Source organism: Parabacteroides sp. AF21-43, assembly GCF_003635435.1.
GTDB classification, from domain to species: domain Bacteria; phylum Bacteroidota; class Bacteroidia; order Bacteroidales; family Tannerellaceae; genus Parabacteroides; species Parabacteroides distasonis.
Genome location: NZ_QTMG01000001.1, coordinates 57672 through 115342, shown reverse-complemented (window position 1 = coordinate 115342; position 57671 = coordinate 57672). Strand labels below are relative to the sequence as shown.

Annotated in this window: 61 protein-coding genes and 1 pseudogene (2 of these 62 cut by a window edge); 9 read left to right on the top strand and 53 right to left on the bottom strand. The window is 44.7% G+C overall.

Annotation, left to right across the window (positions count from 1 at the left end; translation table 11 throughout):
• Window positions 1-70 carry the 5' portion of a glycoside hydrolase family 3 N-terminal domain-containing protein gene (locus tag DWX84_RS00570; protein WP_121961005.1) on the bottom strand. 2930 nt of this gene lie to the left of the window's left edge, so 70 of the gene's 3000 nt are visible here — the first part of the coding sequence; its start codon is at window positions 68-70; its stop codon lies beyond the left edge, outside the window.
• Window positions 71-184: 114 nt separating this feature from the next.
• Here DWX84_RS00570 and DWX84_RS00565 point away from each other — a divergent pair, with 114 nt between their 5' ends.
• The 3 genes from DWX84_RS00565 (at window position 185) to rplS (ending at window position 4328) form a co-directional block, all read left to right on the top strand.
• Complete coding sequence (locus tag DWX84_RS00565) at window positions 185-2821, top strand: TonB-dependent receptor domain-containing protein (RefSeq protein ID WP_005854042.1); 2637 nt, start codon at window positions 185-187, stop codon at window positions 2819-2821.
• Window positions 2822-2826: 5 nt separating this feature from the next.
• Complete coding sequence (locus DWX84_RS00560) at window positions 2827-3843, top strand: DUF4249 domain-containing protein (protein ID WP_005854041.1); 1017 nt, start codon at window positions 2827-2829, stop codon at window positions 3841-3843.
• Between the two features lie 137 nt (window positions 3844-3980).
• Window positions 3981-4328, top strand: a complete 348-nt coding sequence (rplS, locus tag DWX84_RS00555; protein WP_005854040.1) for a 50S ribosomal protein L19 — start codon at window positions 3981-3983, stop codon at window positions 4326-4328.
• Window positions 4329-4513: 185 nt separating this feature from the next.
• Here the strand turns inward: rplS and DWX84_RS00550 are convergent, their stop codons facing one another.
• The 6 genes from DWX84_RS00550 to DWX84_RS00525 all read right to left on the bottom strand — a co-directional run bounded on the left by DWX84_RS00550 (window position 4514) and on the right by DWX84_RS00525 (window position 16142).
• Window positions 4514-6118 (bottom strand): InlB B-repeat-containing protein, encoded by a 1605-nt coding sequence (locus DWX84_RS00550; protein ID WP_229103457.1) that lies wholly within the window; start codon window positions 6116-6118, stop codon window positions 4514-4516.
• Between the two features lie 5 nt (window positions 6119-6123).
• Window positions 6124-10356, bottom strand: a complete 4233-nt coding sequence (locus DWX84_RS00545; protein ID WP_048927499.1) for a leucine-rich repeat domain-containing protein — start codon at window positions 10354-10356, stop codon at window positions 6124-6126.
• A 753-nt stretch (window positions 10357-11109) separates the two neighbouring features.
• A complete protein-coding gene (locus DWX84_RS00540; RefSeq protein WP_008773742.1) occupies window positions 11110-11841 on the bottom strand; it encodes a DUF3990 domain-containing protein in 732 nt (243 codons plus the stop codon).
• Window positions 11835-12113 (bottom strand): DUF3791 domain-containing protein, encoded by a 279-nt coding sequence (locus tag DWX84_RS00535; RefSeq protein WP_005867148.1) that lies wholly within the window; start codon window positions 12111-12113, stop codon window positions 11835-11837. Before DWX84_RS00535 ends, DWX84_RS00540 begins: the two co-directional genes overlap by 7 nt.
• A gap of 145 nt (window positions 12114-12258) precedes the next feature.
• A complete protein-coding gene (locus DWX84_RS00530) occupies window positions 12259-14328 on the bottom strand; it encodes an outer membrane beta-barrel protein (protein WP_048927498.1) in 2070 nt (689 codons plus the stop codon).
• A 125-nt stretch (window positions 14329-14453) separates the two neighbouring features.
• Window positions 14454-16142, bottom strand: a complete 1689-nt coding sequence (locus DWX84_RS00525) for a LuxR family transcriptional regulator (RefSeq protein ID WP_229103500.1) — start codon at window positions 16140-16142, stop codon at window positions 14454-14456.
• 117 nt (window positions 16143-16259) lie between these two features.
• On the opposite strand from DWX84_RS00525, the gene DWX84_RS00520 reads away from it, so the two are divergent.
• The 3 genes from DWX84_RS00520 to DWX84_RS00510 all read left to right on the top strand — a co-directional run bounded on the left by DWX84_RS00520 (window position 16260) and on the right by DWX84_RS00510 (window position 18760).
• The gene (locus DWX84_RS00520) at window positions 16260-17441 is read left to right on the top strand and encodes a sensor histidine kinase (protein ID WP_005867144.1); all 1182 of its coding nucleotides are present in this window, start codon (window positions 16260-16262) and stop codon (window positions 17439-17441) included.
• Window positions 17438-18199 carry a LytTR family DNA-binding domain-containing protein gene (locus DWX84_RS00515; protein WP_036618389.1) on the top strand — a complete coding sequence of 254 codons (762 nt, stop codon included), beginning with the start codon at window positions 17438-17440 and terminating at the stop codon, window positions 18197-18199. Before DWX84_RS00520 ends, DWX84_RS00515 begins: the two co-directional genes overlap by 4 nt.
• A gap of 123 nt (window positions 18200-18322) precedes the next feature.
• Entirely contained in the window at window positions 18323-18760 is a 438-nt protein-coding gene (locus DWX84_RS00510; protein ID WP_009017975.1) for a LytTR family DNA-binding domain-containing protein, read from the top strand.
• An 89-nt stretch (window positions 18761-18849) separates the two neighbouring features.
• On the opposite strand, the pseudogene DWX84_RS22120 reads toward DWX84_RS00510, so the two are convergent.
• Both DWX84_RS22120 and DWX84_RS00500 read right to left on the bottom strand, forming a co-directional pair.
• Window positions 18850-20054, bottom strand: a pseudogene (locus tag DWX84_RS22120) (hypothetical protein).
• Entirely contained in the window at window positions 20041-21357 is a 1317-nt protein-coding gene (locus tag DWX84_RS00500; RefSeq protein ID WP_005867135.1) for a DUF4270 family protein, read from the bottom strand. The pseudogene DWX84_RS22120 and the gene DWX84_RS00500 overlap by 14 nt, the downstream one beginning before the upstream one ends.
• 271 nt (window positions 21358-21628) lie before the next feature.
• Here DWX84_RS00500 and DWX84_RS00495 point away from each other — a divergent pair, with 271 nt between their 5' ends.
• Window positions 21629-22630 carry a kelch repeat-containing protein gene (locus DWX84_RS00495; RefSeq protein ID WP_005854023.1) on the top strand — a complete coding sequence of 334 codons (1002 nt, stop codon included), beginning with the start codon at window positions 21629-21631 and terminating at the stop codon, window positions 22628-22630.
• Window positions 22617-22970 (top strand): DUF4907 domain-containing protein, encoded by a 354-nt coding sequence (locus DWX84_RS00490; RefSeq protein WP_008779938.1) that lies wholly within the window; start codon window positions 22617-22619, stop codon window positions 22968-22970. Before DWX84_RS00495 ends, DWX84_RS00490 begins: the two co-directional genes overlap by 14 nt.
• Before the next feature lie 62 nt (window positions 22971-23032).
• Here DWX84_RS00490 and eno read toward each other — a convergent pair whose 3' ends face one another.
• From eno to DWX84_RS00315, 35 genes are all read right to left on the bottom strand, one after another.
• Complete coding sequence (gene eno / locus DWX84_RS00485) at window positions 23033-24316, bottom strand: phosphopyruvate hydratase (protein WP_005854019.1); 1284 nt, start codon at window positions 24314-24316, stop codon at window positions 23033-23035.
• A gap of 180 nt (window positions 24317-24496) precedes the next feature.
• Window positions 24497-24982 carry a 50S ribosomal protein L17 gene (rplQ, locus tag DWX84_RS00480; protein WP_005867127.1) on the bottom strand — a complete coding sequence of 162 codons (486 nt, stop codon included), beginning with the start codon at window positions 24980-24982 and terminating at the stop codon, window positions 24497-24499.
• 7 nt (window positions 24983-24989) lie between these two features.
• Window positions 24990-25982 carry a DNA-directed RNA polymerase subunit alpha gene (locus tag DWX84_RS00475; RefSeq protein ID WP_005867125.1) on the bottom strand — a complete coding sequence of 331 codons (993 nt, stop codon included), beginning with the start codon at window positions 25980-25982 and terminating at the stop codon, window positions 24990-24992.
• A gap of 12 nt (window positions 25983-25994) precedes the next feature.
• Complete coding sequence (gene rpsD / locus DWX84_RS00470; protein WP_005867123.1) at window positions 25995-26600, bottom strand: 30S ribosomal protein S4; 606 nt, start codon at window positions 26598-26600, stop codon at window positions 25995-25997.
• A gap of 123 nt (window positions 26601-26723) precedes the next feature.
• Window positions 26724-27113, bottom strand: coding sequence for a 30S ribosomal protein S11 (gene rpsK, locus DWX84_RS00465; protein ID WP_005634781.1), 390 nt, complete (start codon window positions 27111-27113; stop codon window positions 26724-26726).
• A gap of 11 nt (window positions 27114-27124) precedes the next feature.
• Window positions 27125-27505, bottom strand: a complete 381-nt coding sequence (gene rpsM / locus DWX84_RS00460; RefSeq protein WP_005854010.1) for a 30S ribosomal protein S13 — start codon at window positions 27503-27505, stop codon at window positions 27125-27127.
• Window positions 27506-27540: 35 nt separating this feature from the next.
• Window positions 27541-27657 carry a type B 50S ribosomal protein L36 gene (gene ykgO / locus DWX84_RS00455; protein ID WP_005645768.1) on the bottom strand — a complete coding sequence of 39 codons (117 nt, stop codon included), beginning with the start codon at window positions 27655-27657 and terminating at the stop codon, window positions 27541-27543.
• 13 nt (window positions 27658-27670) lie between these two features.
• On the bottom strand, window positions 27671-27889 hold the full coding sequence (infA, locus tag DWX84_RS00450; protein WP_005854007.1) for a translation initiation factor IF-1: 219 nt from the start codon (window positions 27887-27889) through the stop codon (window positions 27671-27673).
• 10 nt (window positions 27890-27899) lie between these two features.
• Window positions 27900-28685, bottom strand: a complete 786-nt coding sequence (gene map / locus DWX84_RS00445; protein WP_005867121.1) for a type I methionyl aminopeptidase — start codon at window positions 28683-28685, stop codon at window positions 27900-27902.
• Window positions 28686-28689: 4 nt separating this feature from the next.
• The gene (gene secY, locus DWX84_RS00440) at window positions 28690-30030 is read right to left on the bottom strand and encodes a preprotein translocase subunit SecY (protein ID WP_005854004.1); all 1341 of its coding nucleotides are present in this window, start codon (window positions 30028-30030) and stop codon (window positions 28690-28692) included.
• Window positions 30031-30033: 3 nt separating this feature from the next.
• Window positions 30034-30480, bottom strand: coding sequence for a 50S ribosomal protein L15 (rplO, locus tag DWX84_RS00435; RefSeq protein ID WP_005853999.1), 447 nt, complete (start codon window positions 30478-30480; stop codon window positions 30034-30036).
• A 29-nt stretch (window positions 30481-30509) separates the two neighbouring features.
• Window positions 30510-30686: a 50S ribosomal protein L30 gene (gene rpmD / locus DWX84_RS00430; RefSeq protein WP_005853996.1), complete on the bottom strand. Its 177-nt coding sequence runs from the start codon at window positions 30684-30686 to the stop codon at window positions 30510-30512.
• Between the two features lie 17 nt (window positions 30687-30703).
• The gene (gene rpsE, locus DWX84_RS00425; protein WP_008773758.1) at window positions 30704-31222 is read right to left on the bottom strand and encodes a 30S ribosomal protein S5; all 519 of its coding nucleotides are present in this window, start codon (window positions 31220-31222) and stop codon (window positions 30704-30706) included.
• Entirely contained in the window at window positions 31222-31566 is a 345-nt protein-coding gene (gene rplR, locus DWX84_RS00420; protein ID WP_005853992.1) for a 50S ribosomal protein L18, read from the bottom strand. Before rplR ends, rpsE begins: the two co-directional genes overlap by 1 nt.
• Before the next feature lie 21 nt (window positions 31567-31587).
• A complete protein-coding gene (rplF, locus tag DWX84_RS00415) occupies window positions 31588-32139 on the bottom strand; it encodes a 50S ribosomal protein L6 (RefSeq protein ID WP_005853990.1) in 552 nt (183 codons plus the stop codon).
• 16 nt (window positions 32140-32155) lie between these two features.
• Complete coding sequence (gene rpsH, locus DWX84_RS00410; protein ID WP_122377378.1) at window positions 32156-32551, bottom strand: 30S ribosomal protein S8; 396 nt, start codon at window positions 32549-32551, stop codon at window positions 32156-32158.
• Between the two features lie 58 nt (window positions 32552-32609).
• Window positions 32610-32879, bottom strand: a complete 270-nt coding sequence (rpsN, locus tag DWX84_RS00405) for a 30S ribosomal protein S14 (RefSeq protein WP_005853988.1) — start codon at window positions 32877-32879, stop codon at window positions 32610-32612.
• Window positions 32880-32885: 6 nt separating this feature from the next.
• Window positions 32886-33443: a 50S ribosomal protein L5 gene (rplE, locus tag DWX84_RS00400; protein WP_005853986.1), complete on the bottom strand. Its 558-nt coding sequence runs from the start codon at window positions 33441-33443 to the stop codon at window positions 32886-32888.
• Window positions 33443-33763, bottom strand: a complete 321-nt coding sequence (rplX, locus tag DWX84_RS00395) for a 50S ribosomal protein L24 (RefSeq protein WP_005853984.1) — start codon at window positions 33761-33763, stop codon at window positions 33443-33445. The genes rplE and rplX overlap by 1 nt, the downstream gene beginning before the upstream one ends.
• A 19-nt stretch (window positions 33764-33782) precedes the next feature.
• The gene (gene rplN, locus DWX84_RS00390) at window positions 33783-34148 is read right to left on the bottom strand and encodes a 50S ribosomal protein L14 (protein ID WP_005853982.1); all 366 of its coding nucleotides are present in this window, start codon (window positions 34146-34148) and stop codon (window positions 33783-33785) included.
• Window position 34149: 1 nt separating this feature from the next.
• Complete coding sequence (rpsQ, locus tag DWX84_RS00385; protein WP_005853980.1) at window positions 34150-34407, bottom strand: 30S ribosomal protein S17; 258 nt, start codon at window positions 34405-34407, stop codon at window positions 34150-34152.
• Between the two features lie 9 nt (window positions 34408-34416).
• The gene (gene rpmC / locus DWX84_RS00380) at window positions 34417-34614 is read right to left on the bottom strand and encodes a 50S ribosomal protein L29 (protein WP_005853979.1); all 198 of its coding nucleotides are present in this window, start codon (window positions 34612-34614) and stop codon (window positions 34417-34419) included.
• A 5-nt stretch (window positions 34615-34619) separates the two neighbouring features.
• Entirely contained in the window at window positions 34620-35054 is a 435-nt protein-coding gene (gene rplP, locus DWX84_RS00375) for a 50S ribosomal protein L16 (protein ID WP_005853976.1), read from the bottom strand.
• Window positions 35055-35074: 20 nt separating this feature from the next.
• Complete coding sequence (gene rpsC, locus DWX84_RS00370) at window positions 35075-35809, bottom strand: 30S ribosomal protein S3 (protein WP_005853974.1); 735 nt, start codon at window positions 35807-35809, stop codon at window positions 35075-35077.
• A 7-nt stretch (window positions 35810-35816) separates the two neighbouring features.
• Window positions 35817-36227 carry a 50S ribosomal protein L22 gene (rplV, locus tag DWX84_RS00365; protein ID WP_005853972.1) on the bottom strand — a complete coding sequence of 137 codons (411 nt, stop codon included), beginning with the start codon at window positions 36225-36227 and terminating at the stop codon, window positions 35817-35819.
• A 52-nt stretch (window positions 36228-36279) separates the two neighbouring features.
• On the bottom strand, window positions 36280-36549 hold the full coding sequence (rpsS, locus tag DWX84_RS00360) for a 30S ribosomal protein S19 (protein ID WP_005634738.1): 270 nt from the start codon (window positions 36547-36549) through the stop codon (window positions 36280-36282).
• A 20-nt stretch (window positions 36550-36569) separates the two neighbouring features.
• A complete protein-coding gene (gene rplB, locus DWX84_RS00355; RefSeq protein WP_005853970.1) occupies window positions 36570-37394 on the bottom strand; it encodes a 50S ribosomal protein L2 in 825 nt (274 codons plus the stop codon).
• Between the two features lie 8 nt (window positions 37395-37402).
• Window positions 37403-37696: a 50S ribosomal protein L23 gene (gene rplW / locus DWX84_RS00350; RefSeq protein WP_005853968.1), complete on the bottom strand. Its 294-nt coding sequence runs from the start codon at window positions 37694-37696 to the stop codon at window positions 37403-37405.
• Window positions 37697-37707: 11 nt separating this feature from the next.
• A complete protein-coding gene (gene rplD, locus DWX84_RS00345) occupies window positions 37708-38337 on the bottom strand; it encodes a 50S ribosomal protein L4 (RefSeq protein ID WP_005853966.1) in 630 nt (209 codons plus the stop codon).
• Window positions 38337-38954, bottom strand: coding sequence for a 50S ribosomal protein L3 (rplC, locus tag DWX84_RS00340; RefSeq protein WP_005853963.1), 618 nt, complete (start codon window positions 38952-38954; stop codon window positions 38337-38339). The genes rplD and rplC overlap by 1 nt, the downstream gene beginning before the upstream one ends.
• A gap of 19 nt (window positions 38955-38973) precedes the next feature.
• On the bottom strand, window positions 38974-39279 hold the full coding sequence (gene rpsJ, locus DWX84_RS00335; RefSeq protein ID WP_005853961.1) for a 30S ribosomal protein S10: 306 nt from the start codon (window positions 39277-39279) through the stop codon (window positions 38974-38976).
• Between the two features lie 22 nt (window positions 39280-39301).
• Window positions 39302-41428, bottom strand: a complete 2127-nt coding sequence (gene fusA, locus DWX84_RS00330) for an elongation factor G (RefSeq protein ID WP_009017971.1) — start codon at window positions 41426-41428, stop codon at window positions 39302-39304.
• Window positions 41429-41450: 22 nt separating this feature from the next.
• On the bottom strand, window positions 41451-41927 hold the full coding sequence (rpsG, locus tag DWX84_RS00325) for a 30S ribosomal protein S7 (protein ID WP_005853957.1): 477 nt from the start codon (window positions 41925-41927) through the stop codon (window positions 41451-41453).
• Between the two features lie 153 nt (window positions 41928-42080).
• Complete coding sequence (rpsL, locus tag DWX84_RS00320) at window positions 42081-42491, bottom strand: 30S ribosomal protein S12 (RefSeq protein WP_005853956.1); 411 nt, start codon at window positions 42489-42491, stop codon at window positions 42081-42083.
• A 323-nt stretch (window positions 42492-42814) separates the two neighbouring features.
• A complete protein-coding gene (locus DWX84_RS00315) occupies window positions 42815-43411 on the bottom strand; it encodes an HU family DNA-binding protein (protein ID WP_122377377.1) in 597 nt (198 codons plus the stop codon).
• Between the two features lie 314 nt (window positions 43412-43725).
• Here DWX84_RS00315 and DWX84_RS00310 point away from each other — a divergent pair, with 314 nt between their 5' ends.
• The gene (locus tag DWX84_RS00310; RefSeq protein WP_081024239.1) at window positions 43726-44997 is read left to right on the top strand and encodes a VapE domain-containing protein; all 1272 of its coding nucleotides are present in this window, start codon (window positions 43726-43728) and stop codon (window positions 44995-44997) included.
• A gap of 51 nt (window positions 44998-45048) precedes the next feature.
• On the opposite strand, the gene mutL is transcribed toward DWX84_RS00310, so the two are convergent.
• From mutL to clpX, 9 genes are all read right to left on the bottom strand, one after another.
• Window positions 45049-46896: a DNA mismatch repair endonuclease MutL gene (mutL, locus tag DWX84_RS00305; protein ID WP_039848872.1), complete on the bottom strand. Its 1848-nt coding sequence runs from the start codon at window positions 46894-46896 to the stop codon at window positions 45049-45051.
• Complete coding sequence (locus tag DWX84_RS00300) at window positions 46896-47198, bottom strand: hypothetical protein (protein WP_005867110.1); 303 nt, start codon at window positions 47196-47198, stop codon at window positions 46896-46898. Before DWX84_RS00300 ends, mutL begins: the two co-directional genes overlap by 1 nt.
• Before the next feature lie 29 nt (window positions 47199-47227).
• The gene (locus DWX84_RS00295; RefSeq protein WP_122297444.1) at window positions 47228-48829 is read right to left on the bottom strand and encodes an OstA-like protein; all 1602 of its coding nucleotides are present in this window, start codon (window positions 48827-48829) and stop codon (window positions 47228-47230) included.
• The gene (locus tag DWX84_RS00290; RefSeq protein WP_009017967.1) at window positions 48826-50190 is read right to left on the bottom strand and encodes a peptidylprolyl isomerase; all 1365 of its coding nucleotides are present in this window, start codon (window positions 50188-50190) and stop codon (window positions 48826-48828) included. Before DWX84_RS00290 ends, DWX84_RS00295 begins: the two co-directional genes overlap by 4 nt.
• Window positions 50191-50215: 25 nt before the next feature.
• Window positions 50216-51070, bottom strand: coding sequence for a hypothetical protein (locus DWX84_RS00285; RefSeq protein ID WP_005867108.1), 855 nt, complete (start codon window positions 51068-51070; stop codon window positions 50216-50218).
• A 13-nt stretch (window positions 51071-51083) separates the two neighbouring features.
• Window positions 51084-52670 carry a peptidylprolyl isomerase gene (locus DWX84_RS00280; RefSeq protein ID WP_121961095.1) on the bottom strand — a complete coding sequence of 529 codons (1587 nt, stop codon included), beginning with the start codon at window positions 52668-52670 and terminating at the stop codon, window positions 51084-51086.
• A gap of 108 nt (window positions 52671-52778) precedes the next feature.
• Window positions 52779-54254, bottom strand: a complete 1476-nt coding sequence (gene guaB, locus DWX84_RS00275) for an IMP dehydrogenase (RefSeq protein WP_005853938.1) — start codon at window positions 54252-54254, stop codon at window positions 52779-52781.
• Window positions 54255-54468: 214 nt separating this feature from the next.
• Entirely contained in the window at window positions 54469-56649 is a 2181-nt protein-coding gene (recQ, locus tag DWX84_RS00270; RefSeq protein WP_005853936.1) for a DNA helicase RecQ, read from the bottom strand.
• Between the two features lie 32 nt (window positions 56650-56681).
• Window positions 56682-57671: the 3' portion of an ATP-dependent Clp protease ATP-binding subunit ClpX gene (clpX, locus tag DWX84_RS00265; RefSeq protein ID WP_005867105.1), read on the bottom strand. The gene runs 243 nt beyond the window's last position; the window shows 990 of its 1233 coding nt (coding positions 244-1233); the start codon falls outside the window, past its right edge; it ends in the stop codon at window positions 56682-56684.

Genomic DNA, 57671 nt, shown 5'->3' with positions numbered 1-57671 from the left:
TCGGGACTGTTTGCGCCCCACTCGATAAAAGGGAAATACAACACAAAAGCAAGATACCAATCTGTCTCATCACAACATTATCATTATTACTCTCCAAAAATAAGAAAATATCGCAATAGTAACGTGAATTGTGATAGGGGTTTTTACTATCTTTCCTGTCTCGTAATAAAAAAGGAAGTACTTCATGAAGCTAATACTACTCATAATCTTGATTATCTTCGGCTTTCAATCAAGCGCTTGGGGACAGGCGCCGACTCTCAGTATCGAGGCTAAACAAGAACCGATCCAAGAAATCATGAAAAAAATAGAGCATCAAACAGGCATGACATTCTCCTACGATCCTTCTATTCTCAAAGGTATTTCCCGGATTACATTCAAATCTGATAACCAATCCATATCGGAATGCCTTACCCGGCTATTCCAAAAGCTCCCTCTGTCTTATCAGATAAACGGTACCCACATCATCTTGAAGAAACTCCCCCGCTCAGTAACCATCAGCGGATTCGTACGGGATAAAGCGACTACAGAATATCTAATCGGGGCCTCCGTTTATGACTCTCGCACACAAAGGGGCACAGCTACCAATAACCACGGTTTCTTCAGTCTAACCTTACCGGTCGGGGTAGTCCGTCTGGAGACTTCCTACATCGGATACGGACGTTTCTCACATACATTCCAACCGCTCGAACGGGATACCGTGATGGAAATTCTGCTGGAAAGCGGTGAGGCATTGGCCGAAGTTGTCGTTACCGGTAGTAATGACACACAAAACCCGATACAAGCCCCTCAGATGGGAACGATTAAAATAACCCGGAAGATGATCAAGACCATCCCGACCTTATTCGGTGAGGCTGATGTGATCAAAGCCCTGCAAACCCAACCCGGCGTATCAGCCGGAACGGAAGGATTAGCCGGGATGTATGTCCGTGGGGGGAATGGAGACGAGAACCTGTATATGATAGACGGAATCCAACTGTATCAGGTCAATCATCTCGGAGGACTTTTCTCCGCTTTCAACGCCGAGGCTTTGAAAGATGTGGATTTTTATAAATCCGCTTTCCCCGCCCGCTATGGGGGAAGGCTTTCCAGCGTAGTGGATGTGCATACTAAAGATGGCAATATGAAAGAGTACCATGGTAGTGCTATGCTAGGATTGACCTCCGGTAACTTAAATTTCGAAGGGCCGATCATTAAAGACCGGACTTCGTTCAACGCCTCCTTCCGTCGCTCTTGGCTGGATGCCTTATCCGCACCGGGTTTGGCGATCTACAATAAAATTCAGAAAAAGAAGGGGGAGAAATTCAGCGCACGCTATGCTTTTACCGATCTGAACCTAAAAGTGAACCACCATATCAATGACCGGAGCCAAGCTTACGTTAATTTCTATTTCGGACAGGATTTCCTAAAAGGAGGAAGTTCTGAGTTCTCCGTAGGTGATAATATAACCCCTTTCGAGAACAAGGACTTTGGAAAGATGCGCTGGGGTAACATCGCATTGTCTTCCGGCTGGTCGTATGTGTTTAACAACAAGATGTTCGGTACCGTCACCTTGGCTTATTCCCATTATCAATCCAAACTAAAACAAGAGACTTCACAATACTACGGAACCGAGGGTGACAAAGATTATTCTTCACGGTTTATCGAGACCTCAACCCGAAACGGTATCAATGATTTCGGAGTCCATGCGAACTTCGACTATATTCCTACCTTGGCACATCATATCCGTTATGGTACCGACTATCTTTACCATCGTTTCAGCCCGGAATATATCGAGGAAAAGACCTCCGAGAATTTGTCTCCGACCAAACGAACTACCGGAGACGAGCGCCTTTCAGCGAATGAGTTGGCTGTTTTCGCCGAAGATGACTGGGCGATATCTCCCATTGTCCGGGCTAACGCCGGATTACGCCTGAACATGTACAATATACAAAAGAAGACATATGTCTCCTTAGACCCTCGTTTATCCGTACGCTTCCTGCTCACGAGGGATCTAAGCCTTAAGGCCTCATACGCCCGGATGAATCAATACGTACATCAGATTAGCGAAAGTTATATGAGTCTCCCTACCGATATGTGGATGCCGGTCAGCAAGAAATTAAAACCATTGGTGAGTGATCAAGTATCCGTTGGCGCTTATTACAATCTGCACAAGAACTATTCCTTCTCGGTGGAAGGTTATTACAAATGGATGAATCACTTACTGGATTATAAAGATGGTTACAACTTCTTACCCTCGTTCGTCGGTTGGGAGGAGAAACTGGCCGCCGGTAAGGGGTGGGCCTATGGAGCGGAGTTTATCGCCCGGAAAGAGACGGGGCGTATAACAGGATGGATCGGATACGGACTAATGTGGAGCGACCGGCAGTTCGACGAGATTAATAATGGCAAACGTTTCCCCGCGAAATACGATAACCGCCATAAGCTGAATATCGTCGCAAACTGGAAGATCAACGAGAAATTGGAACTAACAGGAAGCTGGACTTTCATGACCGGAAACCGGGTTACGGTGGCATTCGAGAATTACGAGGATTTGGGCCTCACTCCTGTCCCTCCGCTCTTACCGGAAGGAGGCTTGGACTATTTCACGGAGCGTAATAACGTACGTCTCCCCGCTTACCACCGCTTAGATCTGGGGATTAATATTTATCGACCTAAAAAGAACGGCCATCTCGGTATCTGGAATATCAGCGTATATAACGCTTATTGCCAGATGAACCCGATAACTATCCATAAGCGGTCTTGGATAAACTACAGCCATTATTTCGAGACGTTATCGCTCTTACCGATCATTCCGTCTATATCATATACTTATAAATTCTAAAGAACATGAAACCTATATTCTATTTATCAATCTTATTATCCAGCCTGCTCCTAACCTCCTGCTACAGGAAGTTTGACCTAGAGGAATATCGTACTACACCGAAAATGGTGATCAACTCGGCCTTCTCGCCGGATACAGTCGTAATGGCCAGCATATCCCGCACATGGTTTCACTCAGAGAGCAAGCCGGACGTGACGATTCGAAACGCCAAGGTGGAATTATACATAGACGGGATCTTCAAGGAGGAGATGCCTTGGAAAGAATATTCCTATTGGAAATCTTCTCGTTGGCTCGGAGAGGATCGAGGTGGATGGGTAACAGATACGCTTTATATATCGAATACGGTTCCACAGCCCGGACAAACCGTAAAGATTGTAGCTTCCACCCCGGAATATGGAACAGCCTCGGCGGAAGATAAGATTCCTTCCAAGACCGAAATCAAAGGCCTGCGCATAATTCCCCGTAAAGAAGCTACCGACAACGGCGGTACCCTTGTCGATGGAGATGGGAATATCTCCTACATAGAAGAAAACGATGTGCTTATCTATCAAATCACTTTCCAAGATACCCCGGGTAAATCAAATTACTATTCTCTACAGATATGGGGAGATGACGACCATCTTGGTGTCCTGTTGGACTTCTCCGTAGATCCCGTATTCACGCAGCAACAAGGTATCTTGGATGAGGTTTTCGGCTCCTCGATGGTAAATTGGCGGGGACGGGTATTTTCCGACGAGCTGTTCGACGGGAAGGAATACACGTTGCAAGTAAAAGAACAACTTAGGTCCGATACTAAATATTATACCAAACGCCATATTCGTTTATATTCCCTGTCCGAACCCTATTACCAATATCTGCTATCTTTACAAAACATCAAGAATGAAGGTATCATGGGCGGACTTACGAATGTAGGTCTGGCCGAGCCTGTCCGAATCTACAGCAATGTGGAAGGAGGAACGGGAATCGCTGGTGGATGTCAATGGTTTGAATCCTTGGTAGACATAAAAGATTTAATCAAATAGCGAGCAAAAAAGCATCTATCTATTGCGAATCAAATATTTATTTCGTTACTTTGCACCCGCTTTACGTAATCTCTGTCGGGAAATGTAGCCCGTTAAATTGCGTTTCATTATAAATTACAATTAAAAAGCTATAAACAATGGATTTAATTAAGATTGCAGAAGAAGCGTTCGCTACGAAGAAGGAACTTCCTTCATTCAAGAGTGGTGATACGATCACGGTAGCTTACCGTATCAAAGAGGGTAACAAAGAGCGTATCCAGCAGTATCGCGGTGTTGTTATCCGTATCTCCGGTCACGGCGACAAAAAACGTTTCACAGTTCGTAAGATGTCTGAGAACGTAGGTGTAGAGAGAATTTTCCCGATCGAATCTCCGTTTATCGAAAGCATCACGGTTAACAAAGTCGGTAAAGTACGTCGTGCTAAATTGTACTACTTGCGTGCCCTTACCGGTAAGAAAGCAAGAATCAAAGAAAAGAGAGTCTAATCTCTCCGATTCTATTGCCATACGAAAAGCCATCCAGCGGAATGCCGGATGGCTTTTTGTTTATCGTTTCTTACAATGCCTATCGTAAGCATCTAACAATGCCCATTCAAAGGAGCTTACGATGGGCATTATAAGAACCTTAGAATGGGCATTGAAAGAATCATATATCCAAATCACGCCACGGACTACCGTCCGGAGGACAATTTACAGACGATACGAGTACCATCCGTTGCCTCGATAACGAGAAGTAAGGGGCTACGTATGGATAAGCGATAGATATCACCTTGTTCCATTTGGCCGTTAGTACCTAATAAGTCCCCCTCGAACGAATAAACCATCAATCTACGGATCGCTTGGCGAGCAGTCACGCAGAGTTGGTTCCCGGAGAAAGCGATCGTGACTAGTTCCTCCCTAGCGATCGTCTCATTGGCCACCGTACCTTTGGTATACACCGCACGAATAGCGGGCAAGACCGCACGTAGGATATTGACATCGAAATCATAATGCAAGGCTTTCGACAATAACTGATCCAGCAAGTACCATCCCATAAAGGTATGGTCTACGATCGGCTCGGCCTTCAAGTTAATGACATCGCCTCGATAGCGAGTCACTTCCGCCCAACCGTTCTCTCCACCCTCTACTTCCAAGTCAACGGGTAATTCCCGAAATTTAGCCTCTAGCTTACCCATATCTTTACCGATCAAGATCTCATGGCTCATCTCCGCTTCCGGGATAAACACGCCATCCAAATACCAACCTTCAAAAGCATAACCCGGTTTCGGCATCGCGATGATCTCGACCGTTTGGCCGGGAATGGCTTCGCCTATCACTTCCACCTCGCCGCCTTTCTCCGTAGATGAAGGATCATCCGGATTCGGCCCGGGTACGATCTCCACCTCATCCACCGGTGCCTCTCTCTTCTTGAAACGAGCCTCGATCGTAGTGGTTCGCTTACTAATAGTCAACGTATAAGAGATGTCGGTAGACAGGCACATACCCGCCTCATCATACCAGCCGATAAAGTCATAGTCTTTCGTAGGCGAGGCGATCACGGTCACCTCATCCCCTAACTCATAGATACCGTTTCCGCTTTGCGATACATAGCCGGCCTCCGGATCGGAAGTGTTTACGTAAAGGCAATACCCGATCTCCGGCTCGATAGGACTTTGCGGCTTCCAGTCGTACACGGCCCGCAGGTACACATGCTTGCCCGGCATGGTGAAGCGATAGGTTGTCTCTTCCGATACATTCTTCCCATCGCTCTCCCAATGGTCGAACACATAATCGGGATAAGCATGGGCGATAAGTGTCACCTCTTTGCCATTCTCATAAATACCTTGGCCACTCTGTTCTACCCATCCGGCCATGGAAGGAGCGACGGTCGTAATCAGATTATAATAACCATCTCCCGGCTCCGATGGATTCTCCTTCGGGTTAAAACGTAGCTTGGCAATCAAGCGAGCGTTTTTCTCCGTAAGGGTGAAGGTATATTCCGAGAGGCCGGACAATTCTTCTCCATCAGCGGACTGCCAAGCCACAAACTCATAATCCGTATGCGGATAGGCCCGTACCGTTACTTCCGTACCCGTATCATAAATGCCGGAGGGATTCGTTTGCTCCAAATAAGCGGATCCGTGGGGATCCGTGGAGAGTAAGAGCGTTAGTTTCCCCGGCTCCGGTGGAGGAGTCGGATTGAACTCATCCTGCGCATAGACTTGCCCGATGGATCCTCCGAGGAAGATCCAAAGAGACAAAGCCATCGTAATATATCGAAACAATCGTTTTCTCATAGCGATTACCATTTAATGGAACAAGTCTGACGCTCGCCCGCTTTTGTCGTCCATGTCATGTAATAAATACCAGACTGAGGTAGGGCCATACGTACCTCACCATCCGTCACTTTACCAGCGAAATGAATACGACCCGCCGCATCGCATACACTCAAAGTTTCCACATCACGCAAGCCGGACACGATCAACAAGCCTTCTCGCACGTTCCAGCGAATCGACGCATCGATTGCCTCAACAGAAGTCACCACATCGCTTCTCAGCTCAAAGCGGTCAGAGAGGGTTCCAGCCTCGGCCTCGAAGGTATAAGCCTCTTGGTTCAGGTCGCATACGGCACCCGTCTGCTTATCCACTAACTGAATACCTTTGCCAATCCTCTCTTTCAATGAGATCGTATAGCTTCCCTTAGCAGGCAGGACACATCCAAGGCGTACCACGCCATCCGCTACCGGACGCTCGTTGATAGCCAATCGATTCCCTTGCGTATCCAAGCTATAGAAAGAGGCGGCCTCCGCATTCGGACTGCCGAACTTGGCAGCATCAAGACCGATCTCATACTCCAGCGAGGCAGCCTCGTTGAATACCACACGGGTACGGTCGCTTGCCTTCTCGCCTGCCAACAGCAGGTTGACAACTTGACGGTTATCCACACTACGTAACGCTGAAGCTGCTTGCGTTTCCCTCGGCAGGGCAGCCACACGGCCCTCCGGATTGAATACTAAGTTGGAAGTCTTCTTTTGTACGAAGAAGGCCGTAAGCGGTGCCAGATAGACATCCTTATCATCCTGCGTATAATACTCGTAGTTATTCAAATCGGGAGACCAAACCGTCACCGTAGCGTCCAATCCATCAGCGAACAATCGCTCCACGCTATAATAGGCGGGATACGGATTCCCCACGAAGTTCCAATTGGCATTCATGGCATTATCCGAAGCGTAGGTATTCAACGGAATCGTCACGCTCGCCCGATTAAAGAGAGCTTTCATATCACCGGTCTTGGTGGTAAATGCATCGGGTAACCCATCGTTACTGTTGAACTGGATGATATATCCCGTATTCGCCTTCAAGGTCTCCGAATCGGAAAGCTGTCGCCACGACTCGCCCACTCCCTTATCGGCACGAGACTTGCCATCGTATTCCCGTACGACAAAGCGAGCGTCGCTGCTTGTCAGCTTGATCTCGGACATCTTCAAGTCGTAGGGAAAGGATACGAAATGCCAATAGTTACTCCAAGTATCCCAATTGCAGGTGATCTCATCGGCCTGTATATCGGAATTGACCAGCAAGGAAGCGTCCCGATAGTAAGCGAAGCTCTTCAGCTTCCAAGCCTCGTTACCCTCAACGGTGAGGCTACCAAAACGAAGAAGAACGGCTATACCTTCGACTTTCATACCATCAGTGAATGTAACATTCTCATGAATAGACAGCTCTGAATCGATCAACCGATGCATAATCATTCGATCTTTAGATCCGGCCTTTATAGTCAACTCTATATCAGAAGAAATAAATTGATAAGGACCACTCCAAGAATCTTCCGCATCAAACCAGCCCCAGAATTTCTTAGAGGTATCCGTAGACATCACACCCTTAACCGTGACGGATTTACCATCATTGCCTACTTTTTCCACAATGCAATAACCACCATCATAACCAGGGTAAAAATCGATACGTATAAACTTACCTACAAGCACTTTATCCTCTTTACCGACCGTATAAGTATATGTAATATCATCGCAGACCTTTGTATCACCATCGTACCAACCATCAAACAAATGGACATATTTCTTATAATTTTCAGACCAAAAATCATCATGGCAAATAGCTTTCAAGGTCACTTTATCTCCTTCCTCATACGCACCTCCACCTTCTATTCTTCCATAATTCTCATCATTAGAAGTTGCCGTAATTATCTGTCCGAATCCGACAATGTTATCGCCAAAAACAGACCAACATTCATCCGCCTTATAGGTATCTATCAAATTTTTCGTCACATAGACCTTACAATTGGTTTTATCTACAGAAGAAAAAGGATCCTCAGTAGTCAAACTAACCATCTTTGGCGATCTTAATGTGATAGAAGACACCTTGGCAGAAGAGAAGGCTTTACTATCAATAGAACTCAAAGTAGCAGGAAATGATAAATCGCCGCTAATCGAACAATTAGCGAAAGCATTACTTCCAATATAACCCAAGGCTGTATTCGAAAAGTCCACAGAAATAACGCCCGTATTAGAGAATGCGGATGATCCAATGCCCTCCAAGCTGTTCGGAAGTTTCAATGCGGCAGGAACACAAGAACTACCAGAGAATGCATCATGTCCTATCTGTTGAAGCCCCAACAATGTAGAGAAATCCATTTTTTGTAAATTAGGGCAATACGCAAAAGAACTAGCCCCTATACTTTGTATAGATTCAGGCATATTCACCTTGCTTAAAACAGGTAGAGAGCAAAAAGCATTATACCCTATTTCTTCTATTGTATTCGGAAGGATCACCTCTTCTAAATTAGATAAGATATTCTTACCATAATGGTTTGGATCATGAAAGAAGGCATTATCAGGCAAGTAATTATTCTCAATCATTGCTTTGCTTAAATCAATATTTTGAAGTGATTTCATTTGCTTAATAACATCAAAATCAGACGCATTAATAGGTCCTAAAATTATCAGTTTCTGAATAGTTGACACAGATATATTTAGATTACTTAACTTTGAGGCAAGTGTACCTGCAGCATCCAAAGATATCAATATCGGATCTGCATTAGTTTCCACTATATAACTTTCGTTCCAATATGCAGCGTTCCTATATACATCAGCCGAACCTTTGGGAACATACACATAAGCATCCTTTAATCCTATCGATTGAGAAAGACCAATAGGAGTAGCAGATTGCATAGTTATCCTTGTTCCATAATAAGCAAATGGAAGATATTCCTCTCCACAAAAGGTCTCACCCTTTATCGTCAATACAGATTTTGGTATAATCAATTCTTTTAATGATCTATTAATTTGAAAAGAATGCTCTCCCAATGTTTTTACACTAGAGGGAATGGTATAAACTACATCCTTCTTTCCTTTTGGATAGAGCAATAAAGTTGCTTTATCAACTACAAAAAGAACACCATCGATAGAAGTATAAAAGCCGTTATCGATTACGACTTCTTCCAAAGCTGGGCAGTTGTCAAAAGCTCCTATATTCAGCGTATTCAAGGAGGCACAATTGCTAAAATCTACCTTTTTTAGGTTTTGACAATAACGAAACGTACCCTCCGAAATCACCGTAAGCTGTGTGCTTTTACTGAAATCGATACTAGTTATAGCATCATTGTTATAAAACGCATCCCTTCCTAGTTGTTGGATACCTGAAGCAAAAACAATATCACCAGCCAAAGCACAACCACTAAAGGCTCTTTCGCCAATCTCTTTTAAAGCTGTCAATTGTGAGAAATCGAAATCGGATAATTGAGAGATAGAATAATTACTATTAAACGCACTTTCTCCAATCGTAGTTAATGCCGTACATTCCTCCAAACTAACGCTCTTCAGATTCGAACAATCGGAAAATACATAAGAATCCAAAATTGCCAATGCAGTACAATTAGACAAGTCTACTGTCCGCAAAGAGGAACAATATCGAAACGCATAGGTTCCTATATTCGACAACTTTCCGCATCCCGATAAATTAACCGTTTGTAAATTACTACAACGATAAAAGACATTACTCCTTATTCCAACTAAACTCGTACAGGCCGATAAATCAAGATCCCGTAAGCCGGAACATTCATAAAACGCTCTATATTCTATTGATCGCAATTGAGTAGCTTTTGAGAAATCAAATTCCGTGAGGTTATTGCAACCCGAGAAAGCCCCTTCATCTATCATTTCAAGAGCTTCCGAGAATATCACTTTTTGAAGAGTTAATTTATTTTGGAATGCCTCTCTCGGAATACTTTGAAGTTCTTCACGTACACTCTCATTCCAATAGGCAGTTTTCGGCAACTCCGTCACCCCACTCATATCCAAAACTTGGAGCATATTCATTTGCTCCTTCATCGTCTTAAAGTCCTCCGCTCTCAGTAGGCCATTTACTTTCAAGCTCGTTACCTTGCCCACATCCGCTCCTAGCTCGGATGCCAGCGTATTGGTAGAGGTCAGTGTTACCTCCTTCACCAATTGTGCATATACACTACTACTTATCCCAAGTCCTACGAGAAAAGCAAAAAGAAAGAAAAGTTTTTTCATACTCATTCTATTTGAATTAATAATTGATTTACCCTGCAACCATCAACTCCTCCTTATCATCTACACAAAGAAAAAGCGCGAGGCTTATGCCATCGTCACCTATATCATGGTATCCCCATACCTTTATCCCGGTAACGAACAGCAGCCCCACGCTTCATTATAGGATGCTCCTCTCGAAGTAACTATAACAAGCATGGGCGTCTGTCGTATTATACCGGGATATGAAATTGGGGATTTCTGATATAGGTATAATATCTTTTAACGCCTTTTCCACGAAAACGAACCCGCCGAGCTTCCACTCTAACGGCTCGGTACAAAGTACGGAATTTCCCATGAATCCCGCAAACATCCATGCGAATATTTAGAATTCCTCATCCAATCCATAAGGACAAAAGCCAAAACAAACCGAAACAAATGTCTCTTGAACCGTATAGGAAATTCCTCACTACCTAATATATACTTTATTCAGCGGCAGCGAATGATCGTTCGCCGCCGCTGAACGAAGAAGGCAGACTTATCTTTCAAAGAATAAAACAGTTATAAAGCAAGAATACAAGTAACTCCTTAAAACTATCGACAACAACTCCCTAAGCAGACCGACATCATCTCCCTAAGTAGAGCGACATCTACTTACTAAGTAAAGAGGGGGTCTACTTAGTAAGCAGAGGGGGTATCTACTTACTAAGCTGATGGAGATCTGCTTACTAAGTAGTTTTCCAACTGCTATCCACATTCCTTGGAACATTCAAGACACTAGCCCTGCTTATCTTGCAGCTCTCGTATGATTTCGTCAAGAATGTAGAGATCGCTTTTTAAAAGCAAATCTCCGTTCCGTAATGTCAGGCATTTATAAGTATCACTATTATAAAAAAGGTCTAATGCTTTATCGGCAGAAATACGCAAACGAGACGCAAGCAGTTCGATAACTCCCCTATATTTACCCTGCATAACCGTATCAGCCGCACCAGGGACAACAAGTGGAGCAGGTGTTTTAGGTAAAAGAAACGCTTCCGTAAAGCAGAGGCAACGATCTATGATCTCTTGGTTAATTATGCAAATCTGGTTATTAGGCTCTTGATGGATAAGACGAGCCAAGGCCTCCTCGCGTGTATAATCCCCACGCATATAAAGGTCAATCGTACGAATCACACGGTCATCCGCTATACCTCCTTCTATCATGTCATAAGCTGACCACAAATTTCGACCTTGACGACAGGCCACTACAAAGTCTAACCAATCAGCATCATAAGTTTCGAAACATAAATAGCGATATGGCAAGACACGACAGACATCCATATCCAAAGAATAAACATTCAGCCAAGCCTCATCCTTATGACGTACCTCTGCTGTACGAAGTGCCCAACGAACTGCCTGTTCTTTCAAGTCCGTAACATAGAACCCGATTCCAAAATCCAGATTAGGCCGGCAAACCCCAGCCAAAGGCTCCTCTATGCGGCAAGTGGAACCATGATAAACCGTCAACATAGTGTTTTCCCTTTCTCTTCAATACTCCGGAAGGGTTTATATCCGTCCGGGAGCCATTGAGGATCACGATAGTAAATATATTCTAGGATGGAGTCTACGATATATGATTTCCCTTGCGTATGCAAGGTATCGTAATAAGAGCGGATATAGCCATTGATCGCTCCTAGTTCCTTCAGTTTATTATATACATCCGAACCATAACGCCCTAATCGTTCCGCGGTACTCTCTATGCAATAAATCATAAATTCCAGTTGCTTCTCCTCTATAGTCATAACCCTATCCTTTTTCTGGTTATAGATAACAAAGTTAGCAAATACTTTCAGTTATACAAAGACATCAAAAGTCATTTTCGTAATATAACACTCCCTTCCCTATAGGAGATATACTTCAATACCTCACGTATGAATGTACAGTAACTTACTTCCGACTATTCAATATACCCGATTCATTATCTGAATTATACAACTTACGATCCACGGATTTGTATTTGCGACCGAAATCTAAGTGGTAAGAGAATCCAATCTCGAAGCCCGGATAGATATCACCAAAACGCTGATCGGTCACATAGGGAGCGATCGCTGAATGGTTCTTACTCCGGTAACGGGCGGATGAGGTAAATTGAGTAGAGAAAGAAGCGCTTAACTGAACCTTCCCGATCCTATAACCGATACCCAACCTATTAAAACGATCGGCCTCACGACTGGTCTCACCCGAAAAGCTATAGCTTCTCTTATAAATCAACAGGTTAAAATTAAAGTTCTTCACATCGCTATTCAAAGAGATCACATAGAAGGGATCCGTGTATGTATGCGAATAGCTATTTCCATTCGATTGGAAATGGTTCAAGCCTCCGGAGATATTCATGCGCAGATAATCGCCGAAGGGTGAATAATTCAAATACAGTTCCGGCGTAAAACGATGGAAACTCCGTTGGTTATCGTAGGTACGGATAAAAAGTCCCCGGCTAACGTCATACAGGGTCTCTTCCATGACCATGCGGGGCTGGTATTGGTAAGAGAAAGTAAAGCCGGCCTTGACCTTTGCCGTATTCACATGAAATTCCACGGCGTTGTTATGATATAAGAAAGGGGATAGACCCGGATTACCTCTACGAACCTGTAAGGAATCAATCCATTGCTCCACATTACTCAACTCAGACAAGGATGGGTTTACATTGCGCAGGGTATACCGATAACGAGCGGATAATACCTCATTGATAGTATAAGTAAGTGTTACCTGCGGGCGGAAATACCACCGATTATAAGAGCCCGAGTTTTCTTGCGATAGATAATTACGGGAGGCGCCCAAACCTACGTTATAAACCAACTTCTTCCAAGTTCCTACGTATTGCGCATACATATACGATTCAGATTCCGTCATATGGGTCGTATAATCACCGGAACCGGAATATACGTTGTCCGTATAAGCCTGCGTATGTTTCAAACCGGCGGAAATACGACCGGTCTCTAGCTCTTTCTCGTAGATACCCTCTCCGATTACCGAATAGCGCTTTCCATCTACTTTCGTATAAATATCTGTCAAAGGAATACTTTCCAGTTCTTCCCGGTAGGTATGACGGCTATCGGTATTCGAATAAGTTCCCACGACATTGACAGCCAATGATTGTTTACGTGGTAATTTCCGGAAATAATACAAGTCGAGCGAGGGACGGGTATTCAAGGATTTATTATTATCGATAAGATCGGTCGTCATCTTGCTCTCGCTATTCCTTAAAAGGGCACTGCTATAGTTATGCGGATAGTCATAATAATAAAAATTCAGCTTAGCGTTCAAGAAATAATCATCATCCTTCGTGTAGTTATAATTCGCCGTCGTAGTCCAATACATCTCATAATCCCTCCCGGGGATTCCTTCCTGTGTTCGCTGGAAGGTACCATCTGGGGTATGAAAGATTTCCGTCCGGTCTTGCCATGCCTCTTTATACCGGTGTCCGTTCGCAAAGCTGGATAAAGAGAATTCCGAACGTCCTCGGTTATACTTACCATATATATAATCTGCCATCCAAAACGTGTTTAATTGATGGCTTAAATCCACGCCGAGATTTCCTCCGGAAGTCCGCTTGATCGTTATATAATCCAAGACGATATCGATTCCTTCCCCATATCGCAAGCCGGGGTTATCGTGATATTCCACCCGTTTGATATCCTCCGGCGAGAGGGCCGCGACTTCTAAGGAAGAAGCCAACACGCCATTTATACGCAACTGAACGTTTCCATTCGCCATAGAGATACTTTTCGTATTCGGATCTACCCATAGACGAGGTAAAGACATCCGCCTTGTCAAATCCAAGCCATCCATCGAGCGCTGCATTTGGTCTTTAGAGGGGAATATAAGTTGACGGTCTTTCTTCCTTATAATCGAAGAGGCTTGAATGGTAACCTCATCCAAATCGATCGTTTTCTCCTCTTGCGCGTTTACCAAAAAGGCAACGCAAATCAATCCCACAAATAATACTTGTCTTCTCATAAAATTCAAATTTGATTCGAGACAAATGTAAGGAGGTAAACAGCTAAAATCGATTTATACAGGCAAGAAACTAAAGTGCAAGGCATTATGCGCACATACTGATTTACAAAGTATTAGCGAACGACTTAGAGAGAAAAGTTTATATTTGCCGTTTGAGCACTTATATTGCCGATGATATCCTCTTTCTCGTCCATACCCAGCTTATGGCGGATGTCCGTCTTGCGCTGATAGATCGTACGGACGCTTTGCTGGGTAACCACACTGATTTCTTTGGTAGAGAAGCCGGCGCATAACAAGCAGCAAAGCTGGATTTCTTTTTCCAGCAAACGCCCATCAGACAATCGGACCAGATGCGTATGGAAATTATCATAGACCGCATCGATAATCGGATACAGGTCATCCCATACCAAAAGCGTATCTACCGGGACATCCTCATTCGTGATACGAGTCATTTGCTGGAGCAATTCCTTATTTTGTTGCGTGGGAGTAGTCGCCATCAAGCGGATAACACCCAATTGCTGCAACAAGACCTTACGGAAAAAGGCACTATCGGGTTTCTCCTCCTCCGCTACGGATTGCCTCGATTCGTCCAAGAGCTGACGCAAGGCCTCCAAACGCTCCTCCATATCGATCAAACGGTTCCTTCGGTTACGGATATAGATGGAAACTCCACCAGCGACCAATAGAGAAAACAAGGAGACGATCACCAAGATAGAGAACGTGCGCTGCCGGCTCATCTCCAGACGAAGGTTCGCTTGGCGCAAACGGTTTTGGTCGATCAAGCGTTCTCGCTCCGCCTTCTCCGTTTGCGATTTCACGATATACAAAGAATCACAATATTGCCCTAATCGGGAAATATCCACCGGTTTATTTTCCTTTACGTCCAATATAAATTGATAGGCATAATTCAGCGCATGCGAGGCTATATCATCGCTGTGACTACGCTCCAAGTCTAACGTATTCTTCTCGATATACTTCCGGGCAGAATCCAGCTCCCCAAGATTGATCCAAGGCATAACATAGGATCCCAAGATTTCTCGTTCCGGATAACGTTCCTTCAGCAAACGCAAATAGCTGATAGAAGCCTTGGGATTAAAGTCATACAAGAAATCCGCATAATTGCGGGCAAAATGATGGGCATACCATTTTATATCCTTAGCCAAGGACGAATCCACCGCCAAACGAAGATAATAATCCGCCGAATCCCTCATTTGCAAGCGGCTATAACTCAACCCGGCCATATAATAGGCCATCTCCTTAAATCCGGCTTTTGGCGAAGCTTCCCATTCCTTCGAGTCCGCGATCGTTTCCCGATACAACCCCTCACCGAAAGTCATAGAAGTTAATTTGTCATAAAAACGCACAAGGTAGGTCGAATCCGAACGGGAAAAAGCGGAATCTATCGCCTCCCGGTACAAGGAACGCCTTTGTTCCAATCCCTTCCGGGAATCACCCATATAAATAGCCTTTACGAAATAAGCGGAAAGTAAAGGCTCCGAGGCATGCTCCTTATAATAATCCACGGAGTAGTCGATGAGTGAGTCGTTCACCAAGCTGCGATCCTGCAAAAGATGAAGCCAAGCAAGCCTCCATCCATACTCCGCCTTATCGCTATCCGAAAGAGCGGAAAGCGTTATTTGCTCCTCCAGCAGCCAAGCGGCACTATCTAAGTTATTCTCGTTTACCAACCGGTCCGCCTCCGCAAATTTTTCCCGGACGGATTTACCGCCACAGGAAAGCAACAGGCAGACACTGGCCAGAAATATGTAGACAAACCATTTCGTCATAGCGACAGAGATCCTAATTTCCGGCAAAGGTACATTATTTTCGGAAGCCCGGGCGATTCACCGATATTTTTATCCGTTTCGTCGATTCCTTTTCCCGCTCGGATAAGGAAGCCCTATCTTTGTAAGCAGACAAAGGGTTTATCTATGTTACAATTAAAAAGAAACGACTTATTGATCGGCTTCACGATATCCGTCTTGCTTAGTATTTTCGTGAACTTCGCCCTTCTGATGCGTAAATATGAGTTCGAGACCGGAAACCCGAGCATGGGTATCCAGCCTCCGGATCGCACCATGTATTATTTGCTAATCTGGTTCTTCGTGTTCTCCTTCATCTTATTTATTGTCAACAGCTTGATGTATAAGCTCGGGGACAAGCTTTTCCGCAGGAAAGAGTATAAAAGGGTATTGCTGGTTTGCGTAACTTGTATCAGCATCGCCTACGGCATGTTTCATCTATCGCCGGTTTTGTACACGGCCATTTTCGTAGAATGGCTTGGGGAAGATGGGCCCCAGCCAGCTACCCAGGATATCATGATCCGCATCGACCGGGGCAGGATGGCTACGCAAACCATCAGGTCTGCCGAACGCCGGGGCATACCGGTACCTCCCAAGCCTTTCACGGTCCCTAACTCTTTCATGACGGAGCATCTTTTCGTCTTCCTTACGGTTATGCTAAGTTCCGTACTAATCCGCCTGTTAAGCAGCAAGCAACAAATGAAACTGGAATATGAACAATTGAAGACCGAGAAGTTACAGAATTCCTATAACGCCTTGATGGGACAAATCAACCCACATTTCTTCTTCAACTCCTTAAATGGATTGAACGCCTTGATACAGAGCGGAGAAAAACAACAGACGTTGGCTTATCTGGATGAGCTATCCAACGTCTTCCGGTATATCTTGCAAAGCAACAAGAAAGAGCTGGTTACGCTAGCGGAAGAACTTCAATTCGTAAAGGCGTATACCTATCTGCTGAGCGTGCGCTACGAGGGAAAACTATTCTTCTCCATCCAAGCGGATACCCCTTACTTACTTTGGTATCTGCCGATATTGAGCGTACTCCCCTTGATCGAGAACGCCGTAAAGCACAACGTTATCAGCAAGCAATACCCGCTACAGATCGATATCTATACCACCCATGAGGACAAACTAATCATATCCAATAAAATACATCCTAAGTCGGAAGATAGCAAAGGTAGCGGTATCGGATTGAAGAACCTATGGGGGCGCTACCGGATGCTTACCGGAAAGGACATCCAGATCTCCAACCGCAAGGAATATTTCAAGGTCACGCTTCCTTTACTTAATAAACCCATTCACTCATGAAAGCAGTTATTATAGAAGATGAGACTACCGCCGTTAATAGCTTAAAGGCGATCCTAGCGCAAAATACGGTTACCCCGATCGAGGTGATCGCCGAGCTGGAGAGTATCGAAGAGAGCGTGGAGTTTTTCCGGACATCGCCTCATCCGGATATCATCTTCATGGATATCCATTTAGCGGATGGATCGGCGTTCAAGATATTCGAGCAGGTGGAGATAGATGCCCCGGTAGTCTTCACGACCGCTTACGATGAGTATGCGTTACAGGCTTTTCAAGTAAGCAGTATCGATTATTTACTGAAACCTGTCACGCTGGCCTCGCTGGAAAGGGCCTTGAATAAATTACGGCTGTTCGATACCGAGGAAAGGCTGGCGCATATCCGGCAAACGAACCGTACAATCCAGAGTCGCCACACGATCAAGAGCTTATTGATCATGCTGGCCGATAAATTCTATCCGTTACCAGTTGAGGAGATCCTTTATTTCTATACGGCCAACGAGAAAGTTACCGCCTATACCTTCGACGGAAAACAACATCCCGTAGACCGTACCCTCGACGCGTTGGGAGAGCAACTGGACGAGAGGCTTTTCTTCCGGGCCAACCGTCAATTCATCATTTCACGCAATGCCATCAAGGATATAGATCTTTGGTTCGGGAGCCGCCTGTCCGTCAACCTCACTTTACCTGTCCCCGAACGTATTATCATTAGCAAAACCAAGACCCCGGTCTTCAAGAAATGGATTCTGAGGGAAGAGGAATAATGTCTTTTCACCCCCTCCCGTAAGGCGATTCACCGACCCGATTATACCACTAATCGGCGCTTAACCTTTCTTTACCGAACTTTCCTGTTATTTTGCGGTACAACAAATAAAGATAAAAACACTATGCTGAAATGTATCACTTTCGACGGAGACACCTCGACCCTGAACACGCTCATGGGATATTTCGAGAAACTGGACAAGGCTTTGGCCGATGTCCACCAAGTGCTGAGCAAGGAGCAAACAGAACGCCCCATCTTCGTCCGGGAGGGCAGCAAGATCATCCGCCTCCGCCGGGAAGAGATCCTTTTCCTCGAGGGGTACGGCGATTATGTAAAGGTACACCGTATCAATGGCAAGCCCCTGCTCACGCAAGTCAGCTTGAAGCGGTTCGAGGAGTTTCTGGACAGGAATCGTTTTTGCCGGGTACATCGCTCTTACATCGTATCCCTCTCCCACATTAATTATATCGAGCGCAAGCGGATACGTATCGGCGAGGAACTGATCCCTATCAGCGATTCGTACCTGCCCGCCTTGATGAATAATCTGGCTCTCCAAGAGTAACCAAGAGTTTCATGCGGAAGAAACTTTTGTTTCTCCGTGACAAAACTTTTGTTTCCTAGTGAAGAAACTTTAGTTTCATAGGCAGAAAACTAAAGCTTCACTTGGTAGAACTTCTCGCTTAATGTATAGGTCACCGTAAAGCCCATGATATCCCTTCGCAACGCATTCCCTTGCAATTGGAGACGATCGTAATAAAACGCCGTATTGATACGGCCATTCAAGACGGGTAACCCCAAGCCGACGCTTACCCGATACGCCCCGCCGGATTGCCCTTTCAACCGCAGGTAAGGCGTGGAAACGGAAACACCCGCTTTATAAGACATCCGTTTCCAATAACTGCTGGAGCTAAATCCATTCGGGAAATAGCATACACCCAAGCGTAGCTCATGCGAATCCCGGAACTTTACCCGGCTATCGCCCGAGTTCAATACCCCGTATTGCCGGAACAGATAGTCCAACGCATACGTCCATTTCTTATGCGCCAATGAGCTACCGATACCTATATATTGAGGTAGATATTGTGTCACCCTTTTCTGGTTATAGGGGGTTTCCGTGCTGCTTCCCGTCACCGTCACCGTGTTTTTCAATGAGATCCGTTGCTTATAACCGTAAATGGCGCCGACCGTTAGAAAGGTTTCCGGGCGATCGGACGATGATATTGTAAACCGAAATCGGCGTAAAAAGAGCGGCCGGACATCTCCCTTGACACTGTCATCGCACTTTGTATCTCATTCTGCGTCATATTTCCAAAGATAAAATTAAGATTCATACCGACCGATAGATGCTTGGTCAATAAAAATCCCTGGGAAAGGAAAGCCTTGGAAAGCCCGCCTGTCCCCGAAAACGTACTGGTTACAAAGGTTCCGGGAGATCCTTCCAACTCTTGCGAGGACTTAAAATAATACCCAACGAAACTATAAGGAGTTACCCCGGCGGACATATACCACCGTCGCATGATACGCCCTCCCAATGAGAAAGCGGAGAAATTTCCGGTGAATGCGCTGCTAGAGCTCCCGTCTGAGCGGTATCGCTCATTCTTCACGAAGGCAGATGCCTCAGCGAACAACTTACAACTATCCAACGCCGTCAATCCGGCAGGATTCTCTATATTCATCAGCATCCCTTCCCGCATGCCGACAGTGACACCCGCCATCGAGGTATTTTGACCATATAAACCGGAAGTCATCTCACCCAGTCCAAACATCGAGTAAGGTGAGGAAGTCATCGCATTCTGCGCGGATGTGCTTGCCGCCATCAAGAGGCAAGGGTAAAGAAGGTATCTAGTAACTTTCATAGACCTTATAAATGAGTTGTAGGGTGACCGGGTTACGTCCTCCCTGATCGTTAAACGTCAAGTTCTTGAACGTGCCGGTGTAATCATCACTATTAAAAACCAACTGAAGATTATGCTTATACATGCCAAAGGCACCTAGCTCCTCTTGCATGAATTGAGTCACGTCGAAATAATAATAGGTGTTCTCGTTAAACGTATTGTCTTCCGATAGCGTACCTCGTTGAACCTCGGAACCGAGATAATCGGTCACGGCATCCGTCACCACATTATTCTCATCGGCGATATATAGGTAGAGGCTGTCCGGCAAGGTATTGTAATCCGAATAAGTACCTTGCTCGGGATAAATCTTAAGTAAAGCGCTCTCGATCTCCACTTGCGTGCCTTGTTGCATCAGATTATTCAAATACGGGAATTCCAGACGGGTATACCAACCCAAGCCTCCGAATAATACGCCCCGGTTACTAAGCTCAGCCGAAGGTATCTCCACTCCTTTCATCGGATATCCTGCCATATCCGTTCCACTACGGTCATGGTCGATATGATTGAACTGGGTATCCGTATTTGGGAAGAACCATAATTCCTTCTCCGTGGAAAGCTCATCGGATAAATGATAATGCAGGACTAAAGCGGCGGAGGAATCGGCTACCGTGAAAGTCAGCAGAGACTCGCTTCCCGCCAAGTCCGGCACGATCGCCACCCCCTTGAAATAGTCCTCAAAGCGATCCTCGGACACCGCTTGATCCTGCGCATGAAAACGGGACAAGAGGTCTTGCCCTAGCGCATCGGGAAGACGGACTTCCAGTTTCTCCCCGCCCTTCGGCTTCGGTTTAAATGAGCAGACCGCCAAAGCCTCGGGAGCGTAAGAGACACTGCTATTATTATATAAGTACCCGTTATCGTTTAAGACAATCTTCTCCGTTAGCTGATAAATCGAGAGGGTTTGTTGGAGGGTCGTGTCTCCTACAAAGCGACCATCGAAAGCGAGAGACAGGACTAGCGAGTCCAGTACGACCGTCTCGTCCGGATCAGTCCCATAGCTCGGTCTCTCATAAGCGATAAAGCTATGCGACGAGACGACTCCCCATAATGAATGTTTGTACCGGCCTACCAAAGCGACGTTCTTACCGGATGTCTCCAACGAGTCGATCAATACCGAGGTCACTACGACCGTGCTGGTATCTATACGAACGTTACGGAAAGCGGAGTCCACCAGATCGCTGCCATACGTACCGTTCTCGTCATAACAGGAAAACAGTCCCAGACAGAGCATCAAGCACCCCAAAGCAAAGAATGTTCTAACCATACTTCTTATTTAATAAGCGAATAATCTTTTATCAATCCGATGGCAAAGAACGTATTTAGCGCAAAACCCGGCAAGATAAACCCATGAACCCACCGGTTTCCTCTGTAAACGGCCCGATACTGAAGATGAAACCGATTTCAAAACCATTCGAGGCCCTAACCTATAAATCCGGCTTATTCACCGATAAAAACCGTATGTTTACCGATTTAATTTGTGGGTCTCGTAAAACCCTCGTTCTTTTGCTTACGTAAAAACAAAACACGTAGTTAGAATGATACACAAAAGGATTCTTGTATTCTTGATCGCTTTTCTTCCTGTCATCATCAGCGCTTGCAGTGATGATGATGACGATGATTTGATCGGTAAGTGGTACCGTGTCTCTGACATGGACGGATTGGCGCGAAATTACGCCTCCTCTTTCACGATCGGTAACAAAGGATATCTGATTTGCGGAAACGACGGAAAAAATCGTTTATCGGATTGTTGGGAATATGATATGGAACGAGATACTTGGACGCAAAAGGCGGACTTTCCCGGAACCGCCCGCAATTCGGCCGTAGCTATGGCGGTAGATGAAAAGGGATATCTGGGAACCGGATACGACGGTACCAATTACTTGAACGACTTCTGGGAATTTAACCCGACCACCAATACGTGGGCACAGAAAGCGGATTTCCCCGGCTCGGGCCGATATGGAGCCGTGGCCTTCGGGGTAAACGGTAAAGCGTATATCGGATGCGGATACGACGGGAATTACCTAAAAGACTTTTATGCCTTTAATCCGGTGGCAAATAGCTGGACGCAAACGATCAGTATCGGCGGGACAAAGCGTCAGGGCGCTACCAGCTTCGTGATAAATGGAATCGCTTATGTATGTTGCGGACAAAATAACGGCGAATATGTAGACGATTTCTGGAAATTCGATCCCAGCACGGAATCATGGACCCAACTTAGGGATATATCGGATTCCTCGGACGAGGATTATGACGATGATTATACGATCACACGTACGAACGGGGTTGCTTTCGTGATTGATGGAGCCGCTTATCTGACTTGCGGTGAGAGCGGAAGCCTACGTAGCGACACTTGGAAATATTATCCGGCCACCGATCTATGGGAAAACGTAGCTAAATTCAAGGGAACTGCCCGTACGGCGACAGCATCTTTCTCCTCTGGCGAGAAAGGATTCGTAGTATCCGGCAAAAGTGGTACCACTCAATTTGATGATATTTGGGAATTTCACCCGAATGAATATGACGATGATGAATACTAAGAAAGGACGGGCTTGGTTCGTACCGGGCCTAGTGGTACTGCCGGTATTACTGTTTTATTTATCTTTTTTCCGGGGTGAAGAAATGGGGTCTTCTCCCGGGCGGCAACTGGAGTTGCAAACATTTCAATCGGGGGATGGCTGGGGGTACCAGATTAGGATGAACGGAAAGGTGTTGATTTACCAACCCACCATTCCCTCTATTGATACGGTAATTGCGTTCCCGGATAAGGAAAGCGCAGAAAACATAGGCACACTCGTATTAAATAAATTGGCCGGGAACAGGAACTTCTCGGTCTCTAGAGAAGAGATACAACATTCACTCTCTTATTTAGGGCAATAGATTTATAATCATTAAATGTTAGGGGCAGGCCGGCTATCGATTAGTAGGCTTGCCCCGTTTTTTCACTTCTTATAAGTCTTATAACCATAAACAGCTAAGGAACCCAATTCCTCCTCGATACGAAGCAACTGGTTGTATTTCGCCATACGATCGGAGCGGCTCAATGAGCCGGTCTTGATCTGTCCGCTGTTGGTAGCTACGGCGATATCTGCGATCGTAGCGTCCTCTGTCTCACCGGAACGGTGGGAAGTCACGGATGTGTAGCCATTACGGTGGGCCATCTCGATAGCGTCTAATGTCTCGCTCAATGTACCGATCTGATTTACCTTGATCAAGATGGAGTTCGCACAACCCTTCTCAATACCTTTCTTCAAGAACTCTACGTTTGTAACGAACAAGTCATCACCTACCAACTGGCATTTTCCGCCTAGCGTGGAGGTTAGCATTTGCCAACCGGCCCAGTCATTCTCGTCCATACCATCCTCGATAGAATCAATCGGGTATTTGTTCACCAACTCACTCAGATAAGCGACTTGTTGCTGGGCGTTACGCTTAGCGCCTTTCTCACCCTCGAATTTCGTATAATCATACACACCATCGTGATAAAACTCGGAAGCAGCGCAATCCATGGCTATCGTCACATCCTTGCCCGGCTCATATCCAGCGGCTTTGATAGCGGCCATAATAGAATTCAAGGCATCTTCCGTACCATCCAATGCCGGAGCGAAACCGCCCTCATCACCTACAGCCGTGCTCAAGCCACGATCGTGCAATACTTTCTTCAACGCATGGAAAACCTCTGCGCCCATACGAAGCCCCTCACGGAAACTCTTCGCACCTACCGGACGAATCATGAATTCCTGAAAAGCGATCGGAGCGTCGGAGTGAGAACCTCCATTGATAATGTTCATCATAGGAACCGGCAACACATAAGTATTTGTTCCTCCGATATAACGATATAAAGGCAGATCCAGATAATTAGCCGCTGCCTTCGCTACGGCAAGCGATACACCTAACATAGCGTTAGCTCCTAGATTTGATTTTGTCTTTGTACCATCCAAATCCAGCAACTTATGGTCTATCTCTCTTTGATTCAAGGCGCTCATACCTAAAATGGCGGGAGCGATTACCTTATTTACATTATCCACGGCACGAAGAACACCTTTACCACCGTAACGATTTTTATCGCCATCACGTAACTCGATAGCCTCGTTCTCGCCGGTAGAGGCGCCAGAGGGTACAGCCGCACGACCAAATGCGCCGGAAGCCAAATGTACATCTACTTCTACTGTCGGGTTGCCACGTGAATCAAGGATCTCTCTACCTACTACTTTTACAATTTCCATATTACTATATTTGTTTTATTAGTTGTTCAATGATGTCTTACTTTTCTTTTTCACAAATATAACAATAGCCAAGCAAGGAATGTTCCTTATAACTCATCAAATTTATCAATTCGCTAATAAACAAAAAAAGCGATCCGTGTGATACGAATCGCTTTTCTTATATGATTGTAAAAAACTTGCTTATTCAGCTGCTTTTTCCTCGCTAGCTGCTTCAGCTGCAGGAGCCTCAGTAACCGCTGCTGTTGCTTTTTTACGAGAACGTCTTGTTTTAGGAGCTTTCTTAGCGGCTGTATCCTTCAACATATTTTCGTTATAGTCTACTAACTCAATAAAGCACATAGCTGCGTTGTCACCTAAACGGTTACCAGTCTTGATGATTCTGGTATAACCACCCGGACGATCACCGATCTTCTGAGCAATTTCCTTGAACAACTCTGTTACAGCAAATTTGTCTTGCAAATTGCTAAATACCACACGTCTAGAGTGAGTTGTATCCTCCTTAGACTTCGTGATAAGTGGTTCTACATACTTACGTAGCGCTTTTGCCTTTGCTGTCGTAGTAAAGATTCTCTTATGCTTGATCAAAGAACAAGCCATATTCGAAAGCATTGCGTCACGGTGAGTATTTGTACGACCTAAATGATTGAATTTCTTATTATGTCTCATCGTTTACTTACTCTTTATCTAATTTATATTTTGTGATATCCATACCGAATGAAAGGTTCAAGCTCTCAAGCAGTTCATCAAGTTCAGTGAGCGACTTCTTACCGAAGTTACGGAATTTCAACAAATCATTCTTATTGAACTTAACCAACTCACCTAATGTTTCAACATCTGCGGCCTTTAAGCAATTCAATGCACGAACGGAAAGGTCCATATCAGCCAGCTTGCTCTTAAGCAACTGACGCATATGAAGTACTTCTTCATCGAACTCTTCATTGCCTTCAGTATCCGCTGTCTCGATCGCAATCTTTTCATCTGAGAACAACATGAAATGATGAATCAGAATCTTCGCTGCTTCCTTCAACGCTTCCTTCGGATGAATAGAACCATCTGTGGCTATTTCAAGAACCAACTTCTCGTAGTCCGTCTTCTGTTCAACACGGAAGTTCTCGATTGAATATTTTACGTTACGTATCGGAGTGAAGATAGAGTCGATAGCGATCACATGCATATCTGCGTTCGGGTCTCTGTTCTCATCTGCGGGTACATAACCGCGACCTTTATTAATAGTCAATTCAATCTGGAAACTTGCGGTCGGATCCAAGCGGCAAATAACCAAATCTGGATTCAAGATCTCGAATCCAGTCAGTTGCTTACCAATATCACCGGCTTTGAACACTTCCGAACCCGAAACAGTAATACTCACTTTTTCATTCTCGATGTCGTCTACGATATGCTTGAAACGAACTTGCTTCAGATTCAAGATAATGTTTGTTACATCCTCGATAACACCCGGGATTGTACCAAATTCATGGTCAACCCCGTCGATCTTAATGGATGTAATAGCAAAACCTTCAAGTGACGACAGGAGAATACGACGTAAAGCATTACCTATTGTAATACCATAGCCGGGTTCCAACGGACGAAATTCAAACTTTCCGAAGAAATTGTCCGCTTCCAACATTAATACTTTATCGGGTTTTTGAAATGCTAATATCGCCATGGAAATCAATTATTATTTAGAATACAATTCTACGATCAACTGCTCTTTAATGTTTTCAGGAATGTCAGTTCTTTCCGGCAGATGCAGTAATTTTCCGCTCATTGAAGACTGATCCCACTCAATCCAAGGATACTTGCTGTGGTTGAAGCCTGACAATGCGTCGGCAATAACCTCCATGGATTTAGATTTTTCTCTAACACCAATAACCTGACCGGGTTTTACAGAGTAAGAAGGAATGTTTACAACACTTCCGTCTACTGTAATGTGACGATGAGAAACCAACTGACGAGCTGCGGCTCTTGTCGGGGCCATACCCAAACGATAAACCATATTGTCAAGACGGCCTTCTAACAATTGAAGAAGCACCTCACCGGTAATACCTTTAGAGCGTGAAGCTTTTTCGAATAAGTTTCTAAATTGCTTCTCCAATACGCCATAAGTGTATTTTGCTTTTTGCTTCTCACGAAGCTGGATACCGTATTCAGAAGTCTTTCTTTTTCTGGAGTTACCATGTTGTCCAGGAGGATAGTTCTTCTTAGAAAGAACTTTATCCGCACCGAATATTGCCTCACCAAACTTACGGGCAATTCTTGTTCTTGGTCCAGTATATCTTGCCATTTTTTTATTTTTTTAAATGTTCTGTTTGAATCTGGAACCGTGCAGCCGCGATTACAGAGAGGATAAGGTCAATATGCAATCTATTCACAATTCCGGATTCAATGTTTAAGAAACTATAATTAATTATACTCTTCTCTTTTTCGGAGGACGACATCCGTTATGAGGAAGCGGTGTAACATCAACGATTTCTGTTACCTCGATACCTGCGCCATGGATCGTTCTGATAGCGGACTCACGACCGTTACCCGGACCCTTAACGAATACTTTCACCTTTCTTAAACCAAGATCATAAGCTACTTTAGCGCAATCCTGTGCTGCCATCTGAGCTGCATAAGGAGTATTCTTCTTAGAGCTTCTGAATCCCATCTTACCAGCGGAAGACCAGCTGATTACTTGTCCTTCGCTATTCGCTAAAGACACAATAATGTTGTTAAAAGAAGAATGAATATGAGCTTGACCGTAAGCGTCAACTTTTACGTTTCTCTTCTTTGCTGCGACTGTTTTCTTTGCCATATTAACTCTTATTATTTAGTAGCTTTTTTCTTATTTGCAACAGTTTTCTTCTTACCCTTACGAGTACGAGCGTTGTTCTTCGTGCTTTGGCCTCTCAAAGGCAAACCAAGGCGATGACGAACTCCTCTGTAGCAACCAATATCCATCAGACGCTTGATGTTCAACTGAACTTCTGAACGAAGGTCACCTTCAACCTTGTACTCAGCGCCAATGACTTCACGAACCTTTGCGGCTTGATCGTCTGTCCAATCCTTAACTTTGATATCACGATCAACCCCAGCCTTATCTAATACGGATTTTGCAGCGCTACGACCAATACCATAGATATAAGTCAAAGCGATTTCTCCTCTTTTATTTTGTGGCAAGTCTACACCAACTATTCTTATAGCCATATTACTTACTTAGATTATTTTGCAAAAATAATAAATTATCCTTGACGTTGTTTATACTTAGGATTTTTCTTGTTAATTACGTATAAGCGACCCTTTCTTCTTACTATCTTGCACTCAGGTGTACGCTTCTTTAAAGATGCTCTTACTTTCATATCGTGTTTAATTTTATTTGTATCTAAAAGCAATTCTACCTTTCGATAGATCATACGGAGACATTTCTACTCTTACCTTATCCCCCGGAAGGATCTTAATGTAATGCATACGCATCTTTCCTGAGATATGAGCGGTAATTTCATGTCCGTTCTCCAATTCTACACGAAACATCGCGTTTGACAATGCTTCTACAATTACTCCATCTTTCTCTATTGCTGATTGTTTAGCCATATAAATCCAATTAAATTGCGTTTTCTCCTAGAACTTCCTCTAAAAACTTAAATGAAGATAAGATCTGGGGACCATCCGGACGTATAGCGATACAATGCTCGAAATGAGCAGAAGGCTTTCTGTCCTTTGTGCGAACCGTCCATCCGTCTTTCTCAAATGCAACGTTCTTGCTTCCCATGTTGATCATCGGCTCGATGCAGATACACATTCCGTTACGCAATAACGGTCCGCATCCACGTCTGCCATAATTAGGCACTTCCGGTTCCTCATGCATTTTCCGACCTATACCATGTCCCACCAGCTCTCTTACGACAGAGTAACCTTGAGACTCGCAATAAGTCTGAATCGCATTACTGATATCACCCAAACGGTGACCTTCAACAGCACATTGGATACCTAAATAAAGTGAATCCTTCGTCGCTTTCAACAATTTCTTCACTTCCGGCGCAACCTCACCTACACAGAAAGTGTAAGCGGAGTCACCGACAAAACCATTCAATATCGTCCCACAATCCACAGAGATCACGTCACCCTCTTTCAAGATCATCTTAGAAGAAGGAATACCATGCACCACCTGATCATTCACTGAGGCACATATTGAATTAGGGAAACCACCATATCCCAAAAAAGCCGGAACAGCACCATTATCTCTAATGAACTCTTCCGCAATCTTATCAAGTTGAAGTGTGGAGACTCCGGGGACAATATGCTTAGCTACCTCGCCAAGTGTCTTACCCACCAGTTGATTAGCCTCACGCATCAACTCAATCTCTTCATCTGTCTTTAAATAGATCATTCTATTAATAAGCGGCAACAGAGCCTGTACGGCCTTTAATTCTTCCTGACTTCAACAAACCGTCATAATGACGCATTAGCAAATGACTTTCAACTTGCTGCAATGTATCCAACACCACACCAACCAAAATCAACAAAGATGTACCACCAAAGAATTGGGAGAACTCCATACTTACACCGGCAATTCTAGCGAAAGCGGGCATGATAGCAACCAACGCAAGGAAAAAAGCACCCGGCAAAGTAATACGGTCCATAATGGTATCCAGATAGTCTTTGGTATTCTTACCCGGTTTCACACCCGGAATAAAACCATTGTTTCTCTTCAAATCATCTGACATCTGGGTCGGATTGATCGTGATAGCCGTATAGAAATACGTAAACAGGATAATCAACACCGCAAACACGAAGTTGTACCAAAATCCCGTATTATCCATGAAAGCAGCCCAAAAACCGCTCTGCTCTCCCGTACTAGAGAAACCTACAATTGAGATAGGAATAAACATGATCGCCTGAGCGAAGATGATAGGCATTACGTTAGCGGCATTCACCTTCAAAGGGATATACTGACGTGCGCCACCATATTGTTTATTACCGATAATCCTTTTTGCGTATTGCACGGGGACCTTACGAGTACCTTGTACCAATAAAATCGCACCAGCGATAACAAGCAAAAGGAACAGCATCTCAAATAAGAACATAACCAGACCACCGGTTTTCTCACTTGTTCTAGAAACGAATTCTTGGAACAAAGAGTGCGGCAGACGGGCTATAATACCAACTAAAATGATAAATGAAATACCATTTCCAACACCTTTATCTGTAATTCTTTCACCTAGCCATAAGATAAACATACTTCCCGCAGCCAAGATGATCGTAGATGAGATCGTGAACCAAATACCACCCGGTAAAGCAGCGCCGGCAGCCTTAAGCTGAACGCTTAAATTCACCAAGTAAGTAGGACCTTGGAATAACAAGATCGCTATCGTCAAGTAACGAGTCCACTGATTGATTTTTCTACGGCCACTCTCACCCTCTCTCTGCAATTTTTGGAAAGAAGGAACTGCGATGGCTAACAACTGCATAACAATTGAAGCGGAGATATATGGCATGATTCCCAACGCAAAAATAGATGCGTTAGAAAAGGCTCCACCTGAGAACATATCCAACAGTGCAAGCAATCCGCCTCTTGTCTGCTCCTGTAAAGCGGTCAACGCTTTGGGATCGATACCCGGAAGCACTACATACGTACCAAAACGGTATATAGCCACCAATAAAAGAGTGGTGAGGATCCGATTTCTCAGATCCTCAATCTTCCAGATATTCTTGATTGTTTCAACAGCTCTCATGACTTAGAGTTTAACGACTGTTCCACCTGCGGCTTGGATAGCTGCCTCTGCGCTCTTAGAGAAAGCGTGAGCCTCAACCTCTAACTTAGCGGTCAAGCTACCGTTACCAAGAATTTTAACCACTTGAGAAGAAGAGATGAAACCAGCCTCCATCAATTCATTAATACCAATCTTAGTCAATTGCTTAGCCTCTGCCATTTGTTGCAAAGTATCGATATTAATAGCTTTATATTCTACACGGTTAATATTCTTGAAACCGAATTTAGGCAAACGTCTTTGAATAGGCATCTGACCACCTTCGAAACCAATCTTGTTCTTGTAGCCAGATCTAGACTTGGCACCTTTATGACCTCTTGTTGAAGTTCCGCCTAATCCTGAACCCGGACCACGTCCGATTCTTTTTCTGGTCTTGGTAGATCCTTCAGCCGGTTTTAAATTTGATAAATTCATATCGTATAATTTATTTTTTCAACCAATTATTACTTTTCTACAGAAACCAAATGTTTCACTTTCTCAACCATACCTAAGATCGCCGGATTAGCTTCATGCTCTACAATCTGGTTCATCTTTCTCAGCCCTAGTGCGTCAAGCGTTCTCTTTTGGTCTTTCGGGCATTTAATTCTACTTTTAACTTGCTTTACTTTAATAGTCGCCATAAACTTATCCTCCCTAATTAACCTCTAAATACTTTTTCAACAGCAACACCTCTGTTCTGAGCAACATCGAACGGGCTTCTCAACTCACCTAGCGCAGCGATAGTAGCTTTCACCAAGTTATGAGGGTTGGAAGAACCTTTAGATTTTGCCAAAACGTCTGTAATACCTACGCTCTCCAATACGGCACGCATAGCACCACCAGCCTTAACACCGGTACCGTGAGATGCCGGTCTAATCAGCACTTGAGCACCACCGAATTTAGCTAATTGTTCGTGAGGGATCGTACCTTTGTGTACCGGAACCTTGATCAAGTTCTTCTTAGCTGCTTCTACACCTTTAGCGATAGCTGTCGTTACCTCACCGGCTTTACCTAATCCCCAGCCAACGATACCATCCTCGTTTCCTACTACAACGATAGCAGCAAAACTGAATGTACGTCCACCTTTTGTAACCTTAGTTACACGGTTGATTGCAACCAGTCTGTCCTTCAACTCTAAGTCGTTGGTCGATTTAACTCTATTATTTGCCATCTTCATTAAAATTTAAGGCCGCCGTTACGTGCAGCATCTGCTAATTCTTTAATTCTCCCGTGATACAGGTAACCATTACGGTCGAAAACCACTGTCTGAACGCCAGCTTCCTGAGCGCCTTTAGCGATTAATTCACCAACCTTAGCAGCGATCTCCTTTTTCGGAGCCTTAACATCTAATTTCAAAGATGAAGCAGCGGCTAAAGTCTTGCCTGTAGTATCATCTATCACCTGTGCGTAGATTTGCTTGTTGCTTCTAAACACAGTCAGGCGCGGACGCTCAGTAGTTCCTGAGATTTTGCCGCGTACGCCTGCTTTTATTTTTAATCTTCTTTCTAGCTTCGTTGTCATGATAATTTCAGTTTACGTAGATTACTTACCTGCTGACTTACCAGACTTTCTACGAATCTCTTCACCCACGAACTTAATACCCTTACCTTTATACGGTTCAGGCATTCTGAATGAACGGATCTTCGCACAAATCTGACCTAATAATTGTTTGTCAGCCGATTCAAGGATAATAAGAGGGTTCTTATTTCTCTCAGATTTCGTCTCAACTTTCACTTCCTTCGGCAACTGCAAATAGATATTGTGAGTATAACCTAAAGAAAGATCCAATAACTGACCTGTATTTGAAACACGGTAACCAACACCTACTAACTCAAGCTCCTTCTTATATCCCTCTGAGCAGCCAACAACCATGTTGTTGATCAAAGAGCGATACAAACCGTGTAACGCACGATGATTCTTATCATCAGTAGGTCTTGTTAAATGGATAACTCCGTCTTCCAAAGTAACGTTAATATCAGGATTCACTTCCTGTACAAGTTCACCTTTAGGGCCTTTAACTGTTACTACATTATCCTTAATTGTAACTGTAACACCAGCCGGTACATGAATTGGTAATTTTCCTATTCTTGACATTCTTCTTCCCTCCTAATTAATAAACGTAACATAATACCTCGCCACCGATCTTCAGATCGCAGGCCTCTTTGTCAGTCATCACACCTTTAGAAGTAGAAAGAACAGCAATACCTAAACCATTCAATACTCTCGGCATTTCTTTGTAACCAGTGTACTTACGCAAACCGGGCGTAGAAACTCTCTCAAGTTTCTTAATCGCATTAACTTTGTTTACTAGGTCATACTTCAAGGCGATCTTGATCGTACCTTGAGGACCATCCTCTACAAACTTAAAATTAAGAATGTAGCCCTTGTCGAAAAGGATCTTAGTGATCTCTTTCTTTAAATTTGACGCCGGCACCTCAACAACTCTGTGCTTCGCTTTGATTGCGTTACGCAATCTTGTCAAATAATCTGCAATAGGATCTGTCATATAAATAATTAATTAAATTGATCCGGCCACCCGGACAATATTTAAACTAAAAAAACTCTTACCAACTTGCTTTCTTTACACCCGGGATTAAACCATTAGATGCCATTTCACGCAATTGGATACGAGAAATACCGAACTGGCGTACATACCCTTTCGGACGTCCTGTAATCTTGCAACGGTTGTGCAAACGTACAGGAGAAGCATTTTTAGGTAAAGCCTGCAAAGCCTCATAGTTACCTTCTGCCTTAAGCTGAGCTCTTTTAGCGGCATACTTAGCAACAAGCTTTGCTCTTTTAACCTCACGGGCCTTCATTGATTCCTTAGCCATAACTACTTAGTCTTTTTTTCCGTTTTTAAAAGGCAATCCAAATTCTCTCAAAAGAGCATAACCTTCTTCGTCTGTTTTCGCAGAGGTCACAAAGGTAATATTCATTCCCAATATTTTGGTAATATTATCGATATTTATTTCAGGAAAAATGATTTGTTCCTGAATACCGAGTGTATAATTGCCTCTTCCGTCTAACTTACTCTCAATTCCCTTGAAGTCGCGGATACGAGGAAGAGCGACACGAACAAGTCTCTCCAAGAACTCGTACATCTGCTCACGACGTAATGTCACCATCACACCGATCGGCATCTTCTTACGCAACTTAAAGTTAGAGATATCCTTTTTAGATACGGTAGCGACAGCTTTTTGACCGGTGATCGTAGACAACTCGCTGATAGCGATATCGATGATCTTCTTGTCAGCCGTAGCCATACCTAATCCCTGATTAATCACGATTTTCTTCAAAACAGGTACCTGCATCACGGATTTGTAACCGAACTCCTTCGTTAAGGCAGGAACAATTCTGTCTTGGTATTCTTTCTTAAGACTGGCAGTATTGCTCATTACTTAATTTCCTCCCCTGATTTTTTAGAATAACGCACTAAAGCACCCTTCTCATTCAACTTACGGCCGATACGTGTAGCTTTACCAGATTTCGGGTCAACCACGTTAAGGTTAGAAAGATGAATAGGAGCTTCCTTCTTTTCGATTCCTCCTTGAGGATTCTTCGCATTAGGCTTGGTATGCTTTGATACCACATTAATACCTTCGACAATCGCACGATTATCTTTTACAAGTACCTGTAAAACACGACCTGTCTTACCTTTGTCCTCGCCGGCATTAACAAATACTATATCGCCTTTTTTGATATGTAATTTACTCATTACTTTAAATTTTACGAGATTAAAGCACTTCAGGTGCAAGTGATACAATTTTCATGTTTGTTGCACGAAGCTCTCTGGCAACCGGACCGAAGATACGGCTACCACGGATATCGCCACCGGCATTCAATAATACGCAAGCGTTATCATCGAAACGGATATAAGAACCATCCGGACGGCGGATCTCTTTCTTAGTACGAACGATGATAGCCTTAGAAACAGCACCCTTCTTAACGTCGCTAGCTGGGATTACGCTTTTGATTGCTACTACGATCACATCACCTACAGTGGCATAACGCTTTCTCGTACCGCCCAAAACACGGATACACAAAGCTTCCTTAGCTCCACTGTTATCTGCTACTACTAGTCTTGATTCTTGTTGTATCATCTTACTTAGCCCTTTCGATTATTTGAACTAATCTCCATCTTTTAGTCTTGCTCAAAGGACGAGTCTCCATAATCTTTACGGTATCGCCAATGTTGCATTCGTTATTTTCGTCGTGAGCATGATATTTCTTCGTCTTATTAACGAACTTTCCATAAATGGGGTGTTTTTCCTTCCATTTAATGGCAACCGTGATGCTTTTATCCATCTTGTTGCTCGTTACCACGCCCGTTCTTTCTTTTCTTAAATTTCTAGTTTCCATCAGGCTCAATTATTTGTTGTTAAGTTCTCTCTGGCGCAATTCTGTTTTCATGCGCGCAATCAATCTGCGTTGCTGTTTAATCTGAGAAGGATTATCCATAGGCGAGATGCTATGGTTAATCTTCTTCTGATCATAGGCCGCAACCTCTGCATCTACTCTCTCTAGCAACTCTTTCGTGCTTAGTTCTCTAATTTCTGCAATCTTCATAACAATTACGCATTTTGATTTTGCATGTCATAATCACGTCTCACAACAAACTTGGTTGTAACCGGAAGTTTTTGTGCGGCAAGGCGCAACGCTTCCTTAGCGATATCAAAGGGAACACCTTCGATCTCGAAAATCAGACGACCCGGAGTAACAGGCGCAACAAATCCCTCAGGATTACCTTTACCTTTACCCATACGAACCTCTGCAGGCTTCTTCGTGATTGGCTTATCCGGGAAGATACGAACCCAAACCTGACCCTGACGTTGCATATAACGTGTAACGGCGATACGGGCAGCCTCGATCTGACGACCGGTAATCCATTTATTCTCTAATGACTTTATTCCAAAAGAACCGAAGGCCAGCTGGTTGCCACGTTGAGCTTCGCCCTTCATGCGACCTTTCTGCTGTCTTCTGAACTTGGTTTTCTTTGGTTGTAACATCTCTACTTAAATTCTAACGTTTAACGATTAGCTCTTTTTCTCTTGAAGTTCTTGTCTCTGTTGCCACCGGCATTGTCGTTTCTACGGCCTGTCTCCTTGGCAGCAGTGAAAGAAGGAGCAAGATCGCGCTTGCCATAAACCTCACCACGGCAGATCCAAACCTTAACACCCAGCAAACCAACTTTTGTCAAGGCCTCAGCCAAAGCATAGTCGATATCTGCTCTAAGAGTGTGCAACGGAGTTCTTCCTTCCTTATACATTTCCGAACGAGCCATTTCAGCACCATTCAAACGACCAGAGATTTGAATCTTTATACCCTCGGCGCCCATTCTCATGGTAGAGGCGATAGCCATCTTTACCGCGCGACGATATGCGATTTTACCTTCAAGCTGACGTGCGATGTTGTTTGCTACGATAACAGCGTCCAATTCAGGTCTCTTCACCTCGAAGATGTTGATCTGCACTTCTTTATCAGTGATCTTCTTCAACTCTTCCTTCAACTTATCAACTTCCTGACCACCTTTACCGATGATGATACCCGGACGTGACGTACAAACAGTGATCGTGATCAACTTAAGCGTACGTTCAATAACGATACGAGATACACTAGCTTTTGCAAGACGGGCATTCAAATATTTACGGATTTTGCTATCTTCCAGCAAAGTATCCCCGTAATTCTTACCGCCATACCAATTGGAATCCCAACCACGGATAATTCCTAAACGATTACTAATCGGATTAACCTTTTGTCCCATCTACAAATTAATTTTGACTATCGTTTTTACTAAGTGTATCAACAAACAGAGTTACGTGGTTCGAGCGTTTACGAATTCTGTAACCTCTTCCTTGAGGAGCCGGACGCATTCTCTTCAACGTAGTAGCGCAATCAACGCTGATTGAAGATACGCATAACTCTCCTGCTTCTGCTTTACGTTCATTTTTCTGTTCCCAGTTTGCGATTGCTGAACGAAGCAATTTTTCTACTCTTGCTGCAGCTTCCTTGTTAGAAAACTTCAAAACACCAAGCGCACGGAATACTTCCATACCGCGAATCATGTCTGCTACCAAACGCATCTTACGAGGAGAGGTAGGAACATTGTTCAACTTCGCGAAATACATGGTCTTTTGGGCTTCTTTTCTTGCTTCAGCTGATATTCTTTTTCTAGCACCCATTTTATTCGATTCTTTTTATTTTCAGATTCCTGAATTCCTGTTACTACCGATATTATTTCTTCTTGTTACCGGCGTGACCGCGGAAAGTACGTGTCGGTGAGAACTCTCCCAACTTGTGACCTACCATATTCTCGGTTACGAAAACAGGAATAAATTTATTTCCATTATGAACTGCAATAGTATGGCCTACGAAATCAGGCGAAATCATTGAAGCTCTTGCCCATGTCTTAACTACGGCTTTCTTTCCTGACTCATTCATTGCCAGAACTTTCTTCTCAAGCTTTACATTAATATACGGGCCTTTTTTTAGCGAACGACTCATAGTTTACTTAATTAATCAGATTATTTCTTTCTTCTTTCAATAATATACTTTGAAGAATGCTTCTTAGGAGCTCTAGTCTTCAAGCCCTTAGCATATAAGCCATTACGGGATCTAGGATGACCTCCGGAAGAACGACCTTCACCACCACCCATTGGGTGATCAACCGGGTTCATAACAACACCACGGTTACGAGGACGACGACCTAACCATCTAGAGCGACCGGCCTTACCTGATTTTTCAAGAGCATGGTCTGAGTTGCCAACTGCGCCAATTGTAGCCTTACAAGCCGCAAGAATCTTTCTAGTTTCACCAGAAGGCATCTTAATAATCGCATAAGCGCCTTCCTTTGAAGTCAGCTGAGCGAATGCACCTGCGGAACGTACCATTTTGGCACCCTGTCCAGGACGAAGCTCAATATTGTGAATAATAGTACCAACGGGAATATTTGCCATAGGCAAAGTATTACCTACCTCAGGAGCGGCGTCGCTACCTGAAACCACTGTTTGGCCAACTTCCAATCCGTTCGGAGCGATGATATAGCTCTTTGCTCCGTCAGCGTAATACAACAAAGCGATACGAGATGAACGGTTAGGATCATACTCGATAGACTTTACTGTCGCAGGAATGCCATCTTTGTTTCTCTTGAAATCGATAATTCTGTACTTTTGTTTGTGACCGCCACCGATATAACGCATTGTCATCTTACCAGTGTTGTTACGTCCACCTGTACTCTTCTTACCTACTACAAGAGACTTCTCTGGTGTACTTGCAGTGATTTTATCAAATGCACCAATAACTTTGTGTCTCTGCCCCGGTGTCGTGGGCTTTAATTTACGTATTCCCATTTCTCTTTTTAGATATTACTAAAGAAATCAATTGTTTCTCCTTCTTTCAACGTTACGATCGCTTTCTTGAAAGCAGCTTGCTTGCCGTTGATGATACCTGATTTTGTATAACGGCTTTTACGCTTTCCAGAGTAGTTGATGGTGTTAACATCAACTACTGTAACACTGTACATGTCCTCTACAGCTTTCTTTATCTCCAATTTGTTGGCATCAGGAGAAACACGAAAACCATAGCGATTCGGAAATTTCTCTGTGATCGCTGTTTGTTTCTCAGTTACTATAGGCTTAATAATAATTCCCATTATTCTACTCCTTATGCTTTAAAATTTTGTTCAACAACAGCGACTGAACTTTCCGTTAAAACCAAATTAACAGCGTTTAACACAGCGTATGTATTTAGTTCAGAAGCAGTTATTACACTTGCCTTCTCTAAATTTCGAGCGGACAAATATACTAAATTATTCTTCTCCGGTAAAACCATAAGTAACTTTTTATCAGCCACTTTCAAGTTTTTAGCAATTGTTATAAATTCTTTAGTCTTAGGAGCTTCCATTGTGAAATCCTCTACGACAACAATCGCATTGTTCTTTGCCTTGTAGCTCAATGCTGACTTACGAGCCAAAGATTTTACTTTCTTGTTCAGCTTGAACTCATAATCACGAGGCTTCGGACCGAATACACGGCCACCACCAACCAACACCGGAGAGTTGATATCACCACGACGTGCGCCACCACCACCTTTCTGACGGATCAGCTTACGTGTACTACCAGATACTTCGCTTCTCTCTTTAGACTTATGCGTTCCCTGACGTTGATTTGCCAAATACTGCTTTACGTCCAAGTAAATAGCATGATCGTTGGGTTCAATGCCGAAGATCGCATCGTTCAAAGTTACCTTTCTTCCGGTATCTTCACCTTTAATATTAAATACGCTCAGTTCCATTACTTTTCAATTAATAAGATTGAACCTTTTGCTCCTGGAACAGATCCCTTTACCAATAAAAGGTTGTGTTCCGGCATTACCTTGATCACTTGAAGATTCTGAACGGTTACACGTTCGTTACCCATCTGGCCGCCCATTCGCATGCCCTTAAATACCTTTGCGGGGTAAGAACAAGCACCGATAGAACCCGGCTTACGAGCACGGTTATGCTGACCGTGAGTAGTCTGACCTACACCACCAAAACCATGACGTTTTACTACACCTTGGAAACCTTTACCCTTTGATGTACCCACTACATCCACGAAACCTGCGTCTTCCAAGAAGTCTACAGTGATCACGTCACCCAACTTGTACTCAGTTTCGAAATTCTTGAACTCGGCCAAGTGTCTTTGAGGTGCTACACCGGCTTTCTTGAAGTGACCCATCTCAGGCTGTGTCGTGTGCTTCTCTTTCTTCTCTTGGAAACCCAACTGTACAGCTTCATAGCCATCTTTCTCCAAAGTCTTGATCTGTGTAACCACACAAGGACCCACTTCGATAACAGTGCATGGAAGATTTTTTCCCTCGGCACTGAAAACGGATGTCATTCCGATTTTTTTTCCTAATAATCCTGGCATTTCACTAATTGTTAAAAACTTACACTTTAATTTCTACTTCTACACCGCTAGGTAATTCTAGCTTCATCAAAGCGTCAACTGTCTTCGCAGTTGAGCTATAGATATCGATTAATCTCTTATAAGAAGAGAGTTCGAACTGCTCACGAGATTTCTTGTTAACGAAAGTAGAGCGGTTCACTGTAAAGATACGTTTGTGCGTAGGAAGAGGTATAGGACCGCTAACGATAGCACCTGTAGCCTTTACCGTCTTTACGATCTTCTCGGCAGACTTGTCTACCAGAGAATAATCGTAAGACTTCAATTTAATTCTGATCTTTTGGCTCATATTTATTATATGTTTCTAAATATTATTTGATCAAATCAACGCGACCTTGCACCTCTGTCAATACTTGCTTAGCGATAGAAGAGGATACTTGAGCGTAGTGTGAGAACTGCATTGAAGATGTAGCACGACCTGAAGTAATCGTACGCAAAGCTGTCACATAACCGAATGTCTCAGCCAATGGAACCTTAGCCTTCACGATACGAGCTCCCGTACGGCTAGTCTCCATACCCTCAACTTGTCCACGACGCTTGTTCAAGTCACCGATAACGTCACCCATGCTCTCTTCTGGAGTAACAACCTCCATCTGCATGATCGGCTCCATCAATACAGGACCTGCCTTAGCGGAAGCGTTCTTGAACGCTTGGATAGCAGCGATCTCGAAAGACAACTGGTCTGAGTCTACCGGGTGGAAAGAACCATCGATCAAAGTCACTTTCAACTTGTCAAGCGGATAACCAGCCAACACACCGTTCTTCATAGCCTTCTCGAAACCTTTCTGTACGGACGGGATGAATTCCTTAGGAATGTTACCACCCTTCACCTCATCGATGAATTGCAAAGTACCCTCGAAGCTCTCGTCTGCCGGCTCCATACGAACGATGATATCTGCGAACTTACCACGACCTCCAGATTGCTTTTTGTAAACCTCGCGAAGCTCAACCGGCTGCGTGATAGCCTCCTTATAAGTAACCTGCGGACGGCCTTGGTTACATTCAACCTTGAACTCACGACGCAAACGGTCGATGATGATATCCAAGTGAAGCTCACCCATACCGCTAATAACGGTCTGACCTGTCTCCTCGTTTGTCTGTACGCGGAAAGTAGGATCCTCCTCGGCCAACTTAGCCAAGCCCATACCCAACTTATCCATGTCTTTCTGAGTCTTAGGCTCTACTGCGATACCGATAACCGGTTCCGGGAATTCCATAGACTCCAATGTGATCGGATGGTTTTCGTCGCAAAGCGTATCACCTGTACGGATATCCTTGAAACCAACACCTGCTCCGATATCACCACAACCAATCACCTCCATCGGGTTCTGCTTGTTAGAGTGCATCTGGAACAAACGGGAGATACGCTCTTTCTTTCCGGAACGAGTGTTCAACACATAAGAACCAGCGTTGATAGAACCTGCGTATACACGGAAGAAGCACAAACGACCTACATACGGGTCGGTAGCGATCTTAAATGCCAACGCCGTCAACGGCTCCTCGAACAAAGGTTTACGAGTGATTATTTTATCAGGATCTGAAGGATCCGTACCCTCGATAGCCGGAGTATCTTCAGGAGAAGGCAAAAACGCGCAAACTGCATCCAATAAAGTCTGTACACCTTTGTTCTTGAAAGAAGAACCACAAGTCATCGGGTTGATCTGCATAGCCAACGTACCCTTGCGGATAGCAACCATGATCTCCTCTTCCGTGATCGTAGAAGGATCATCGAAGTATTTCTCCATGATAGCGTCGTCGCACTCAGCCAAAGCCTCAAGCATCTTGTCGCGCCATTCCTCAGCCTCAGCTTGCAAGTCTGCCGGGATCTCCTCTACGCTATACTCGGCACCCATAGTCTCGTCGTGCCAGAAGATAGCCTTCATCTTGATCAAGTCGACAACACCCCTGAAAGTCTCCTCAGCTCCGATAGGGATCTGGATCGGACAAGGATTAGCTCCTAATACGTCCTTCAATTGGCGTACTACCTCATAGTAGTTAGCACCCGAGCGGTCCATCTTGTTAACGTAACCGATACGAGGCACATTATATTTATCAGCCTGACGCCATACAGTCTCAGACTGGGGCTCAACACCACCTACGGCACAGAATGTAGCAACAGCACCATCCAATACACGAAGAGAACGTTCAACCTCAACCGTGAAGTCTACGTGTCCCGGAGTGTCAATCAAGTTGATTTTATAACGGTTGCCCAAATAGTTCCAGAATGTAGTCGTAGCAGCGGAAGTAATCGTGATACCACGCTCCTGCTCCTGCGCCATCCAGTCCATTGTAGCAGTACCATCATGAGTCTCACCGATCTTGTGTGTCAAACCTGTGTAAAACAAGATACGTTCAGAAGTCGTTGTCTTACCAGCGTCAATGTGAGCCATGATACCGATGTTCCTAGTGAACATCAATTGCTTATCGTTGTTTGCCATATTCTTTTTATTGCCTTAAAAATTAAAATCTGAAGTGAGCGAACGCACGGTTAGCCTCAGCCATACGGTGCATATCTTCTTTTCTTTTGAATGCGCCACCTTGGTTATTGAAAGCATCTACAATCTCTGCAGACAACTTGTCAGCCATAGTCTTACCTCCACGTTTACGTGCGAAGATAATAAGGTTCTTCATAGAAATTGACTCTTTACGATCCGGGCGGATTTCAGTAGGGACTTGGAATGTAGCACCACCTACACGGCGTGACTTAACTTCGACTTGAGGAGTAATGTTATCAAGCGCAGCTTTCCAAATTTCGAGAGCGGACTTTTCCTCGTTAGGCAATTTGCCCTTAACGGTTTCCAAAGCGGAATAGAAAATTTCGAAGGCAGTATTTTTCTTGCCATCATACATCAAATGGTTAACGAATCTCGTAACCTTTACATCACCGAAAACAGGATCCGGAAGGATCTGTCTTTTCTTTGGTTTTGCTTTTCTCATTTTGTTTTCAAAAATTTGTTCTTGTCGTTGGTTGCCTTTAATTTGTCTTCAACGGTTCCGCTGAACCATTTACTCAACCTTATAGCCTATCCAAATAACTCAAACCTGTTTTAATACTTAAATTTAAATCTCAGTTTGAAGGCATGTAATTAATTACTTCTTCTTACCTTTTGCGGCAGCTGCTGCTTGACCCGGTTTCGGACGCTTAGCTCCATATTTGGAACGTCTTTGCGTACGGCCGTTAACACCCGCTGTATCCAACGTACCACGTACGATGTGATAACGCACACCCGGAAGGTCCTTTACACGACCACCACGTACCAATACGATAGAGTGCTCTTGCAAGTTGTGTCCTTCTCCCGGAATATAGGAGTTAACTTCCTTACCATTTGTCAAACGTACTCTCGCTACTTTACGCATTGCAGAGTTAGGTTTCTTCGGAGTCGTAGTGTAAACACGTACGCAAACGCCACGTCTTTGAGGACAAGCGTCCAATGCGGGTGATTTACCCTTCTCCACCAAAGTTTCCCTTCCTTTTCTAACTAATTGCTGAATTGTAGGCATTTCTTTCTTTTTTTAAACTTTGAATGTGTTATTATTATTTATCTAATCTTTTCCTATTTCGAGCCGCAAAGTTACGCATTATTTTCGGACAATCAATAAGTTGTGCCTGTTTTTTTCGTATACTCCGCACTAAAAACGGTGCAAAGGTACATATTTGTTCCCGTTTGGCAAGGTAGGCTCTTGTCGTATTTATTAATATTTAACATTTACCATCTCTATTTACCGATAAGTTTCATGCGTCACGGGCTTCACACAAACTCAATCCCCTTAAATCAAACGAGTTCCTGTGAAGCCTGTGAAAGCAATGGGATCGGATCGACGATTTACCTAACCAGCACGTAAAGCGACTGGTGACGGGTGCCGATATCACGCAATTTACCCGCCTCGACGAATTGATGCAGACGGCGGCTGGCCGTACTACTCGTCAGTCCGCAAAGCCGCTGGAAAGCGACACGGGTCATATATTCATGCTCGGCAAAATAGCTTGCGAGCAATTGGTCGATGCGCTCAGGTCCTAATTGGGGGGAATGGGATTTGTACTTGGCTCGTTCCAGCGTCATCGTCTTCAAGCTATCTTTCAGCTCTACCTCGGGACGGAAAGCCACGGACTTGAAACGGATGGACTCCGCACGTATCTCGTGCGTGGATTGTACGGCCGGGCATTGCAACGTGACTTGCAAATACCCCAACCCATCGATATGTACACGTTTTCCTTCACGCAAATATTCCGCTGTCACCTCGCTTAAAGAGATAAGCACGGCGGCCACGTCTGCCGGCGTGACCGTACATCGACCATGGATACGTTTGGCCAGATCATCCGTATCGATCGTGCCAGATGATACGATACGTGCGTGAAAACGAGGACGTTTCATGCTATCCTTCGATACCGGAGTCTTGTAAAAGTCATATTTTGCTGCCATATATCTAGTATGAGATTAAAAGGTTATTCATAGGAACATCGTATGCTATTAGTCATTTCACAAGGGTGATATGATCTTTTCACCTATGTGAAACGATCGTTTCATGATTGTGATACGTTCTTTTCACATAGGTGAAAAGATTATAGGTACTTAACAAAGGTACTACATTCATATCACCTAAACAAGAGTTCTTCCTAGTATTTTGGACAGATTACTTTTATTTCAAATGATAATATAAATATTTGGAAAACTTCAAGTTAACAACCTATATTCGCAGAAGAAAACGGTAAAAATAACCTCTAAAACATAGTATCATGAAAACTGTATCGGATTTTTTGGGCCAACTATGGCTTCGCTTCTTAAAACCAAACGGGCCAATCACCATACCACACCAAACCGAAGGTAAAGCCAAACGATTTAGCGACAATAACTCAATCCTTCAAAAGAGTCTGGAGACTTTCCTCCAAGAAATCATCGAGTTCCGTTTCAACTTGTTGAGCGAGGAGACTGAATATCGATACAAACGATCAGAAGCGGATCGCTTCTATCCGGTGACGCAACGTGACCTAAATAGCATTTGCATGGAGGCAAGACGGACGGGGATCGATTGCTGGGATCGGGATGTGAATCGTTTCGTATATTCAAAAGAGGTAAAAGAGTATCATCCTTTCCGGCAATATATGGAGCGGTTACCCGAATGGGACGGGAAAGACCGGGTAAGCGATCTGGCACGACGGGTCTCCTCAGAACCGTTATGGGTGGAGGGGTTTCATCGCTGGATGCTCGCCTTGGCCTCGCAATGGATGGGTTCGGACCGAATGCACGCAAATAGCTTGGCTCCCATTTTAGTCAGCGAGCGTCAAGGATGTCAGAAGTCTACCTTTTGCAAGTCGCTGATGCCATCTTCGCTAGTCCGCTATTACACGGATAGCGTAGACCTTAGCGCCTCGACGCAAATGGAGCAGAAGCTTGGATTGTTCGGACTCATCAACCTCGATGAGTTCGACCGGTTGCCCGACCGTAAAATGGCTTTGCTGAAAAATTGGATGCAGATGGCCGGGATGAACGTACGCAAGGCACACGCCAAGCATTTCCACCCCCTACCCCGCCTAGCCTCATTTATTGGCACTACGAACCAGAAGAACCTATTAAGCGACCCCACGGGAAGCCGCCGTTTCCTATGCGTGGAGGTGCAAAGCAAGATTAATTGCGAAGGTATCGAGCATGATCAAATCTACGCCCAGCTGAAAGACGAGTTACAAAAAGGAGAGCGCCATTGGTTCACCTCCGGAGAGGAGGAGGCGATCATGCGATCGAATGAGGCTTTCTATAAACGTCCGATCGAGGAAGATGTGTTCCACGCCTGCTTCCGGGCCGCATGTCCGGGAGACCTAAATGTACATCCACTATCAGCTGCCTCCATTTTCCAGATATTAAAGGAAAAGAACCCAGCAGCCATGCGCGGTAGCACGGCAAGCAATTTCGGAAAGGTACTGACCGCCCTCCATATAGAGCGTAAACACACCCGCTACGGCAATCTTTATCAAGTAGTGCCGCTCACCCTTCACACGTTTCACAGGATTTAGCTGTAGCACAAGCAAATGCGGCCAGTGAAACGTATGTCATCGAAATCATCCCTAGCACTTAAATCTTCTCTCCAGCTCCTCATCTGTCAACATGGAGATGATCGTTTTTCCATCCGGGGTCAGGTTCGAGTCCGGACAAGAGAACAGGGAGGCGATCAGATGATCCATCTCTTCCAAGGATAAGGATTTGCCGGGACGGATAGCGGCGGCTTTCGCTAAAGACAAGGCGATGGCTTCGCAGATCTTCTCATGCACCTCGCATCCGGTCTCGATCGCCCGGTCCACGATATCCTTTACCAAGTTCACCGGATCAAGGTTCTCTATACCGGCGGGCAGGCCATTGATCGCGTAATTGTCATTTCCCAGATTGCTCAGATCAAAGCCGACGAAGCGCAAATCCTCCAATAAGGAAGGCAGTACAGCCGCCTCGGCAGCGGTAAACTCTACGATCTCCGGGAATAAGACTTGTTGGGATACACCTTGTTGCTGACGGATATTCGACAGGTATTGGTCAAACAAAATACGCACATGCGCACGATGCTGATCAATAATCGCCAGACCCGATTTCAAGGATGTCACGATATATCGCCCTTTATATTGATAGCAAGGATTGCTTACCTCCGTAAACAGGTTTTCCGGGTTCGAAGCCTCGGCCGGCAATTCCTCGATCGGGGCATCCTCGAAACTCTCGGACTCCAGTTGGGCAGCCACTCGATCGTTCTCAAACCCTTGATATAATTTAGACCAATCGAATTCCGGTTTTTTATAGGAAGTAGTGTCAAACGGATTATAACTGGAATCCACTTGCACTTTCGGGGCCTTATAAGTACTAGGCTCACTTTTCTTGACCGGGTTGTAAACAGGAATATCAATCGCATCCTCCACGTCGAAATCAATCGTAGGGATAGCGCTCGATTTAGCCAACGCCTCCCGGGTAGCGGCCATCAAGATCTGCCAGATCGGTTGCTCGTTCTCAAACTTAATCTCCGTCTTTGTCGGATGGATATTGACATCGATCGAGGAGGGATCCAACGTGAAATAAACAAAATAATTCGGCATATCCCCGGCAGGAATCAATTGCTCATAGGCCTGCATGATCGCCTTATGGAAATAAGGATGCTTCATATAACGACCATTCACAAAAAAGAACTGCAATGCCCCTCGCTTCTTCGCCGAGTCCGGACGCCCCACGAAACCGGAAATAGTCACCATGGAACTTTGGGCATCCAGAGAGAGCAACTTCTGGTTTAAACTCTTACCATATATATTAATGATGCGCTGACGTAACCCCGACTCGGGCAGATTGAATATCTCCGCGTCATTATGATAAAGAGACATACCCACCTGCGGATTCACCAAGGCGATTCGCTCGAACTCATTGATGATATTCCGGAATTCCGTCTCATTCGACTTCAAGAATTTCCGGCGGGCGGGAACATTAAAGAAAAGATTCTTTACCGAGAAGATACTTCCCTCGTTACAAGCCTCCGGCTCGATACTCTCCAAGTTAGACCCCGCGATGGACAGGCAGGTACCAAGCTCCGCCCCCCTAGCCCGGGTACGCAACTCTATATGGGCGACAGCGGCGATAGAGGCCAATGCCTCACCCCGGAAACCCATCGTATGCAAAGAGAATAAATCCTCGGCCGTAGAAATCTTAGAAGTAGCGTGCCGCTCAAAAGCCATGCGAGCATCCGTCTCGGACATACCTTTCCCGTCATCGATCACCTGTATCAATGTCTTACCCGCATCCTTAATGTTCACTTGGATATTGGAAGCGCCAGCGTCCACCGCATTCTCGACCAACTCTTTAACGACAGAGGCCGGACGTTGAATCACCTCTCCCGCCGCGATTTGATTGGCGATATGATCCGGAAGTAAATGAATGATATCGCTCATTACCAGAACAAATACCAAAAGAAAGCAGCCAAGACAGCCAAGGCTACCGCCAGTTTCACATTCTTATACTTACGAGCCCGGGAATCCTCGCCCCGCCCCACGCTTCTCTTCAAATGTGAGGTGCCTTCAATAAAAGTTCCCTTGATATGCGGCTTATATTCCTCCAACGATTCCTCTACACCCATTTCACGTTTGACCTTACTTATACGTTCCTCCAAGGCTTCCTTATGGGGGTCCCAATAAATAGGCTTATGATCATATTGACGCGGTTTACGCATGTTATAAAACGAGAAAAGTGCCATAGCTTTACCTATTAATTATGAATACGACGCTAATGTACGAATTTATTGCTTCTTTTCGGAGCATCTTGAGCTTTTCTTTTCACGACCTGATAAATATCATCCTTATCTTTCGGACGGATATAATCAAACCAATAAAAGTCTTTCAAGTATTTCTGGTCGGGCTTCAAATCAGGAATAGGGGTCATCGTACCTGTTGGAGTCGGCCAGATCTTCAGTTTATCCAACTTATTGTCTTTTAGCCAGATCGTAAGGAAACCGCTCTTGGTCTCGTTCATGCCGACCATCGAACCGTCCTTCTCCAATGGGAAGAAAATCGATTCGGCGTTGCCCGACACATCGATCTGATTCACGACCTGTCCCTCGAAATAAGCCTTCAAGTCATTTCCCTTTAATTGATTGAACGCAGTAGAATCGATTTGCTGTATCGCGAAAGCGAATTGCTTCACGTGAGCGAAATCGATCGAGCTATCATTCATAAATATCAAGATCGTATCCCCATAGATCTGATACTGTTCATTCCAAACGATAGGGTCCGTATACATATATAATATAGAGTCTCTTGTATTAAACTGCATCGAATCGCAAACACCTTGCATATCCGTCCGATAGAAACGGACGCCGTAATAAGCTTTTACTTCCCGGTAAAGGGAGTCCACCGTAGTCATCTTCAAGGTATCACCATGCAGAAACAATGTATCCCCTTGGCTGAATTCCAAGAAACGGGCGCTATCCGTAGCGAAAGCATACTCGGTCTTCTCATTGTAAAAGCCATATTGGCCTTCCAGCATGACATGCTGCGCCGTGTCTTGCAGACTCATATTACCGAACGCTTCCCCAAAACCCAGTTCCCGGTTGTAGGCGATAGAGTCGCCCGTCAAGATACGGTCGCCGGAAACCACCTGAGAACGATCCAATAGCAAAGAGGTATTATTCACGGTATCGTACCAACCCCTGGAAGAATAGATCGTGCCGCTATCCGACACGATAATGGATGGTCCGAGTATCGTGGCGATCTTCGAGTCCGTATTATAATGCAAGGTATCGGAATACAACGTGAATTGCTCATTCTCCAGACGGACGCTATCATTGAAGATAGCCAATTTCGTACTAGGCGAATATTGCCCGTAAAAAGAAGAGAGCTGATTCAAGGAATCGACAATCAGACCTCCGTCGAAATAATATCCGATATCCGGGATTCGCTCATAGTTCAAGCTATCCGTAAACAAGGTAACCTGCCCATTCTCCATGCGGACATTCTCCCGCAAATAAGCGATCTGGGTATTTCCATCGTAAAACAGGTAATTTCCATACACGAACAAGGTATCCCCTTGTTCCATCCGAACATTACTAAACGCTTCCAAGGAATTGGTCTGCTCAAAGAAATATGCGCTATCGCAATACATATACGAACTATCATGGCGAAAACAAACATCACCATTCAGTACTTGAGCCTCGGCGTTCCTCTCCTTATCGAACGAAAGCGTATTCGCATGCTCCAAAAAGACCTTCGTCTTCTTGGGAGCGACACTATCTTTGGCGGCTACCACCGTGCTATCTTCCGTTTGCGCGAATACGCCAACCGATAAAGCACACGATAAGAGCGCTAGAAATAACCTGTTAATTAGTCTCATTCCTTAATCCAACCCGGATATTTGAAATCACAATTCCTCCAACCGTCACTAATACGCACGTAGGTTGATTTTTGTTTCTTCGTGATCCAGTCGTTCAATAATTCCTCACGTTTCTTAGCCTCTACGATCGCTTTCAAAGCTTGGAAGTCATCGGCCAAATTCGCCTTATGTCCTTCCGTCCGAGCTTTCAGCTTAACAATAGCTACTACCTCTTTCTGCTTGTTCGTCAACATGGTAAAAGGCTTGGAGATCTCTCCGACTTTCATGTCATATACCACCTTACCGATTTCCTGTGGAAGTTCTTGCATCTCGAACTTAGGGGTTCCCATATTGCTGCTCTCGTAATCTTGGTTTACCATCAAACCCTTATTATTACGTGTATCCTTGTCGTAAGAGACGAATGTAGCGGCTTCCTCAAACGTGAACTTATTCGCCTGCAAATCATTGTACAATGAATCCAGACGAGTGGTAGCATCCGCCAACTCCTTATCGGAAACCTTCGGTTTCAATAAGATATGGCGGCAGTTGATACGGTCTCCACGCTTCTCGATCAATTGGATGATATGGTAACCATACTCCGTCTGTACGATCTGGGAGACACGTTTCGGGTCTTTCAAGTTGAACGCGACGTTCGCGAACTCCGGCAACAGCTGTGTCTTGCTCATGAAACCCAGTTCACCACCTCGAGACGCCGAACCCGGATCTTCCGAGTACAAACGAGCCAACGTGGAGAATTCCATCTTACCGGAATTAACCTGCTCCGTGAAATCACGTAAGCGGGCCTTGATAGCGTCTGTTTCCTCAAACGGAATCTTCGGTTCCAAGGTAACGATTTGCACCTCTACTGTCGTAGGGATGTTCGGCAGGCTATCCTGAGACAACTGGCTGAAATATTTACGCACCTCGGAAGGTGTCAGCTTGATCTCGCCGATCAATTGATGCTGCATCTGTTGCACTACCTGCTGCTCCCGCACCATCTCCTTACGCTCATCCTTGATCTGGGAAAATTTCTTACCGAAATATTCCTCCAATTTCTCGCGAGACCCGATTTGGTTCACAGCCATGTTCATCCATTGATCCACGCTCTGGATCACTTGGTTCTCGTTCACGGTGATACTATCGATCTTTGCTTGATTCAGATATAGTTTCTGTATCGCCATCTGCTCCGGGATCACGCAATACGGGTCGCCATCCAAACGGACCCCCTCGTTTTGATTATACAAACGCTGCGTCTCAATATCCGAACGTAAAATAGCGTCATCTCCTACCACCCACACAATTTCATCGATCACATTGTCTTGCGCCATTACAATGCAAGAACAACAGGCAAGAAAGAATACACTTAAAATCTTTTTCATCATGTCTACCCATTTATAAAATTAGAGATCACGGCTCGGAATGGAATTCCACGTCACCGCTCCGGATCGCATCGTTATATAACTCGTCTTCAAATTTTTTCAAGAATTCAACTTTTCGTTGGTTGACCAGCATTTCCGTGACGTGCGGACTGGCATAATCATATGGCTCCACACTGCCGGAAGGCAAATATTCCTTGATATTCAACAGATAACAATAACTGCTATCCGCCACCTCAACATACTTATTCGCCTTCAGAAACGCATTCGGATTCGACACATGGATCGGTATATTATCCATTACCTCATCGAAATCAACCCATTTGTCGTAAAAGTACTCATAAATCGTGGCATTTTGCACACTATATTTCTCAATTTTTTCTAAAGAGGCCACATCTGTGGATTTGTACCACTTTTTGACGTCGGTAAGTCCCGGGGCATCAACCGGGATTTTCAAGAATAATCCCTTGATCAAGCCTTTATCCAAGATAAACTTTTTCTGGTTTTCCTCGTAATAGTTTAATTTATCACTTTCCCGGATATCAGTTTTCAGCTTCTCCTCCACCAATCGTTCCTGATAACGGTAACGAACCAAGGAACGCCTGTACTCCTCTACCAATTTATCGACCTCCTCTTTCTCATCCCCCAAGTTACGCAAAGCCACATCGTACACCAATACATCCTTTACCCATTTCTTGGTAAAGCTCTCGGCCAGCAACAGACTATCTGCGGAGGAAATCCCCCGGGGTATTAGCTTATTCACCTCCGAACGATTTAGGGTACGTCCTTTCACGCTAACCAAGACATCCGTAGTATCAGCTGGCTGAGAACCTTTACAGGCACCCAACAACACAACGAACGCTAGGAACATGAAGACTATCCTCATATCTATCTTTATTTTATTTCTTTAGTTTCTTCAATAATTTCCAGTTGACAGTCACCGGATATTTTTTATTCAAATCCGCGATCCACTTCGCTTCCAACACCTTCTGCTGGGCGGAGGGTTTGCTCCAGATCTCCCGGTTGCTGACCTCAAACAACAGAATCCCATCCCGGTACTCCTGCATCAAATGAGGGATCTCCGGATGTTTTGTCTCCAGATTCTTACGCTCGGCGGTCGTTACGATATCGCGGATAAACAAATCATAGACCTCTTGCATAAAATCACCCGCATACGTTTTTGTCGAGAACGGGCAACGTTGGATATAATAAGCGAACTCCGCTTGCGGGAAATCCTTTCCATCCAATTGCATAAGCGTCTTGTTCATATCCTTCGCTTTCTCATAAAACGCCTCGTCCGTGGGGAAACAATCATTACATAACGCTTGCAGCTCCGCATAGGCTTCCGGATAGAAAACGTATCCGTATTCTTTCTTCATACGATCGTCGAAAGCTTTATATAACTCGAAGTTACGTTCACCCTGCCCCATACGTCTCGACAAGGCTTTTTCCTCTTCCTCAAACGAAGGGCGTCCTTTCTTATCGATCAACTTAATGATATGGTAACCAAAACGAGTTTCCACCACCCCGGATAAATCACCCGGCTTGCTCAACGCAAAAGCGGCTTGCTCAAAAGGCTGGACCATCTCGCCGATCCCGAACCAAGGTAATACCCCCCCTTTTTTAGCGGAAGCCGCATCCCCCGAATACTCTTTCGCCAACTCACCGAAATCCGCACCCTCTTGTACTTGCTTATAGATAGCTTGCGCTTTTGCCAGAAAAGCCGATGAGTCCTGAATAGCGGAATCTTTCGGGAAGGCGATCAAGATATGAGCGACATGTACCCGCCCCGGATTGGGTTTACGACTATGGACTTTTATCAAATGAAATCCTAATTTCGTGCGAACCGGTTCAGACACCACGCCAATCGGCAAGGAATAGGCGGCATCCTCAAACACTTTTAGGGATTGCATCGGGAGCAAGCAACGTACATATTCGCAAGCGACATGCTCCTTATCCTTCTCGGCCAAAGCTTTTCCGACTGTTTCCATATCCTCTCCTTTCTGGAGACGTTCGTATACTCGCATGGCTTCTTGATATACAGCTACCGTATCTTTGGAGACCGTCTTCTCCGGCAAACGGAATAAGATGTGGGTCAACTCTACCGAGTGATCTCCCCGGTCATATACCGCACGAGCAGCCGCTTTCTCACCCTCCTTATCCGACATATAGCTATCGATCAACTGAGCCCGGTATCCATCTAGCTCACTTTTGAATGAGGATGTCTGGTCGATCCCTAAAGATTCCGCCTCCGCTACTTTTAGCTTAAAATTTTTAAATAGCTCGACATAGCTTTTGACGGACTTTGTACTCGATAAATCTACCTCTCCATTCTTCTCCGCGATAAAAATAAATTCAGATAAAGGCACTTGTTTTCCAGCGACCGTCATAACGACCGAATCGGATGCGATTTGAGCGTTAACTGTCACACAAGCGAATACCCCTAATGAAATAAGTAACTTTTTCATCAAAAATTCTTTTACCATAGCACGAATATACATTACAAAAATAACACTAATCTAACGGAGAGCCGACAAGAAAAGTATGCTATCCCATTAAATTAGTGTTTTTTATAAAACGTAAAACTTGTATTACTATTCACCGCGGCTATAATTCGGAGCCTCTTGCGTAATCGCTACGTCATGCGGATGGCTCTCTTGCACACCAGCGTTGGTGATTCGAGTAAAACGAGCTTTATGCAACTCCTCGATATTATGAGCCCCGCAATAACCCATTCCCGCACGTAAACCACCTACCATTTGGTAAATGACCTCATACAAAGAACCCTTAAACGGAACACGGGCAGCGATTCCCTCCGGAACCAGCTTCTTCACGTCATCCTCCACATCTTGGAAATACCGATCCTTGGACCCCTTTTGCATAGCTTCCAACGACCCCATTCCACGGTAAGACTTAAACTTTCGACCATTGAAGATAATCGTATCGCCCGGCGACTCCTCTACACCCGCCAACAGAGATCCCATCATCACGGAAGATCCACCAGCGGCGATCGCCTTCACGATATCACCGGAGTAACGCAAGCCACCGTCGGCGATCAAAGGCACACCAGTTCCTTCCAACGCCTTCGCCACATCGTAAATAGCCGACAACTGGGGAACACCCACACCAGCGATCACACGAGTTGTACAAATCGAACCCGGACCGATACCTACCTTCACGGCGTCCGCCCCGGCTTCCACTAAATATTTAGCAGCCTCGCCCGTAGCGATATTACCGACCACACAATCAATATGCGGATATTGCGCCTTAATCTGTTTCAAGACATCCACCACACCTTTTGAGTGACCATGTGCCGTGTCGATCACCAAAGCATCCACCCCGGCATCCACCAAAGCGGCTACACGCTCGAAGGTATTGAACGTAACGCCTACACCGGCAGCTACACGCAAACGACCTTTCGAATCCTTGCAAGCCTTCGGTTTATCTTTCGCTTTCGTTATATCTTTATAGGTAATCAAGCCGATCAACTTATTATGGCTATCGACCACCGGTAACTTCTCGATCTTATGTTCCTGAAGGATCTGAGCGGCGGCCTCCATATCCGTAGATTGTCCGGTTACGACCAAATTCTCTTTCGTCATCACCTCATCGATAGAGCGGTTCATATCCTTTTCGAAACGCAAGTCACGGTTCGTCACGATACCAACCAAATACCCGCCTTCATCCACCACGGGAATACCGCCAATCTTATATTCAGCCATCATTGCCAAGGCATCCGCCACACGTTTGCCCTTCGTGATAGTCACCGGATCATAGATCATTCCATTCTCCGCACGTTTAACGGTCTGGACCTGCTTTGCCTGCTCGGCGATCGTCATGTTTTTATGAATCACACCAATACCTCCCTCACGGGCGATAGCGATAGCCAACTTGGCCTCGGTAACCGTATCCATAGCGGCCGACACCATCGGTATATTCAATGTGATATTACGTGAAAACTTTGTCGTGAGATCGACATTACGAGGAAGAACTTCCGAATAAGCTGGGATTAACAATACATCGTCAAACGTTAACCCATCCATAACTACCCTGTCTGCAATAAATGACATAGAACTTATGCTTTAAAAATTATTGCGCGCAAATATACGACTTTTCACGCAATAAATCGATACGGGAGAAATTAAAAATTCGATTCGGAAGGAAATAAACTTTCATCCGAACGAAAACAAAATTCCTTCCGAAGGAAAAATAAATCTCTTTCGGAAGGAACAATAAGCTTCTTTATTTGTTTTTTCTTTAGAGTGGAACCGGGCCACCCTTCCATTAGTTTGCCATTTCAGACAAGAACTTGATACGGACCAAGCGAATCTCCTCTTCCGTATAGTCACCGCCTAATTCCTCGATGGCGTCTTCCAGACCGTCGGTCTCCGAATCCTTGAAATACTCGTAAATATCCTCGATATGATCCTCATCCATCACATCATTCAAGAAATAATCGATATTGATACGTGTACCGGAATATACGATCGCCTCGATCTCATCCAAAAGCTCGGTGAACTCAAGTCCGTTAGTCAACGCGATCTCGTCCAGCGCCACCTTACGGTCGATCCGCTGAATGATTGAGACCTTCAACTTGGACTTATTAGCGACCGTACGTACGCGCAAATCCTCCGGACGCTCAATCTCGTTCTCCTCTACATGTTTCTTGATCAACTCAATGAACTCCTTGCCATAACGTTTCGCCTTGCCAGCGCCCACTCCCGGGATATTCTGCAACTCGTCCAACGTGATCGGATAAGTAGTAGCCATAGCCTCCAAAGAGGGATCTTGGAAAATCACGAAAGGCGGAACTTCCAACCGCTTGGATAATTTCTTACGCAAATCCTTCATCATGGAATAAAGAACCGGGTCTACCGCGCAAGAGGCGCCCCCACGAACCGGAACTTCCTCTTCCTCTTCCTCGAATTCATTGTCCTCGGTAATCTTGAACGATACCGGCTTCTTCATGAACTCCTTACCTTTTTCCGTGATTTTCAGCAAACCATAATTCTCAATATCCTTCGCTAAATAGCCAGCGATTAAAGCCTGGCGAATAACGGCGTTCCAAGTTTTATCATCCTCGTCCTGTCCGGAACCGAAGACCTCTAATTCATTGTGCTTGTAATTTTGGATTTCGGAGGTTTCGTTACCTACCAAAATATTTACGATATAATCTGCCTTAAACTTTTCTTTCAACGTACTGATAACCTCCAGTACCGCACTTAACAATTCCTTCGCTTCCACCTGCTTCTTTGGGTTCAAACAATTATCACAATTACCACAATTATCTTCCAGGTATTCCTCACCGAAATAATGCAATAGCACTTTTCTCCGGCAGACGGAAGTCTCGGCATAGGCCGCAGTCTCTAAAAGCAACTGTTTGCCGATTTCCTGTTCGGCCACGGGCTTTCCTTGCATGAATTTCTCCAATTTTTGCAAGTCCTTATAAGCATAGAAAGCGATACATTGGCCTTCTCCGCCATCCCTACCGGCACGACCGGTTTCCTGGTAATAACCTTCTAGGCTCTTCGGGATATCGTAATGAATCACATAACGGACATCCGGCTTGTCGATACCCATACCGAAAGCGATCGTAGCCACGATCACATCCGCCTGTTCCATCAAGAAGGCATCCTGATTGGCGGAACGTACTTGCGAATCCATTCCCGCATGGTAAGGCAACGCCTTTATCCCGTTGGCTTTCAAGATGTCGGCAAATTCCTCCACCTTTTTACGGCTCAAACAATATACGATACCCGATTTACCCTCGTTGGCTTTAATATACTTAATGATCTCGCGGTCTATATTCGTTCCTTTCGGACGAACCTCATAATACAAATTAGAGCGGTTGAAGGATGATTTAAAGACTGTAGCGTCTATCATACCCAGATTCTTCTGGATATCATGCTGCACCTTAGGTGTGGCGGTAGCGGTCAGAGCGATTAACGGACGTTTACCGATCTCATTGATAATCGGACGGATTCTTCGATATTCCGGACGGAAATCATGTCCCCATTCCGAGATACAATGCGCCTCGTCCACCGCATAGAAAGAGATCTTTACCTGACGCAGAAAATCCACGTTCTCTTCCTTGGTCAAGGACTCCGGTGCTACATACAGCAACTTGGTACGTCCTGATAATATATCCGATTTCACCTGGTCGATAGCCGACTTATTCAAAGAGGAATTGATAAAATGGGCGACCCCATCTTCCTCACTGAAATTCCGCATCGCGTCCACCTGATTCTTCATCAAAGCGATCAACGGAGATATCACGATTGCGGTTCCTTCCATTAGTATGGATGGTAATTGATAACAAAGAGATTTACCTCCCCCCGTCGGCATTAATACAAAAGTATCCTTCCCGGCCAGCACGTTCTCAATAATAGCCTTCTGGTTCCCCTTAAAGGTACCGAAGCCAAAGTGCCGATTTAGCTCTTCTGTTAAATGATCCTTCTTTGCCATACTTCGTATTATTTATAGTAAACCGCCTACGTTTACGCGACCTGTAAACGGTTCACGTCCGATTTTTCAAATTTCTCTTTCGCATACTCCAACGTTACATGGAGTTCCTTTACTTTTTGAGATGGCATACTGTACATAGCGTCCATCATCACGGCTTCTACGATTGAACGTAACCCACGGGCACCCAGCTTAAACTCAAGCGCCTTATCCACGATAAACTCATAGACTTTCTCATCGAACGTCAGCTTAATGCCATCCATCTCGAACAATTTGACATATTGCTTGATAATGGAGTTCTTCGGCTCGGTCAAGATGTTACGAAGCGTATCACGATCCAGCGGATTCAGATACGTGAGGATAGGTAAACGACCGATAATCTCCGGGATCAAGCCAAACGACTTCAAATCAGTCGGGGTGATGTATTTCAGTAAATTATTCCGGTCTACGGTAGCCGTACCCAAACTAGCCGAATAACCGACCACACGGGTATTTAAGCGTTGAGCGATCTTCTTTTCGATTCCATCGAAAGCACCACCGCAAACGAACAGGATATTCTTCGTATCCACCGCAATCATCTTTTGCTCCGGATGCTTACGTCCACCCTGAGGAGGCACATTCACGATCGATCCTTCCAAAAGCTTCAGCAAACCTTGCTGTACACCTTCACCGCTGACATCCCGAGTGATAGACGGGTTATCGCTCTTACGTGCGATCTTATCGATCTCATCGATGAAGACGATACCCCGTTGGGCCGCCTCCACATCATAATCCGCCGCTTGCAATAATCGGGTCAAGATACTCTCGATATCCTCTCCCACGTAACCTGCCTCGGTAAGTACCGTAGCGTCCACGATAGCGAACGGGACATGTAGTAACTTAGCGATCGTACGGGCTAACAAAGTCTTGCCCGTACCGGTAGCACCCACCATGATAATATTAGATTTCTCTATCTCCACATCGTCGGCGGTAACCTTTTGAAGTAAACGCTTGTAATGATTGTACACAGATACCGACAGATAACG

Excerpts from the sequence above, each read along its gene's own strand:
- rplF (WP_005853990.1), bottom strand. The coding sequence starts at position 32,139 with ATGTCAAGAATAGGAAAATTACCAATTCATGTACCGGCTGGTGTTACA.
- DWX84_RS00560 (WP_005854041.1), top strand. The coding sequence starts at position 2,827 with ATGAAACCTATATTCTATTTATCAATCTTATTATCCAGCCTGCTCCTA.
- DWX84_RS00490 (WP_008779938.1), top strand. The coding sequence starts at position 22,617 with ATGATGAATACTAAGAAAGGACGGGCTTGGTTCGTACCGGGCCTAGTG.
- rpsM (WP_005854010.1), bottom strand. The coding sequence starts at position 27,505 with ATGGCTATAAGAATAGTTGGTGTAGACTTGCCACAAAATAAAAGAGGA.
- rpsG (WP_005853957.1), bottom strand. The coding sequence starts at position 41,927 with ATGAGAAAAGCAAAACCAAAGAAAAGACAGATCCTTCCGGATCCTGTT.
- rpmC (WP_005853979.1), bottom strand. The coding sequence starts at position 34,614 with ATGAAGATTGCAGAAATTAGAGAACTAAGCACGAAAGAGTTGCTAGAG.
- rpsH (WP_122377378.1), bottom strand. The coding sequence starts at position 32,551 with ATGACAGATCCTATTGCAGATTATTTGACAAGATTGCGTAACGCAATC.
- rpsQ (WP_005853980.1), bottom strand. The coding sequence starts at position 34,407 with ATGGAAACTAGAAATTTAAGAAAAGAAAGAACGGGCGTGGTAACGAGC.
- rpsC (WP_005853974.1), bottom strand. The coding sequence starts at position 35,809 with ATGGGACAAAAGGTTAATCCGATTAGTAATCGTTTAGGAATTATCCGT.
- DWX84_RS00310 (WP_081024239.1), top strand. The coding sequence starts at position 43,726 with ATGAAAACTGTATCGGATTTTTTGGGCCAACTATGGCTTCGCTTCTTA.
- map (WP_005867121.1), bottom strand. The coding sequence starts at position 28,685 with ATGATCTATTTAAAGACAGATGAAGAGATTGAGTTGATGCGTGAGGCT.
- rplE (WP_005853986.1), bottom strand. The coding sequence starts at position 33,443 with ATGAGCAATACTGCCAGTCTTAAGAAAGAATACCAAGACAGAATTGTT.
- infA (WP_005854007.1), bottom strand. The coding sequence starts at position 27,889 with ATGGCTAAACAATCAGCAATAGAGAAAGATGGAGTAATTGTAGAAGCA.
- DWX84_RS00510 (WP_009017975.1), top strand. The coding sequence starts at position 18,323 with ATGCTGAAATGTATCACTTTCGACGGAGACACCTCGACCCTGAACACG.
- rpsE (WP_008773758.1), bottom strand. The coding sequence starts at position 31,222 with ATGAAGATGGCAAATAATAGAGTTAAATCGACCAACGACTTAGAGTTG.
- guaB (WP_005853938.1), bottom strand. The coding sequence starts at position 54,254 with ATGTCATTTATTGCAGACAGGGTAGTTATGGATGGGTTAACGTTTGAC.
- rpsK (WP_005634781.1), bottom strand. The coding sequence starts at position 27,113 with ATGGCAAAGAAAACAGTCGCAGCAAAGAAGAGAAACGTAAAAGTTGAC.
- DWX84_RS00535 (WP_005867148.1), bottom strand. The coding sequence starts at position 12,113 with ATGACTATAGAGGAGAAGCAACTGGAATTTATGATTTATTGCATAGAG.
- recQ (WP_005853936.1), bottom strand. The coding sequence starts at position 56,649 with ATGGCAAAGAAGGATCATTTAACAGAAGAGCTAAATCGGCACTTTGGC.
- rpsD (WP_005867123.1), bottom strand. The coding sequence starts at position 26,600 with ATGGCAAGATATACTGGACCAAGAACAAGAATTGCCCGTAAGTTTGGT.
- DWX84_RS00300 (WP_005867110.1), bottom strand. The coding sequence starts at position 47,198 with ATGGCACTTTTCTCGTTTTATAACATGCGTAAACCGCGTCAATATGAT.
- rplX (WP_005853984.1), bottom strand. The coding sequence starts at position 33,763 with ATGAGTAAATTACATATCAAAAAAGGCGATATAGTATTTGTTAATGCC.
- rplB (WP_005853970.1), bottom strand. The coding sequence starts at position 37,394 with ATGGGAATACGTAAATTAAAGCCCACGACACCGGGGCAGAGACACAAA.
- DWX84_RS00315 (WP_122377377.1), bottom strand. The coding sequence starts at position 43,411 with ATGGCAGCAAAATATGACTTTTACAAGACTCCGGTATCGAAGGATAGC.
- DWX84_RS00475 (WP_005867125.1), bottom strand. The coding sequence starts at position 25,982 with ATGGCGATATTAGCATTTCAAAAACCCGATAAAGTATTAATGTTGGAA.
- rplW (WP_005853968.1), bottom strand. The coding sequence starts at position 37,696 with ATGGGAATTATTATTAAGCCTATAGTAACTGAGAAACAAACAGCGATC.
- DWX84_RS00540 (WP_008773742.1), bottom strand. The coding sequence starts at position 11,841 with ATGTTGACGGTTTATCATGGTTCCACTTGCCGCATAGAGGAGCCTTTG.
- DWX84_RS00280 (WP_121961095.1), bottom strand. The coding sequence starts at position 52,670 with ATGGTAAAAGAATTTTTGATGAAAAAGTTACTTATTTCATTAGGGGTA.
- DWX84_RS00285 (WP_005867108.1), bottom strand. The coding sequence starts at position 51,070 with ATGAGGATAGTCTTCATGTTCCTAGCGTTCGTTGTGTTGTTGGGTGCC.
- DWX84_RS00295 (WP_122297444.1), bottom strand. The coding sequence starts at position 48,829 with ATGAGACTAATTAACAGGTTATTTCTAGCGCTCTTATCGTGTGCTTTA.
- rplD (WP_005853966.1), bottom strand. The coding sequence starts at position 38,337 with ATGGAACTGAGCGTATTTAATATTAAAGGTGAAGATACCGGAAGAAAG.
- rpsJ (WP_005853961.1), bottom strand. The coding sequence starts at position 39,279 with ATGAGCCAAAAGATCAGAATTAAATTGAAGTCTTACGATTATTCTCTG.
- DWX84_RS00520 (WP_005867144.1), top strand. The coding sequence starts at position 16,260 with ATGTTACAATTAAAAAGAAACGACTTATTGATCGGCTTCACGATATCC.
- DWX84_RS00550 (WP_229103457.1), bottom strand. The coding sequence starts at position 6,118 with ATGAGAAAACGATTGTTTCGATATATTACGATGGCTTTGTCTCTTTGG.
- DWX84_RS00530 (WP_048927498.1), bottom strand. The coding sequence starts at position 14,328 with ATGAGAAGACAAGTATTATTTGTGGGATTGATTTGCGTTGCCTTTTTG.
- DWX84_RS00500 (WP_005867135.1), bottom strand. The coding sequence starts at position 21,357 with ATGGTTAGAACATTCTTTGCTTTGGGGTGCTTGATGCTCTGTCTGGGA.
- rplN (WP_005853982.1), bottom strand. The coding sequence starts at position 34,148 with ATGATACAACAAGAATCAAGACTAGTAGTAGCAGATAACAGTGGAGCT.
- DWX84_RS00515 (WP_036618389.1), top strand. The coding sequence starts at position 17,438 with ATGAAAGCAGTTATTATAGAAGATGAGACTACCGCCGTTAATAGCTTA.
- ykgO (WP_005645768.1), bottom strand. The coding sequence starts at position 27,657 with ATGAAAGTAAGAGCATCTTTAAAGAAGCGTACACCTGAGTGCAAGATA.
- DWX84_RS00545 (WP_048927499.1), bottom strand. The coding sequence starts at position 10,356 with ATGAAAAAACTTTTCTTTCTTTTTGCTTTTCTCGTAGGACTTGGGATA.
- mutL (WP_039848872.1), bottom strand. The coding sequence starts at position 46,896 with ATGAGCGATATCATTCATTTACTTCCGGATCATATCGCCAATCAAATC.
- rplP (WP_005853976.1), bottom strand. The coding sequence starts at position 35,054 with ATGTTACAACCAAAGAAAACCAAGTTCAGAAGACAGCAGAAAGGTCGC.
- rplQ (WP_005867127.1), bottom strand. The coding sequence starts at position 24,982 with ATGAGACATAATAAGAAATTCAATCATTTAGGTCGTACAAATACTCAC.
- fusA (WP_009017971.1), bottom strand. The coding sequence starts at position 41,428 with ATGGCAAACAACGATAAGCAATTGATGTTCACTAGGAACATCGGTATC.
- eno (WP_005854019.1), bottom strand. The coding sequence starts at position 24,316 with ATGGAAATTGTAAAAGTAGTAGGTAGAGAGATCCTTGATTCACGTGGC.
- rplO (WP_005853999.1), bottom strand. The coding sequence starts at position 30,480 with ATGAATTTATCAAATTTAAAACCGGCTGAAGGATCTACCAAGACCAGA.
- DWX84_RS00290 (WP_009017967.1), bottom strand. The coding sequence starts at position 50,190 with ATGATGAAAAAGATTTTAAGTGTATTCTTTCTTGCCTGTTGTTCTTGC.
- rpsL (WP_005853956.1), bottom strand. The coding sequence starts at position 42,491 with ATGCCTACAATTCAGCAATTAGTTAGAAAAGGAAGGGAAACTTTGGTG.
- rpsS (WP_005634738.1), bottom strand. The coding sequence starts at position 36,549 with ATGAGTCGTTCGCTAAAAAAAGGCCCGTATATTAATGTAAAGCTTGAG.
- rplS (WP_005854040.1), top strand. The coding sequence starts at position 3,981 with ATGGATTTAATTAAGATTGCAGAAGAAGCGTTCGCTACGAAGAAGGAA.
- DWX84_RS00495 (WP_005854023.1), top strand. The coding sequence starts at position 21,629 with ATGATACACAAAAGGATTCTTGTATTCTTGATCGCTTTTCTTCCTGTC.
- rpmD (WP_005853996.1), bottom strand. The coding sequence starts at position 30,686 with ATGGCGACTATTAAAGTAAAGCAAGTTAAAAGTAGAATTAAATGCCCG.
- rplC (WP_005853963.1), bottom strand. The coding sequence starts at position 38,954 with ATGCCAGGATTATTAGGAAAAAAAATCGGAATGACATCCGTTTTCAGT.
- secY (WP_005854004.1), bottom strand. The coding sequence starts at position 30,030 with ATGAGAGCTGTTGAAACAATCAAGAATATCTGGAAGATTGAGGATCTG.
- rpsN (WP_005853988.1), bottom strand. The coding sequence starts at position 32,879 with ATGGCTAAGGAATCAATGAAGGCCCGTGAGGTTAAAAGAGCAAAGCTT.
- DWX84_RS00565 (WP_005854042.1), top strand. The coding sequence starts at position 185 with ATGAAGCTAATACTACTCATAATCTTGATTATCTTCGGCTTTCAATCA.
- rplV (WP_005853972.1), bottom strand. The coding sequence starts at position 36,227 with ATGGGTGCTAGAAAAAGAATATCAGCTGAAGCAAGAAAAGAAGCCCAA.
- rplR (WP_005853992.1), bottom strand. The coding sequence starts at position 31,566 with ATGACAACGAAGCTAGAAAGAAGATTAAAAATAAAAGCAGGCGTACGC.